The following is a 57,671-nucleotide window of genomic DNA, read 5'->3' on the forward strand; positions in this document are numbered from 1 at the left end:
AGTGGTTAGAACCTCTGACACTCCGGTTCTGGTGGTTAAAAAAGAACATCAAAAATTTAAGGTGGAGCATTTTGTTTTTGCCTCTGATTTTAAAGATGAAAGTATAGAAACCTATAAACAGGCTATTGAATTTGCCAATATTCTGGATGCCAAAATCCATTTGCTTTTGGTTAATACACCTAACAAATTTATTACCACTGAGCGTGCCAACACCCGTATAAACGATTTTATAAGTACATCCCGGTTTTCAAATTACACTATAAACATTTATAATGATCTTACTATTGAAAAAGGCATCATGAACTTTTCCCAAGGCATTGGCGCCGATTTAATAGGCATGAGCACCCATGGCCGGCGTGGCATCTCTCATTTTTTTAACGGAAGCATTAGCGAAGACCTGGTTAATCATGCCAAACGCCCAGTGATTACGTTTAAGATATAGGCTTTTTTAACCAATATAATTATAATGTTGTTCTTTGTTTAAGGTTGCTTCGGCTAAATTCAGCACAGGCTTCTCGCCCAACAATCTACTTTACAAAACAAAAAACCCTAACTACTTTCGTAATTAGGGTTAAATTAACGTTGGCCTACTAGGGCTCGAACCTAGACTCTTCTGGACCAAAACCAGACGTGTTGCCAGTTACACCATAGGCCAATGTGCAATTGAGGCTGCAAATTTAATACAAAGTTTTATTTTCGCAAGCATTTTTTTAAAAATAATCCTGAAAACTTAACGTTTACTTAAAAACATTTGCCGTACCATATTTATTATTAAATTCGCCAAAGCAAATAAACACAGATATCCATGGCACATTTTGACTATAAAAAATGGAATACCATTTTAGGCTGGTTCTCTTTTTTAATAGCACTTATAACTTACAGCTTAACTGTTGAACCCACAGTGAGCTTTTGGGATGCGGGAGAATATATTCTAACCTCCGCTAAATTACAGGTAGGGCATCCGCCGGGAGCACCTCTATTTCAAATGCTGGGCGCCTTTTTCTCTATGTTTGCATTTGAACCTTCCCAAGTTGGTTTTATGATGAACATGATGAGTGCCGTTGCCAGTGCCTTTACCATCTTGTTTATGTTTTGGACCATTACCTTACTGCTTAATAAACTGGTGGTTAAAAACGAAGCGCTTTCCCCAAGCAAAGCCATAGCCATTTTAGGAAGTGGCTTAGTAGGGAGTTTAGCCTTTACATTTACTGATTCTTTTTGGTTTAATGCCGTTGAAACCGAAGTTTACGCTATGGCCACTTTAATCATGTCTGTGTTATTCTGGCTAGGCTTACGTTGGGAGCAGGATATGCACAAGCCACGTGGTAACCGCTGGCTTATATTAATAGCCTTTATTATCGGGCTTTCTTTTGGGGTTCATTTTATGGGCTTACTGACCATTCCTGCCATAGGGCTTTTGTATTACTTTAAAAACTACAAAACCATTACCATTAAAAACTTCATCATAGCCAATGTGGTTTCTGTTGGTATTTTATTATTTGTTTTTAAACTACTTGCACCTAACATTTTAAAAATATTCAGTGCTTTTGAAATCTTTTTTGTAAATACCGTAGGACTTCCTTTTAATTCGGGGTCAATCATCGCGGGTATCTCATTGGTCGCCCTAATATATTACGCCTTAAAATATACCCGTCAAAAACAATATATACATTTAAACACCGGGATGCTTTGCATCACTTTTGTTATTATTGGTTTTTCAACCTGGCTAATGCTCCCTATTAGAGCTAATGCCAATGTGGTTATCAATGAAAACAACCCTAACAGTGCCAGAGAACTATTAGCCTATTACAACCTGGAGCAGTACCCGGAAACGCACTTATTTTACGGCCCCCAGTTTACAGACCAATATGCCTATTTAGACGAAAATAATCCGTACATAGACGACAAACCCAATTATGAAAAGGATGAGGCTAAAGGAAAATATGTTATTGTAAACGATTATAAAAATGCCAAGCAAAACTACAACTCAAAACATGCTTCTTTTCTTCCACGTATGTGGAGCCCGGAGCATGCCGAAAACTATATGATGTTTTCCGGGTATTTAAACTTTAAACTGAAGTCGGAATACCAGATGGAGAATGAATTGCGTTCTGCGGTTGCTAATTTTAAAAATGATGTGGCTCGTGGTAATGTTGATTATGAAGATTACCATAACTTTTTAAAACAATTTAAAGAGTATATAGATATTGAAAAACCATCACTGGCCAGAAATATTGCTTATTTACTGGAGTACCAGTTGGGCTATATGTACTGGCGTTATTTTATGTGGAATTTTGCCGGAAGACAGGACGATATCCAGGGGCGTTATGACAATCATGGTAATTGGATAACCGGTATAAAACCTATTGACGAGTGGCATTTAGGCTTATCTCAAGACAATTTACCTAGTGATGTTAAAAACAATAAAGCCAGAAACACCTATTATTTGCTTCCGCTTATTTTAGGACTTATTGGATTTTTATTTTTATTGAATAAAGACAAAAACAGGTTTTGGGTCATGTTGGTATTTTTCTTATTTACCGGAGTGGCCATTCAGGTCTATACCAATGTGCGTCCTTTTGAACCCAGAGAACGAGATTACTCGGTAGTAGGATCGTTTTACGTATTTGCATTATGGATAGGTTTTGGGGTTTATGCGATATATGATACTCTTAAAAAATATATCCCTAAAAAATTAGCAGCCCCCTTAATTACCATCGTTTGCTTAATATTGGTTCCCGGTATTTTGGCAGCTAATAACTGGGATGACCATGACCGGTCCGGTAAATACACCGCTCAGTCCATGGCCAAAAAATATCTGGATTCCTGTGCTGAAAATGCCATCCTGTTCACCATAGGCGATAATGACACCTTTGCCCTTTGGTATGCCCAGGAAATTGAAGGCTACAGAACCGATGTTAGAGTGGTCAATACCAGTTTATTTCAAACCGATTGGTATATAGACCAAATGAAACGCAAAGCGTATGAGAGTGATCCTATTCCTTCACAGCTTACCCATGATTTATATAAATACGGCACCAATGATTATATTGTCATTCAGCAGGTTATCAAAGACACTATGGATGTGAAGCAATTTTTAAACTTTGTTTCCAGTGATAACCCAAAAACAAAGTATAAGTACGTTTTACAGCAAAATGGTGTAGACTTATCTCAGGTTAGAAATCAGGATGCCAATGCCACTTACATGCCGACACCTTATTTACGAGTTCCTGTCAACAAAAACAATGTATTAAATTCCGGAATTGTAAAACCAGAGCATGCGGATGACATTGTATCTCATATTGACATTAAAGTCACCGGTGGCGCACTCTATAAAAACAGGTTGTTAATGCTGGATATAGTAGCTAATAACGAATGGAAACGCCCAATTTATTTTACGGGAGGAAGCTTTGGTGATGATGACTATATCTGGATGAAGGATTACCTACAATTAGATGGTATGTGTTACAAATTAGTTCCTATTAAAACACCTGTTAATAAAGCTAACCCTTTTGATATGGGACGCGTTGATGCCGATTTAATGTATGAAAAAGTTAAAAAATGGGATTGGGGAAATAGCGGTAGCCCCGATATTTACCATGATGTAGAAACCCGCAAAAACTCCATTACCTACAGGGGCAATTTAGCACGCCTGGCCGAACAGTTACTCAATGAAGATAAATTGGATAAAGCTGAAGAAATAGCAGATATAGCTATGGAAAATATGCCGGTGGAATACTTTGGTTATTACACCCTTTTAGAGCCTTATATCGGTATTTACTACGAAGCCGGAAATAAGGAAAAAACACAGCAATTATTTAAAGATGTAGCTCAAAAATATCAGGAAAACCTGTTCTATTACAGTTCACTTGAAATCCAGAAGCAAGAGCGTTTATTTGAAGATATTTATACTGACATTCAGCGTTACAAAGCCCTAGTAGATGTCTTGTTAAGATATGACATTGAATTTGCTCAATCTGAGGGTGATATATTCAACAACTTCCTAAGGTCCTTTAAACATTTTTATGGCGAAGAGGACTCTTTGGAATCAGAACGGACAGATCTTGATATTCCAACGGATAGCAATGGTGCTCCATTAGAGCATGACAGCACGAATTAATTCGGATTAAGGCATGACCTTAACACCTGTAAAAACACCTGTAGTTGTAAAAAAAATGTTCCCAAATTATATTTGGGACATTGCTACTACTGAGAACGTTATTTATTTAACCTTTGATGACGGCCCAACCCCGGAAATCACCAACTGGACTTTAAATGTTTTAGAAGCTTATAAGGCCAAAGCTACTTTTTTCTGTATCGGTAAGAATATTGAAAAGCATCCGGATATTTTTCAGAATATTTTAAATAACGGACATGCTATAGGTAACCATACTCAAAACCATATCAAAGGCTGGAAAACAAAAACCAAAGATTATTTAAAGAATATTGAACTGTGTGAATATGCTCTAAAGTCCCGGCTTCCTGATTCATCAGCCATCAGCCACCAAACTTTAGCGACAAGCTTATTTCGTCCGCCATACGGACAAATAACCCCAAAGCAAGGTAAAAAACTTATAGCGTTGGGTTACAAAATAATCATGTGGGATGTGTTGTCTTTTGACTGGGATACTAAGGTTGATGAAGAGACCTGCTTAAATAATGTAATTGAGAAAGCATATAGCGGCAGTATTGTAGTATTTCATGATAGTGTTAAAGCGTCAAAAAACATGCAATATGCGCTTCCAAAGATTTTGGAGTATTTTAGTAACAAAGGCTATACTTTTAAAGCTCTGTACACCTAAGTTTAAAGATATTCCTGAACTATACCTATAAGCGTATTGGCATCCTGCTCACCGCTTTGCCGCCATTTCATTTCGCCATCCTTATAAATAATAAGCGTAGGTAAGCTTTTTACCCGCAAAGCATCAGCAAGTTCCTGATTTTTATCAACGTCAATTTTTATCACTTTAGCCTTGTCTCCAAGTGCCGCAGCAACATCTCTTAAAACAAGATGCATAGGCTCTGACTGGTCATTCCATTCTGTATAAAAATCTAACAAAACAGGAATTTCGACATCTATAAGTTCCCCGAATTTCGACATACTTTATTGTTTATTAGTCAAATACACTTTTACAAACCTACGTATTTTTTTCATATTACCTACAATTACCATAGGATATCAAATACATACCTCAAGTATTATTATAAAAATAAGCAATTTCTGTTCAAGTGCAACATTAAATAATGATTAAGCATTTAAGCTCCCTTTTTTAAGCTCTATGACCGTAATCTCAGGCCAAATCCCTACACGACCGGGAAATGCTAAATATCCAAAACCCCTGTTTACATTAATATACTGCCCTAGTTCTTTATAAATTCCGGCCCAATATTTATAACGCCATTTCACAGGACTCCATTTAAACCAACCCGGAATCTCAATTCCAAACTGCATCCCGTGGGTATGCCCGCTTAAAGTCAGGTGATAATGATAATCATCATGAATAACCTCCTTTTCCCAATGGGACGGGTCATGACTCATTAATATTTTAAAATCATCTTTTTGCACATGTGCGGACGCTTTCTTCAAATCTCCCGCTTTCTTAAATCCACCGGCGCCCCAATTTTCCACACCAACCAAAGCAATGCGTTCGCCATCCCTTTCCAGGAAACGATTTTCATTCAATAGCAGGTCAAACCCAATGTCTTTTTGTAAAAGCTTCAGGTCTTCTAAATTTTTGCGTTTAACATCTTCTGATTCCCACTTTACATAATCCCCATAGTCATGATTTCCTAAAACAGAATACAATCCGTCTTTGGCTCGTAGTTTACCAAACACCTCCTTATAAGGCACTAATTCTTCCGCTTTATTATTTACAATATCTCCGGTAAACAATATCACATCACTTTCCTGCTCGTTAATCAGGTTTACTGCATATTTCACCTTATCCATATTATCAAAACTTCCCGAGTGAATATCACTGATTTGTGTTAGCTTATAACCGTCAAAAGCTTCCGGTAAGTCTTCAAAATGAAGGGTATATCTTAAAACTTTATAGTTGTATTTTCCTTTGTAAATACCGTAAAGAATCGAGGCAAAAGGAACCGCTGCCAACCCTAAGGCTATTTTAGAGATAAAGCCTCGCCTGGAAGGTAAATAATTTCCTTTGGCAGCACTGCCTTCAGTAAAATATCTGAAAATAGCCTGAGGCACCCTAAAGATATCTTCTGCAAACATAACACCCAATAGTATCATTTTGGGTACTAACAATGCAATAAAGAACCCAAAAGCATAAGCCTGGGCATTACCAAAATCACCTCTGTTTAAGTTAAATATCCGAAATACAAAATTACCAATAACTAAAAGTGACAACACCCAATATATGATATTTAACCATAGATTTCTAGAAACTGTCTTAAAAGCCTGGTAAGCATAAATATCAATTATTCCGAAGATAATTATAAAAATAATCCAGCGTAGCATAGTCTTTTTATCAAATATAATGGTAATCTAAGTTACAGTTAAAAAAAACCAGATTTATTTAACTTATAGTTAAGATTTTAATCCTAATCACTCAACGGCCTTCAATATATCTTTGATAATACGCTTATCAGAATAGCATGTCACTGCATCATCAAAAAACCTGATACTATTCATAGGAACTTTAGGCTGTTCATCCATTACCTCTATGGTAGTAGCTGAAACATGGATTTCAGTAAAACCAGCCTGTTTGAACAACGCTGCATTACCAGAGTTAATACCTCCACCGGGAAGTATCTCAATAGCTCCTTTAGACAATGCATGTAATTCTGAAAGTAGTGCCATCCCTTTTTCAGCTGAAGTTTGCTGACCAGAAGTTAATACGCGATTAACACCAATTTCAATTAATTGCTGCAAAGCTTCTTTAGGGTTTGGCACCCAATCAAAAGCACGATGGAAAGTAAAATCTAAGGGTTTTGAAAGTTCTACCAATATTTTGGTTTGTTCAACATCAACACTATTATCGGCATTTAAAATTCCGGACACTATACCTTTGCAACCTAAGCGTTTACACATTTCAATATCTTGCTTTATAATAGCAATATCTTCTTTAGTATAGGTAAAACGCCCACTTTTAGGTCTAATTAATACATATACAGGAATAGACAAAGCTTTAACAACCTGTTTTATCAACCCGTATGATGGTGTTATGCCACCAACAGCCAGTTCAGAACATAATTCAATTCGATGAGCCCCAGCTTCCTGCGCATTGATAGCTGATTGGTAAGAGTTAGCACAAACTTCAAGAAGCATAAGTATAGTATTTTAGACTACCAAATTCTGAATTATAAATCAAAAAATCAAAAATAGTTTTGTAGCTTTGATTTCTTTGTCTTGTATAGGGTGCAATCAGGGAGTGTTTTTAAGTCAACAGACCATGTTAACCTCTCAATAGTACTCTATTTAAGATGTTTAAATTCATTATAACACCATTTTGATACAATGCCTGATCAAAAACGCCTTTTTTTAGTTGATGCTTATGCCCTTATTTTTCGCGGTTATTATGCTTTTATAAAAAACCCCAGGATCAATTCTAAAGGAGAAGACACTTCAGCCATAATGGGCTTTATGAACTCTTTATTGGATGTTATTAAACGTGAACGCCCCGATCATTTAGCCGTTTGTTTTGATAAGGGCGGAAGTGCAGACCGCGTTGAAATGTATGAAGCCTACAAAGCCAATAGAGACGAAACCCCCGAAGGTATTAAAACAGCTGTTCCTCATATTTATAACATTTTGAAGGCGATGCACATCCCCATTATGGTAAAGGAAGGCTATGAAGCTGATGATGTTATTGGCACACTTTCACGTCAGGCAGAAAAAGAAGGTTATAAAACCTATATGGTAACCCCTGATAAAGATTTTGCGCAATTAGTTACTGAAAACATATTTATGTACCGCCCCGTATTTGGCGGAGGCTATGAAACCTGGGGCATTCCTGAGGTTCAGAAAAAATTTGAGATAGAAGATCCTTTACAAGTCATAGACTTTTTAGGTATGATGGGAGATTCCAGTGACAACATTCCGGGACTTCCGGGTGTTGGAGAAAAAACCGCTAAAAAGTTTTTGGCTCAATTTGGAAGCATGGAAGGCCTGTTGGCCAATACAGATCAGCTAAAAGGCAAGATGAAGGAAAAAGTTGAAGCCAATGGAGAGCTCGGGTTGCTTTCAAAAAAGCTGGCGACCATTATGCTGGATGTTCCGGTAGAATTTAATGCCAAAGACTTTGAATTAGATCATCCTGATATTGAAAAAGTTAAAGATATATTTCAGGAATTAGAATTCAGACGACTAACTGATAATTTCTTAAAAACATTTGCTACCGAAAGCACAACAGACAGCACTCCTGAAACCTCGGGTACAACAGAACAAAAAGATATTAAAGCCACTCCAAAAGAAATAAAATCTGCCGGAGCAGGTCAGTTTTCATTGTTTGGAGCAGATCCGTCCAACGAAGCAGAAACTGTTTCAGAATATACCAGAAAAACAGCTGACACCTCACCTCATTTTTATCAAAGCGTGGCTTCTGGTATGGCCACAAAATTGTTCATTAAAAACCTAATGAACCAATCTTCAGTATGTTTTGATACGGAAACTACAGGTATCAATCCTATTACTGCAGAATTGGTAGGTATAGCCTTTTCCTGGGAAATTGGCAAAGGGTTTTATCTGCCTTTCCCGGAAGATAAAAATAAGGCTCAGGAATTAATTGAGCTATTGCGTCCATTCTTTGAAAATGAACACATAGAAAAAACAGGTCAGAATTTAAAATACGACATTAAAGTTTTAGCCAAATACAATATTGAAGTAAAAGGCAAATTATTTGACACCATGTTGGCGCACTATCTTATCAATCCGGACATGCGCCATAATATGGATGTGTTAGCCGAAACGTATTTAAACTATACCCCTATATCTATTGAAACGCTTATTGGCAAAAAAGGAAAAAACCAATTGTCGATGCGTGAGGTACCCTTAGATAAGCAAACCGAATATGCCGTTGAAGACGCAGACATTACCCTGCAGCTCAAAGCACATTTTCAAAACGAATTAAATCAGGCCAGCACCCAAAAGTTATTTGACGAAATTGAGATTCCGTTGCTACGTGTTTTGGCGGCCATGGAATTAGAAGGGATAAACTTAGACAAAGCGTTTTTAAATAGCCTATCCGAAGAATTAGACCGGGACATCAAAACTTTGGAAAGTAAAATTTACACTGAGGCCGGTGAAGAATTTAATATTGCATCTCCAAAACAACTGGGAGTTATTTTGTTTGAAAAACTAAAGTTGGTAGATAAACCTAAAAAAACAAAATCAGGGCAATACTCCACTGCCGAAGATGTATTAAGCTATTTAGCCAAAGACCATGAGATCATTCAAAATATATTAGATTTTAGAGGACTATCAAAACTAAAGAGCACCTATGTTGACGCTTTACCAGTCCAGGTAGAAGATACTACCGGTCGTGTTCATACGGATTACATGCAAACTGTTGCAGCTACCGGGCGTTTAAGCAGTAACAATCCAAATTTACAGAATATCCCCATCAGAACAGAACGTGGACGACAAGTGCGTAAGGCCTTTATTCCAAGACATGAAGACTACACCTTATTAGCTGCCGATTACTCACAAATAGAGCTTCGTATTATTGCAGCTTTAAGTAAAGAAGAGACTATGATATCGGCATTTAAAAACGGTGAAGATATTCATGCCTCTACAGCGTCTAAAGTATTTAATGTCCCTATTGAAGAAGTCACCCGCGAGCAACGAAGCAATGCCAAAACTGTGAACTTTGGTATTATTTATGGGGTTTCGGCCTTTGGATTAAGTAATCAAACCAACTTATCCAGAGCAGAATCTAAAGCATTAATAGACACCTATTATGCCACATATCCCAAACTGCGGAATTATATTAGCGACCAGGTTGATTTTGCCAGAGACCATGGCTATGTTCAAACCGTTTTGGGACGCCGACGCTATTTAAAGGATATCAATTCCAGAAATGCTGTAGTGCGCGGGGCTGCAGAACGAAATGCTGTAAATGCACCTATTCAGGGAAGTGCCGCAGATATTATTAAAATAGCCATGATCAACATTCATCAAAAGCTAAATGAAGGCAACTTTAAAACCAAAATGTTATTACAGGTACATGATGAACTGGTATTTGACACATATAAACCAGAATTGGAAACCATTAAAGCTCTGGTAAAAACCGAAATGGAAAATGCGTACAAGCTGGACGTGCCTTTGGATGTTGATTTAGATATTGGTGATAATTGGCTGGAAGCACATTAAATATTTTAATAAAACAATTATAAATTTATTATAAATGGAAAAAGTTACCTGTAGTAAATATGCATTACATTTTTTAGGCAGTTTTTTAACAATTGTAGCATTATCTTTTTTAGGCTGTAAAGAGAAAAACACAAATGCTCCTATTGAACAAAGTACTACTGTTGACTCAAGATGGATTTCATTATTTGACGGGAAATCCCTAAAAGGATGGAAACGGTTTAACGCAGACAGCATTGGCCCTATTTGGAGTGTAGAAGAAGGCGCAATAAAATGTGATGGTAAAGGGCATGGTGAAGGCAGTGGTGAATATGGAGGTTCTTTAATCACCATAAAGATGTTTGAGAATTTTGAACTTGAACTAGAATGGAAAATATCTGAAGGGGGAAATAGCGGAATAATGTATCATGTCATTGAAAAACCGGAATATAGTCACGCCTATGCTACAGGGCCAGAATATCAGATAAGAGATGATAAAAATGCAAAAGTACAAATCCCAGATAGGCTGACTGGCGCACATTATGGAATTTATGCAGCATCTGATGCTAAAAAACTTAACCCCATTATGGAATGGAATTCATCAAAAATAATTTATAACAAAGGACATGTTGAGAATTGGCTCAATGGAATAAAAATTATTGAGTTTGATGAAAATAGCAATGACTACAAGGAACGATACAAAAAAAGCAAATGGGCTTCTGGAAAATACCCTGATTGGAACACGTATAAAAAAGGGGCAATTGCACTTCAAGATCATGGTGCAAAAGTGTGGTACAAAAATATTAGAATTAGAAAACTATAATAATACAACTAATAAATAGCTCTAATTTTCAAATTTCAATCTGTGCTATTGCAGACCCGTAATGAATTGGTTTTTGACATTTATAAACCAGAATTGGAAACCATAAAAAGTGTTCTCCGTTCTCTTCATTTATATCTTCAACAGGAAGATTATTCAGTGTTTTAGATTTATGTTTTATTTAAATACCTTAGCTTAAAACATGACACCTCTATAATCCCCTCTAGGGGATATTTACAAAGGTAAATCAGTTGGGTTGTCCCCTTGAGGGGACTTTAGGGGTGTTATCTAAGGGTATAAAAAAATGAGAAACAAAATAATCCCATATGACCCAAGTCTGAAGCAACTTGCCAGACAATTAAGAAAAAACAGCACATTACCAGAAGTACTACTATGGCAGAACATAAAAAAACGTGCCTTTGGTGTACAGTTTCACAGACAAGTTCCCATGCTAAACTATATTGTTGATTTTTATTGTCATGAAATTGGTTTGGCTATTGAAGTTGACGGAAGTAGTCATGACCACAGTTTTCTTTATGATGCAAAAAGACAAGGAGAACTAGAAAAGTATGGTGTTAAATTTCTGAGGTTTTCAAACCATGAGATTAAAAAGAATATGTTTAGTGTCTTGTTAGTCATTAAAGAAACTGTGAAAGAACTGAGTGAATAGTTTTAGGTATCCTATAAAAACACCCCTATAATCCCCTCGAGGGGATATTTGGAAAGAATTATCTCCCTTAAAGAACATAAAAACACTTTTAATTATGACAATTGAACAATTAGTAAACAAATGGTTTGAAGTCTGGGAACGTGGTGATTTTGAAAATATTCCCGTTTCTAAAAACTTTTCACATACAAGCCCCTACGGCACAATTAACGGAAAAAGCACCTATCTCAATTTAATAAAGGACAATAAAGATCAATTTTTAGGTCATACATTTGTTATCCATGACATGATTTCTGAGGATAATAAAGCCTGTGTTCATTATTCAGCTATTAAAGAAGATTTTAAATTGAATGTCAGTGAATGGCATTATAGCAAAAACAATCTCATAGAAAAAATAATAGCCCATTATCATATTGGTAATATTAGAGAAGATAAACAATTAAATAACCTTTAAGACAATTCGGCTTTTATTTCTAGAGATTATCTATATCCGGTTTTATGGTCACCGTAACCGTAATAGAAACATCTGTTATAAAGCTTACGGGATTATCAGAAACAGTACCATGATACACAAAGCCAATTGATCTGAACTTGGAAATAGCATTATTAACTTTGGAAAAATCCTCTTCTATAGTGAATACGGTATTATTAAAATCTGCCTGTGCCAGGTTAGTTACTGCCGTATCATAAGATTCAACCGATTGACCTGTGGAGAACGTTATTTGCCCCTCTACCATAGCATCAGGGTTGCCTTCAACATTTTTAAAAAAATAACGTATACTATTGATTTCAATTTTTGTTATCTCATCCGGATCACCAAGAAAATCAACAATATTAGGATCTTGTGCAAAATCCCAAAACCCCATGTTTGATTCAAAGCTCACTGTTTCATCAGATGAACTGGCATGAGGAACATCAACTTCTAATTCGGTTATAAAAGTAGACTGTACTTCAAACTCTTCTTCAAACAGTTCTTCCAAATCTTCACAACCAAAACTCAGTCCCAAAAATAATAACCATACAAAAACACTATAAGGCTTCATAACTATTAAGGTATTAACATTTTAAGTAAAATTATAACACCTTCTCAATCAATCAAATACCTAATTATAGGTATTTGATGCTCTAAAAACTGTTAATAGCTTTGTTATAAAACCTTTACAGTCATGAAATCAATTTCTTTATCTCTCATCTTCATCACCCTATTTACAGCAAGTATATCTTCTCAAAACATCGGGCTTAAGGATATTGTTCAAAAACGATCAACCGAATTTAATGCCACTGTCAGAGCAGATCAGTATGGCGGTAGCATAGCCTTTAACCGAACGTACAGAACCAATTGTGTTGGTACATATGATATTAGCTGGAAATTCAATAAAAACATATCACAGCTACAAAATGGAGAACAATTTACTATAACCATAACCTGCCGGAACTGTAGAACAGCATGTGGCTATAAGTGGTCAATTGCTAACGTTTATGCCGCAAATAATGTTAGAAGTATTGATAGTTACCCTAATTACACCTACAATTCCAATATAACACAGGTAAGCACAACAGCAGCATCATCTGGTGTACATGACTGGTATCCGGGACATAGATCTCATACCTATACCTTTGTTTACAACAAGAAGAAGAACACTCCTTTAACAGCCTTCGTATTTAATTTTGCAAAGCATAAAGTATATTATGTTTTTGAAGAAGGCGCCAGATCAATGGGCTCTAAGCCCGTTAATTGCCATACCCTATTCGGCCTTGGAAAACTTGTGTATGGTTTGGAATTAGGTGCTTATGAAGGTTATGGTTGGGAATGGATGAACACTACTATAGGGTATGCTCTTGAGCACATTGAAGCTTCAAATTGCTTAAGCAATACCTACCTTACAGACCTTAAACGTCGTATTTATAATTCTGCCAATACAAAAGCTTTTTTGAATGAAATCAGGTCATACTCCCGAAAACTTGAAAGTGAAATTAAGAGCTCATGCGGTTGTTGTGCTACGTGTAAAAATTAAAACTTGTATAACTCATTATTATGTATCTTTAAGATAAATTCTTTAAACTATCTTGAAAAATAATTTGCTTTTCATAGTACTATTCTCATGTTGTTTTGCCTTTGGACAAAGTAACCAGATAGATAGTTTAACTACCAAGCTTAAGGAAATCACTACACCTCTTGAAAAGGCAAAGCTAAATTTGCTGTTAGCCAATGCCTATGAAAGAATTGATTTAAACAAAGCAAAAGTTTTTGCCTATAAGGCTTTAAAGTTTCATAAGAATGATTCTTTATTAGCAGAAACCAGTAATCAACTTGGTCGGTTTCATTTTTTTACAGCAAATTTAGATTCTGCTTCGTTTTATTTTAGCGAGGCAAAAACCCTTTTAAAAAAAATCAAAGCAGAAAAACGTGCTGCTATAATAAATATTAGTTTAGGGGCTATTGAGTTACGTAAAGGTAATTATGAAAATACCATAAAAATTCTAACAGAAAGTGCTTCTTTTTTTGAACATAATAATGACGCCCTTAATGCAGCAAAATGTTATAGCAATATTTCAAGTGCCTTTGCTGAGTTAGACAACTTTGATAAGGCTATTGAATACAGTGAAAAAGCACTTACTGTATTCAACAAAAATAATTTAACGCAATTTCAACTCATTACACTTCCTAACCTGGCAACACAATATTTTAAAAAAGGAGACACCTTAAAGGCTGTTGATTATTATCATGATGCTGAAACTATAGCAAAATCAGTAAATGACAATAGATCTCTTTCAATTATTTATAACAACCTGGGTAATATTTATTTAAACAGTGATATTAAAAAATCTGAAGCATACCTGTTACAGGCCCTTGCGTTAAAAACCAGTCTAAATCTGCGTTCCGGTATAGGGATTACTAAAAGTAACCTAGGTTATATTTACTTAAAAAAGAAAGATTATAACAAAGCTGTTATCCTTTTAAGTGAAGCTGAACCTTTAATTAAAGGCAAGCAACTAAGCTCTATATACGAATACCTATCTAAAAGTCACAAAGGGTTAAACCATTACCCAAAAGCATTAGAGTTTGCTGAAAAAGCAAAACAATTAAATGACAGCTTGCTAAGTGCTGAAAACCAAAAAACCATTCTGGATATTCAGACTAAATATGAAACTGAAAAAAAAGAAAAAGAAATCCTGCAACTCAAAGCAGATAACCTGGAAGTCAATTACAAACGCCGTCAAAACAGAAATTTGTTATTTGCAACGCTAATAGCTTTGATAGTAGCCATTTTTGGAATATCCATGATTTTAAAGAATGCCAAACGCAAACGTATTATCATGGAACAAAACCTTACTATCCAGGAACAAAATTTCAATCAACTACTGAAATCACAAGAACTGGAAGGTATTGATGCCATTTTAGATGCACAGGAACAAGAACGCAATAAAATGGCTGCTGATCTTCATGATAATCTTGGCAGCAAAATAGCTACGCTCAAACTTTATTTAGAGAGTTATGATGAAAATGATTCGTTTTCAAACTTCTATCAAAAGCTCAAATCCCTAATGAATGAAACCTACTCAGAAATAAGAAGCATAGCCAAAAACAAGAATTTTGGTACGCAAATAGACAAGGGACTTATTCCTTCTACAAAAAACATAGCCAAACAAATCTCCTATTCGAACAAGTTAGACATCAAAGTTATTAATGTTGACGTTAAAAACAGAATTGAAAATACTTTAGAAATCCAGTTGTTCAGAATAATTCAAGAGTTATTGACCAATATTATTAAGCATGCCGATGCCACTGAAGCAATAGTACAGTTTTCTGAAGATGAAAATGTTTTAAATATCATTGTAGAAGACAACGGAAAAGGGTTTGATATGAAACAGAAACGCATCGGTACGGGGCTAATCAATATAGAAAGGCGTGTGGATAAAATCAATGCTGAACTGGTTATTGACTCTTCAGAAGGAAGCGGAACAACAGTAATTTTAAATATTCCATTGTGACCATAAAAATTCTTATTGTAGACAATCATCAACTATTTATTGATGGTATTAAATCTATCTTATTAAAGGAGATGGGCATGGATATCATTGCCGAAGCAGTCAATGGATTAAAAGCATTGCAATTACTGGAAAAAAATCTAAGACCAGACATTATCATTACAGACATACGAATGCCGGTTATGGATGGTGTTGTACTCACAAAAACACTTACCAAAACTTATCCTAACATCAAGGTTCTGGCCTTAAGCATGTATGATCAAACTCCGGATGTTATTGAAATGTTAGATGCTGGTGCAAAAGGATATATTACTAAAAATATTGACAAAACAGAGTTGATTAATGCAATTCACACTATAATTAAAGGCGATTATTTTTTTAGCAAAAACCTACCTCAGGATATAAAAGATTGGTTCAATAAAAAGCGTATGGACCATAAAGCCCAGCTTACCCGGCGTGAAAAGGAAATTCTAACTCTACTTGCAAAAGGGCGAACCTCCATGGAAATGGCTAAAGCACTAAAATTAAGCAAATTCACTATAGATACTCACCGTAAGAACATCCATAAAAAATTAGGAATCAAAACCAATGCCGGCCTGGTTAACTATGCCATTCAAAACTTATCTTAAGTTTATGATAAACACATTACCTTCGTTTCTTCTTACCTCTAAACTTAGCCTTATTCTTTCGCCTGTTAAAAGGAATCGCATCATCAAAAGTATGCTTTGGCTTACCTGGTTTATTTTTACGCCATTTCTCATTTTTTTCAGGCAATAATACCTTTAGTAAATCCTGACGCCCCAGTTTATTCAACGTGTTTTTTATCCATGCCTTGTTTTCATCTTTATACCAAAAGAAAAAACGGTGCTGCTCATCTTTCTCTTTACGTGTTTTAGGCGTCTTAAACTTTTTTAGTGTATAAGGGTGGTAACCGCTATAATAAATTACTGTAGCCACAGTCATAGGTGTTGGAGTAAACCCTTGTACTTGCTCTAACTGAAACCCCATATCTTTAGTTTCGGCAGCAAGGTTAGCCATGTCTTCAGCTTCACAAGCCGGATGATTTGAAATAAAATATGGAATCAGCTGTAACTTCAGTTTGTGTTTTATATTAATCTTATCAAAACGCTCCTTAAACTTATGGAAGTAGGTAAACGAGGGTTTACGCATCAATTTTAGTACAGGATCGCTGGTATGTTCGGGTGCTACTTTAAGCCTGCCCGATACGTGTTTGGTCATAACCTCTTCAGTATAATCATCCAGCTCTTTGGGGTCAGCATTCTTATTAAATTCAGGTACCAGCATATCATGCCTTATACCACTGCCTATAAACGATTTTTTTACTTTTGGATGACTATCAACTGCCTGATACAACTGGGTTAACGGCTTATGAGAGGTATCTAAGTTACTACAAATCACAGGCGAAATACATGAAGGCGCAACACATCTATCACAAATTTCCTGCACCTTACCCTTCATTTTATACATGTTAGCACTGGGGCCTCCAATATCTGATAAATAGCCTTTAAAATCAGGCATGTTAGCCACCGTATCCACTTCACGCAACACGGACTCCTGGCTTCGGGATGCTATAAATTTTCCCTGATGCGCAGAAATGGTGCAAAAACTACATCCTCCAAAACACCCGCGATGAATGTTGATGGAAAACTTTATCATTTCAAAAGCAGGAATAGGCCCCCGTTTACTATACTTAGGATGTGGCAGTCTGGTATACGGCAAATCAAAAGAAGCATCAATCTCTTCTTCGGTCATTGTAGGATAAGGCGGATTAATCATCAAGGTTTTATCTCCTACCTCCTGAAAAATTCTTCGCGCAGCCAGCTTATTACTCTCCTGTTCAATAATCTTAAAATTGGATGCAAAAGCTTTTTTATCCCTTAAACAAGTTTCATGAGACACAATTTCAACATCTTCCCAATTACTATTTTTAGGTATTTTAGTATCAGTATTCAATAATACCGCGGTTTGCTTCACGGTAGTTATGCTACTAAAAGGCACCCCCTTTTGCAGTAAACGCACTACTTCACGCAAAGGCTGCTCTCCCATACCATAGACCAACATATCAGCTTTTGAGCTTTCCAAAATGGTAGGCATGAGTTTATCACTCCAATAATCATAGTGAGTTACACGACGTAACGACGCTTCAATCCCTCCAATCAATACAGGAACATCGGGCCACTTCTCTTTTAAAATATTAGAATATACCGTAGTGGCATAATCAGGTCTAAACCCAATATCTCCATTAGGCGTATAGGCATCTTTATCCCGGCGTTTTTTATTCGCATTATAATTACTAATCATAGGATCCATACAACCCCCAGTAACACCAAAAAACAATTTTGGAACTCCCAATTTTACAAAATCCTGAAGATTATCATTCACATTTGGCTGAGGTACAATAGCCACCCGTAATCCATAACTCTCTAAAATACGCCCAATAACAGCAGGCCCAAACGAAGGATGGTCTACATAAGCATCACCGCTAAACAGGATGACGTCTAACGCATCCCATCCGCGTATTTTCACCTCTTTGTTTGTGGTAGGCAACCAACTGGAAAGTTTTAACTCCTGCATAGCGTTGCAAAAATAGGTAAAAATGGGCTGCCTATATAGTTTAACATGCTCTAGATGTTAAAATTAGTAAGGAAAGTACACAAAAATCGACCGTCTATATATCTTTTATAATTTGCTATGAGTTTTGAAGAAGCCTGTATTCTAATAGTTTTATTAGTTACATTACCCAGTTATGCTCAAACCTGTTGTTCCGGAGGTATTCCATTATCAAATAACCTAGGCTTACCTCAGCAAGAAAAAGGCACGTTACAAATTGGCTTAAATTATGACTACAACAACCTGAACACCTTAAATAATGGCACAAAAAAATTAGATGATAACGCAAGATTGCGAATAACACACTCCGTTTTAATCAATGCCAACTATGCCATAACAAATAATTTGTCTGCCGAAACACTTGTTACATGGGTAAACCAGCGCAGAAAAATTGCTCAGTTTGGAAATGAAAATCTTGATCAAACCTCTGGTGTGGGTGATGCCGTATTTTTATTAAAATACCATTTTTCCAAATTAATTAAGAATAGTGATTTGAGCATAGGACTTGGAGCAAAAATTCCATTAGGTTCTTCTACAGAAACCAACGACCAAGGTATTACATTGAACGCCGACTTACAGCCTGGTAGTAATGCATGGGATATTATTTATTGGACATCGTTTTCCACAAGTCTAAATTTTAGACCATCATTAACCGTATCAGCAAGAGGGATTTACCGAAGTACTGGAACAAATAATTCGTATTTCGGGAATTCAACATATAAATTTGGAAATGAATTTCAAGGGTTCATTTCATTTACAGATCAGTTTTCATTTCTTAAAACCCTTGCCAATCCTAGCATTTCTTTTAAATACAGAAACGCTCAACTTGATAAGATTGGAGGTTTTGATTTAGATAACACAGGAGGCAATTGGGTATTTATTATTCCTAATATCTCCATAGACATCTCGCCATCAATCTCATTTTCAACAAATGCAGAGCTTCCTATTTACAGTAATGTAGATGGTACACAGTTAACGCCAACATATAGAATTACAACGGGTTTATTATTCAAAATAAAACCAAAATCGGGTTTAATAAACATTGAATAGATGCCATTGAAAAAACAAAAAATATAAACTCATGAAAACAAATTTTATTTATGTATTCTTAGTATTACTATTTACTTCTTGCAGTAGTGAGGGTAGTGAGGGTACTAATTCGGGATCGCAGCTCCCAGGAGGAAATAATGGTAGCGGAGGTAATACATCTGGATGGTTGATTCCCATATCTGAAGTAAAAGATGGCGGCCCAGGTAAAGATGGTATTCCATCCATAGACAGTCCAAAATTTATTAACCCTAATGAAGTTACTTTTTTAGATGACAATGATCTTGTTATTGGTATTGAAAAAAATGGTATTGCCAGAGCCTACCCTCATGTGGTGCTTGATTGGCATGAAGTGGTAAACGATGAATTTGAAGGAGAATCTATTACTATAAATTATTGTCCGTTAACAGGAACCGCCTTTGGTTGGAAAAGTCAATCCAATGGAGGAAAATCAACATTTGGAGTTTCGGGACTATTATACAATGCTAATCTCATATTATATGATAGAAATACAGATAGTAATTGGTCGCAATTACGTTTGGAATGTGTTAACGGCTCATTAATTGGTGATACACCAGATTTGGTTCATGTAATAGAAACCACCTGGAATACATGGAAAACATTGTATCCAAATACTAAAGTCTTGAGTACAGAAACGGGGTTTTCCAGAAATTATGATCAATATCCATATGGGCCTTATAAAACGGCCCATAGTTATTTCCTGTTTCAACCATCTATTATAAATAATGCATTACAAAACAAAGTACGTGTTCATGCTATTATTGATAAGGATAAATCCAAAGTATTTCAATTCACAAACTTTACCGGAGGTAAAACTATAAAAGATGAATTTAATGGTATAAATTACCTTATAGTAGGTAACGAGAATTTAATTTTCTCTTATAAATTAACCGGGGGTCAAGAAAACCTTGATTTTGAATATGATTTTAATAGCTCTCAAGGCGTCTTTTTTAAAGATAACGAAGGTAACAAATGGTCGGTTTTCGGAGAAGCTCTAGAAGGTCCACGAGCTGGAGAAACACTTAGCCCTTCAAGGTCTGTTATTAGTTATTGGTTTGCTATTGCCGTATTTTACCCTAATCCTGAAATCTATTCTTAACTGTAAAAGCTAAGGACGGTTTCAATTATTTTAATTACGAATTAGACATTAGTTCGGCAAGTTAAATTTTGCATGAAATAATCTCTCTTCACTATTTGGTAATCAAATATATAATCGTAAATTTGCAAACTCTTTTTGAGAGAGGAATGTTTAATAATTAAAAATCAATTAGTGTGGACACATTAAGCTACAAAACGATTTCAGCAAACAAAGCTACTGTAAATAAAGAGTGGGTTTTGGTTGATGCTGAAGGTCAGGCGCTTGGTCGTTTAGCTTCTAAAGTTGCAAAACTTTTAAGAGGTAAGCACAAGCCAAACTTCACACCTCATGTTGATTGCGGAGATAATGTAATCATTATCAATGCTGAAAAAATCACATTATCCGGTAACAAATGGACTGACAAGTCATACATTCGTCACACAGGATATCCAGGAGGTCAAAGAAGTTTAACTGCTACAGAATTGTATGGAAAAGATCCTGCAAGAGTAGTAGAAAAATCAGTTAAAGGAATGTTACCTAAAAACAAATTAGGAGCAAATTTATTCCGTAATCTAACAGTTGTTGTTGGTTCAGAGCATGCTCATGCAGCGCAAAAACCAAAGACAATTAACTTAAACGAATTCAAATAATGGATGTAATTCACAAAATTGGCCGTAGAAAAACGGCTGTTGCGCGCGCTTATGTTGCCCCAGGAAAAGGTAACATTACAATTAATAAAAAAGACTTAGCTAATTATTTTACTACTGCTACTTTACAGTACAAAGTAAAACAACCATTAGTTTTGACTAACAATGACGCCAACTTTGATATTACAGTAAATGTATATGGAGGTGGTATTACTGGACAAGCTGAGGCTGTTCGTTTAGCAATTTCTCGTGCTATGTGCGAAATTGATGCAGAAAACAGATTAACACTTAAACCAGAAGGTTTATTAACAAGAGACCCAAGAATGGTAGAGCGTAAAAAATTCGGTCAGAAGAAAGCGCGTAAGAAATTCCAGTTCTCTAAACGTTAATATCCAATTTCGATGTTATGCTGAGCGCAGTCGAAGCATCTCATCACTATTAATAAAATTAAAAACAGTTATTGTTGTCCTAGTCCAAAAGACAGGAATTAGTTTAGCATCTAAATGATTAAGGCGAATTTTTTAAATGACCACTTAAGCATTGCTAATTCAACAGAACGTAAACTATTACAAAATGGCAGTAGAAGTAAAAGAATTACTTGAAGCAGGTGTACACTTTGGACACCTTACACGTAAGTGGGACCCTAATATGGCTCCTTACGTATATATGGAGCGTAACGGTATCCATATTATTAATCTATATAAAACAGCGGCTAAAATTGACGAAGCTGGAACTGCACTTGCTAAAATTGCAGCATCTGGACGTAAAATTTTATTCGTTGCAACAAAAAAACAAGCAAAAGATATTGTTGCTGAAAAAGCCGGTGAAATCAACATGCCTTACATCACTGAAAGATGGCCGGGTGGTATGTTAACTAACTTTGTTACCATCAGAAAAGCTGTTAAAAAAATGGCTTCAATTGATAGAATGAAGAAAGACGGTACATTCAACACATTATCTAAAAAAGAACGTTTACAGGTTGACCGTTTAAGAGCTAAGTTAGAGAAAAACTTAGGGTCTATTAGCGATATGACACGTTTACCTGGTGCTTTGTTTGTTGTAGATATTAAACGTGAGCATATAGCGATTAAAGAAGCTCAAAAATTAAACATTCCAATTTTTGCAATGGTAGACACCAATTCTGACCCACGTCAGGTTGATTATGTTATTCCTGCAAATGATGACGCTTCTAAATCAATAGATAAAATTTTATCTCATGTATCATCTGCAATAGCAGGAGGACTGGCTGAGCGTAAAGCTGAAAAAGAGGCTACTGCAGCTGCTAAAGAGAAAGAAGAAGCTCCTAAAGCAAAAGCAGCTCCAGCCGAAAAAGCGGTTGCTGAAGAAGAAGAATAAATAACATTAATACAACACAAACAAGTCGTTTAGTTCTTTTCTTTGCAGAAATAAATTGAACGACTTTTTTAAATTATAAATACTATGAGTACTACAGTAAAAGTAACAGCTGCTGAAGTAAATAAATTAAGACAGGCAACTGGTGCAGGTATGATGGACTGCAAAAAAGCTTTAGTTGAAGCTGAAGGTAACTTTGATAAAGCTATTGAAGTTTTACGTAAAAAAGGGCAAAAAGTAGCAGAAAAGAGAGCAGATAGAGACTCTTCTGAAGGTGCTGCTGTTGCTAAAATCAATGCAGACCAAACTGAAGGTGTTGCAATTGTATTAGGCTGTGAAACTGATTTTGTTGGTAAAAACGAAAACTTTTTAGCCTTAGCAAATCAATTAGCCGATATTGCACTTAACACAAATTCAAAAGAAGCTTTTTTAGCGGCTGATTTTGGAGGAATGACTGTAGCTGAAAAATTAGTTGAGCAAACTGGAGTGATTGGTGAAAAGCTTGATATTACTTCTTTTGAAAAACTAGAGGCTGCTTATGTTGGTTCTTATGTTCATATCAATAAAATTGCTGCATTAGTAGGGTTAACTGCTAAGGTTGATAACGCAGATGTTTTAGTAAAAGATATTGCTATGCAAGTGGCTTCAATGGGAGCTACAACATTATCTTATAAAGATTTTGACTCGGCATATGTGGCATCAGAAACTGAAGCTAGAATTGCTGTTATTGAAAAAGATAATATTGAATTAGGTCGTTTAGGAAAAACACTTAAAAATGTACCTCAATATATTTCTATGGCACAATTAACTCCTGAAGTATTAGCTCAAGCTGAAGCAGACGCAAAAGCTGAATTAGCAGCTGAAGGTAAACCGGAAAAAATCTGGGATAGAATCTTACCTGGTAAAATGGAGCGTTTTATTTCTGACAACACAACTTTAGATCAGGAACAATGTTTATTAGATCAAAAATTCATCAAAGATGAAAAGAAAACTGTTGCAGCATATGTTTCTTCTTATGGTGAAGTTGAAATCTCAGGATTCAAACGTGCTACAGTAGGTTAAAACTCCTAAATTTCGCTTTAGCGAAAACACAATATATCAAAACCACGACTCTAATTAGAGTCGTGGTTTTTTTTATTCGAAAATTCAAGATTCATATAAATTCAAAAAATAAAAATTTTATGTAGTTTTGCTAAACTTCAATTTTTAAAATGACATGAGCCATAACAACTATGTATAACTTATACTTAAACGTTTTTTGGCAAATGACATCAGACCATAAAAAGAAATAGAAATTATCTAATGAAATACAAAAGAATCCTACTCAAACTCTCAGGTGAAGCCTTAATGGGATCACGCCAATATGGAATAGACCCGGAAAGATTAGCAGAATATGCCCAAGACATAAAAACCATAACAGATAAAGGCACAGAAGTTGCCATTGTTATTGGTGGTGGAAATATTTTTAGAGGCGTAGCCGGGGCTAGTAAAGGTATGGATCGGGTACAAGGCGACCATATGGGGATGTTAGCCACTGTAATTAATGGCTTAGCGTTACAAGGCGCTTTGGAAGATGCCGGTATCCCAACCAGATTACAGACAGCAATTAAAATAAACGAAGTTGCAGAACCATTTATTAGAAGAAGAGCTATGCGTCATCTGGAAAAAGGCCGCGTGGTAATATTTGGAGGTGGTACAGGAAATCCTTATTTTACAACAGATTCTGCGGCTGTATTACGCGCAATAGAAGTAGAAGCAGATGTGATATTAAAAGGGACGCGTGTAGATGGTATTTATAATGCAGATCCGGAAAAAGATACAACTGCTGTTAAATTCAACACAATTAGCTTTGACGATGTATTGCGAAAAGGATTAAAAGTTATGGATACTACAGCGTTTACGCTAAGTCAGGAAAATAAACTACCTATTATTGTTTTTGATATGAACAAAAAAGGAAATTTACTTAAAGTTGTTTCCGGTGAAAATATAGGAACCGTAGTTAATGTATAATACTGGCGTAGTTTTTGATTTAATCACAAAAAATTAAAATAATGAACGAAGACATACAATTTATAATAGATACAACAAAGGAGGCTATGGACAATGCCTTAAAGCACCTTGAAAAGCAGTTCTTAAATATTAGGGCAGGAAAGGCAAGCCCTGCAATGCTTGGAAGTGTTATGGTAGATTATTATGGCACACAAACCCCGTTAAGTCAGGTTGCTAATGTAAATACTCCTGATGGCAGAACCATTAGTGTACAGCCTTGGGAAAAAAGTATGCTTCAGGAAATTGAACGCGGTATTGCCTATGCAAATCTTGGATTCAACCCTATGAATAATGGAGAAACTATTATCATCAATGTTCCTCCATTAACAGAAGAGCGCAGAAAAGAATTAGCAAAACAGGCCAAATCTGAAGCTGAAGACGCTAAGGTTAGTATTAGAACAGCAAGAAAAGATGCCATGAATGACATTAAAAAGAATGATGACATCTCAGAAGACTTAAAAAAGAACACTGAAATTGACGTACAACAATTAACTGATAATTACGTTAAAAAGGCAGATGATCTTTTCGATAATAAAGAAAACGAGATCATGACCGTATAATCTAAGAGGCGACAATTTAGTCGCTTTTTTTATAATTATTTTGTTCTGAGATTGCGCTAATGTTAAAACGTTGTATTTTTCTTTTTGCTATACTTTGTACCATAAGCGTACAATCACAATCTTTAGTTGAGCATACCAAAGAACCCGCGAAAGATTCCATCAGAAAAAGCCTCTTGCTAAAAAGCATAGGAAATGGCTATTTACCAACAAAATATTTTAATTTCGATTTAAGATATTTAATTAAATACAACCAGTATGAGGGTATTAGAACTGGTTTTGGAGGTATTACCAATAATACATTTTCAGAAAAATATCGTGTAAACAGTTATGTGGTTTATGGGTTTAGAGATCACCGTTTCAAATACAGTCTTGGAGGAGGGTTTAGACTGGCCAAACAAACCAATACCTGGGTAAATTTATCATATACTGATGACCTGCAAGAAACCGGGAGTACAAAGTTTTTAACAGATAGCAGGGTATTTCAATTTTTTGAACCACGTTTATTAAACATTGATCTGTTTCACAAGCACATTACTAAAGCCATTAGTTTAGAGCATCAGGCAGGCCCAAAGCTTCTTACAGGGACCGAATTTGCAGTTAGCAATGTAGATCCTACCTATAATTATAGTTACGTATTAAATGAAAAGGAATTCAAGTCTTTTAACCTAAGTATGGTAAAAGTTGCATTTCAATGGGAGCCATTTAGTAAATTTGAATTGTCAAAAGGCCGGTATAAAAGGAAAAAATCGGGTTATCCCAAATTTACTATCCAGTATACAAAAAACTTTAATAATCTTTTTAAAAGTGATTTTAGCTTTTCAAAGCTTGACTTTAGAACCATTTATAAAATAGGAAAACAAGACGATACATTTTCAGAGATTATACTAGTTTCCGGAGTAGCTGGTGGGAATGCCCCTTTAACCCATTTATACCATGCTTACCCCAATAATATTACCAAAGAAAAGATATTACAACGCTTTTCAGTAGCCGGTTTAAACAGCTTTGAAACCATGTATTTCAATGAATTTTTTTCAGATAAATTTACCACCATTCAGTATAAATATTTTCTACCCTCGTTTAATTTTTCTGAGCGGTTTAAACCTCAGCTGGTATTAATAAGCAGATATGCTATTGGAGACATGAAAAGCCCTGAAAGACATCAAAATATAACTTTTGGGTCGCTTAGAAAAGGCTACACAGAATCCGGATTTGAAATCAATAAATTGTTATTTGGTTTTGGTTTGAGTTTTACATACCGCTATGGTGCCTATCACCTACCCAATATTAGCGATAATGTGGCATTCAAATTTACTTTTAATATAACACTGTAACCTTACTCAGATTATTCCTTACAACCTCAAAAGGAATCAACATCATATAAAAAATCATAAATCACAACAAAAGACAACCGATGATTACAATTCACATTTTTGATATGAATTCTATAGTCTAGCGTTTACTAAAATTTTATCATATTGGCTTTGTAATAAAATAAAACTCACATTATTAAGATAATAATAACAACGTAATACGTTCTATTTTTCTACCTTTGCAAATCTTTTAAATTAAGGCATGCTTAAACTTTTTACCAAAGATTTTTGGGACGTTATCGCAAGATTAATTTTACGCAATAAAATTATCATTCTTGTAGGTATTTTAATAGCAACTTTTCTACTCAGTCAGAAATGGGAAAATATGCGATTTACCTATACGGAAGCTAATTTATTACCTGACGGGCATGAGGTAAATATTAAGTATAATGATTTTCTAAAAAGATTTGGTGAAGAAGGTAATCTAATTATACTAGGGGTTAAGGACAGCTCCTTTTTTTCTGTTGAAAAATTGAATGCCTGGAACCAACTCTCAGAAAACTTTAAAAAAAATGATGCTGTTGAAACGGTAGTTTCTATAAAAGATCTTCAAAAACTTATTAAGGATACACAAAATGAAAGATTCAAATTAGAGCCTTTTATTAAGGATTCTATCAGTTCATTAGCACAAATAGGGTCATTACAAAATGAGCTTTTTGAAAAGTATCCGTTTTATGACAACTTCTTGTTCAACAAAGAAACCAAAACTATCAGAACTGCTATATATTTAAAAAAAGATATAGTAAACACCCCTACAAGAAAAGACTTTGTTGTTGACGTTTTAGTACCCGAGATAGAATCTTTTGAAGCACAAAACAATCTGGATGTCAGGATATCGGGTATGCCCTATATCAGAACCTTAAATTCGCAAAATATAGTGGATGAAATAGGTTTGTTCATTGTTGCTGCACTATTAGTAACCTCAATTATATTTTTCTTCTTTTTCAGATCTTTTAGAGCTACTTTCATTTCTCTCATTGTAGTATGCATAGGTGTTATGTGGACCCTAGGTATTATTGGATTTTTAAACTATGAAATCACTGTATTAACGGCGCTTATACCTCCTCTGATTATAGTCATTGGTATACCTAATTGTATATTTTTAATCAATAAATATCAGCACGAAGTAAAGCTGCATGGCAACAAGGTAAAATCGTTACAACGTGTTATTACTAAAGTTGGCAATGCCACGCTGATGACCAACGTTACCACGGCATCAGGTTTTGCTACGTTTATTTTAACCGAAAGTAAGCTTTTAAAAGAATTTGGTGTTGTAGCGTCTTTAAGTATTCTCGCTATTTTTATTCTATGTCTGCTTATAATACCAATTATCTATACCTTTTTACCATTCCCGAAAGACAGGCACCTGGAACATCTTAATAAACGCTGGATCGGTGGTTTTGTAGACTGGATGGAACGTATGGTAAAACAAAGACGCATCACCATTTATATAACCTCGGTAATTTTATTAGTGGCCAGTATTATTGGGATATATCAGATAAAAATTTCAGGCAGTTTAATTGAAGATATGCCCCAGGAATCTGATTTTGTTAATGATATCCGATTTTTTGAAGATGAGTTCAACGGTATTATGCCATTAGAAATCATGGTGGACACAAAACGTAAAAAAGGTGTCATGAAGCTCTCTACACTCAAACGCATGGATGAGCTTGAGGATTTAATTATAGAAACACCTGAGTTATCCAAACCCATTTCAGTAGTTAGTCTGGTTAAATATTCAAAGCAAGCGTATTATAACGGCAATACAAAATACTATCAACTGCCAACCTCTCAAGAAAATAGTTTTATTCTGTCTTATGCTAAAAATTCATCATCAAATGTAGATTTACTGAAGAACTTTGTGGACAGTACCGGTCAGTATGCTCGTATCACCACCTTTATGAAAGATATTGGAACCGATAAAATGGAGCGTATTGAAGAAAATATTCGAACTGAAATAAATAAAGTATTTCCAAAAGAAAAATATGATGTGACTATGACCGGTAAGGCTTTGGTTTTTCAAAAAGGGACCAAGTACCTAGTTAAAAATTTAGCCATATCGTTATCATTAGCCATACTGCTTATTGCGCTTTTTATGGCCTATATGTTTAGATCTACGCGCATGATTATTGTATCGCTTATCCCTAACCTTTTACCCTTATTAGTTACTGCAGGATTAATGGGCTACTTGGGTGTTCCTATAAAACCGTCAACTATATTGGTTTTTAGTATAGCCTTTGGTATTTCAGTTGACGACACCATTCATTTTTTAGCAAAATACAGGCAAGAATTACAAGCCAATAAATGGAAAATAAAAGTGTCTGTTTATGGCGCTTTACGTGAAACAGGTGTGAGCATGTTTTATACATCTATTGTCCTTTTCTTTGGCTTTTCTGTATTCACCATTTCTAGCTTTGGAGGCACCGTAGCTTTAGGAGCATTGGTATCTGCGACGCTTTTGTTTGCAATGTTATCAAATCTGTTGCTTTTACCTTCATTATTATTGTCGTTAGAACGTAATATTGCTAATAAGCAAGTGCTTAGGGAGCCTTCAATAAATATTATTCCTGAAGAAGATATCAATGATTTTCCTGAAAAACAATAAAGGTTACAGATTAAAACCATTATATAAGAATAAAAACAAAATTTTCATTATTTTTTGAATTTATAATTTCATTTTTAATTATTGAATCCATTATATTTACATTTCAAAACAAGTGTTTATGCAGTCAAGAACCGTTTCAGAATTATTATCACAAGAAATTTTAATACCAGAAGTAGAAATTAAAGGTTGGGTAAGAACATTTAGAGCAAATAGATTCATCGCTTTAAATGATGGTTCAACATTAAATAATATACAGTGTGTTGTAGATTTTGAAAATTTTGACGAAGCACTTTTAAAACGCATAACTACCGGTGCTGCTGTAAGTATAAAAGGAGAATTGGTTGAAAGCCAGGGAAAGGGCCAAAACGTTGAAATACAAGTTAATGAATTAAATGTTCTTGGTGATTCTGACCCGGAAACCTATCCTATTCAACCTAAAAAGCACTCTTTTGAGTTCTTAAGAGAACACGCACATTTACGTACCAGAACAAATACTTTTAGTGCCGTAATGCGGTTACGCTCATCTCTGTCTTTTGCCATTCATAAATATTTTAATGATAATGGTTTTTATTACATGCATGCACCAATCATTACAGGAAGTGATGCTGAGGGCGCAGGTGAAATGTTCAAGGTAACCAGTCTTGACTCTAAAAACCCACCTTTAACAGATCATGGTAATATTGATTATTCTCAGGATTTCTTTGGAAAGGAAACTAACTTAACCGTTTCAGGTCAATTAGAAGCCGAAACATATGCCATGTCTCTTGGAAAAGTTTATACCTTCGGACCAACATTTAGAGCAGAAAACTCAAATACTTCGCGACATCTAGCTGAATTTTGGATGATAGAACCGGAAGTTGCATTTATGGATTTAGCCGGTAACATGGATTTGGCTGAAGATTTTATGAAATCGGTTATTAAATATATTCTTGAGAATAACCGTGAAGATTTAGAGTTTTTAGACAAGCGTTTACAAGAAGAAGATAAAAGAAAACCGCAGGCAGAGCGAAACAGTATGACTTTAATTGAAAAATTAAACTTTGTTACAGACAATCATTTTAAACGTGTTAGTTATACTGAAGCTATTGATATTTTACGCAATTCAAAACCTAACAAGAAAAAGAAATTTAAATATTTAATTGACAAATGGGGTATAGACTTACAAAGTGAGCATGAGCGCTACCTAGTTGAAAAGCATTTTAAATGCCCAGTAATTTTATTTGATTATCCGGCAAATATAAAAGCGTTTTACATGCGTTTGAATGATGATGGTAAAACTGTAAGAGCCATGGATATTCTGTTCCCTGGCATTGGTGAAATAATTGGTGGTGCACAACGTGAAGAACGTTTAGATATATTAAAAGAAAAAATGGCCGCCATTAATATTCCTGAAGAAGAGCTTTGGTGGTATTTAGATTTACGTAAATTTGGTACTGCCGTTCATTCCGGTTTTGGACTAGGTTTTGAACGCTTAGTCATGTTTGCTACAGGGATGACTAATATTAGAGATGTTATACCTTTTCCAAGAACTCCCCAAAACGCTGAATTCTAGTAAAGATTTAGGCGATGTGAAACATTGGTATGACTTTGGTATACTAATCTCTTTTTTTATCTTTGATTCATATCCTTAAATCAAAACATGCTTAAACAATATTTACAATTTAAATTATCACAAAAGCTGTCTCCGCAGCAGATTCAATTGATGAAATTGATTCAACTGCCTACTCAAGCATTTGAACAACGTTTAAAGCAAGAGTTAGAGGAAAACCCAGCATTAGAAGGTGGCAAGGAAGATAGCCAAAATGAATTAGATGCTGATTTTGATAATTCTACAGATGAATTAAACGATAATGATTCTATTGACACAGATGATATCAATGTTGATGAATATTTGAGTGATGACGAAATTCCTGATTACAGGACCCAATCCAATAACTATAGCAGTGATGATGAAGAAAAAACCATGCCCTATGCAGCCGGAACTTCTTTCACACAGTATTTAATAAATCAATTAAATACATACAGGTTATCTGAAGAAGAACGGGATATTGCTGAGTTCTTGGTTGGTAGTGTTGATGAAAGTGGTTATATAAGAAGAGAATTAAGTGATATCATGGACGATTTGGCTTTTACCCAAAACGTTTATACTACAGAGGATACTATTGAAAAAGTATTAAAGATTGTGCATCAATTGGATCCTGCAGGAGTAGGAGCCAGAAATCTTCAGGAATGTTTAAGCATTCAACTACACAGAAAAACAAAAACAAAAGATACAGAATTAGCCATTAACATTATAGATAAGGCTTTTGATCAATTTACAAAAAAGCATTATAAAAAATTACTTCAAAAGTTTGACATATCTGAGTTAAAATTAAAGCAAGCTATTTCTGAAATAGAACACTTAAACCCGAAGCCCGGTGGATCTTATGCTGGAAATAATAGGATTATAGAGCATGTAGTTCCTGATTTTGCTATTAAGATTATAGATGGTGAATTAGAGTTAACACTTAATGGTAGAAATGCACCTGAACTACATGTATCCAGAGAATATAATAACATGCTTAAGGGCTATAAAGATTCTAAAGACAAATCAAAATCTCAAAAAGACGCTGTTATATTTATAAAACAAAAATTGGATGCAGCAAAATGGTTTATTGAAGCTATTAAACAACGTCAGCAGACTTTGTTTGTCACTATGAGTGCTATTATGCATTATCAAAAAGAATATTTCTTAACGGGTGATGAGCGCAATTTAAAACCCATGATTCTTAAAGATATTGCTGATGAAATTTCTATGGACGTTTCTACAGTATCCAGAGTAGCAAACAGTAAGTATGTTGATACACCTTATGGTACAAAATTGATTAAAGATTTCTTTTCTGAATCTATGAAAAATGACCAAGGTGAAGACATTTCAACTCGGGAAATCAAGAAAATTTTAGAAACTGTTATTGAAGAAGAAGATAAGAAAAAGCCATTGACAGATGAAGCATTAGCCTCAATTCTAAAAGAAAAGGGGTACCCTATTGCGAGACGCACTGTAGCCAAATACAGAGAACAATTAGATATCCCCGTAGCTCGTTTACGTAAAAAAATATAATGGATAAGCTGTTAAAGAGTATCTCATATATTTTCCACCCCTTGCTTATGCCCTTGATGGGGATTATTTTTTACTTTTTAAAATCACCCCGCTTTATTCCTGCAGAAATTATTCAAGCAAAGTTAATATTACTCTTTATATTAACTATAATGCTTCCTATTTTGCTTTATTTTCTTTTAAAAACCTTGGGGAGGGTCAATTCAATTTACCTCAATACAACAAGAGAACGCATATACCCCCTTTTATTGAATTGTGTTATTATTTTAATAGTGTTACAACGTATTATAACGCCAACCCAAGCTATTGAATTGTACTTTTTCTTTGTTGGGATACTTATTTCTAATATGGCCTGTTTAATACTTGCTATTATGAAATTTAAAGCCAGTATACACATGATTGGCATATCTGGATTATTTATGTTCTTTATAGCTTTAAGCATCCATTTTAGTATAAACATTAATGGTACCTTGGCCATTATGGCTGTAATAATTGGAGCGGTAGCCACATCAAGGCTTCACGTAAATGCACACAACTCAAAAGAGCTTGTTATGGGGCTATTTATTGGTGTCATTCCGCAATTAGTACTAATCCCTAATTGGCTATAAGTGTTTAAATTAAAGTGAATTTATTTTATTCTGAAGTCATTTTAGCGGGTATTATAATATGTAAAATATCAACCCTAATTTTATAACACTCATATCAATATTACTCCCCTCAAATTGCGCATTATTGGAAAAAATAGGATTTAATGCATAGTATACATTTATGTTCCAGGTATTATAGCCGGTGCTTAAGGTTAAACCATACCTGAATTTATTAAAATCAGTGTTATCTGTATACCTGAGTTTTCCCAATTCACCGTTATACTTTATACTATGTGCTAACATATAACTCAATTTAAAACCTACATAAATTCTCCAAAACTCATACTCTGTAAATGTTGATGTTCTCCACCTATATTCAATAGGTAATTCTATTAAATGTGTAGAAAATTTATTCTTGGTAAAGCTATTGTTATCTTCTATCTTGTTATAGGTAAAGCTACCGTTACTGTCTTTACTTATCAATAAATCTTGATTGTATGAATTAGTTGAATAACCTATACCAATCCCAAAAGCTTTATTCCTTGCTTTATTTATTGGTACATCTCTAATAAAACCCAGATTAAATCCTAATGAAAACCCATTTTGGGAGACGTCTGATGGTTTATTAATAAGTACATTATAGGATACTCCGGCATAAAATTGATCTTCTCTATATAAAGAATCAACTTCTGTAGGGTTTATGTTCTGAGCAAAACTCTGGTTAAAACATATTAAAAGTAGAAATATAGTACTATAAAACCTCATCAATTACAGTTACTTATTCAAGTATAATACTAATATAAGTATTAAATTATGAAAACATTTGAAACTTAAAAGGCGTCCTGATTTCAAGACGCCTTTCATATAAAATTAAGAGTGTAAAACTAATCTCTTCCAAATACACTACCTTTCTTGGTAGTATAATTTATCTTTAGTGCATTAACTTTACGTAGTTCTTGCTTAATATCTCCTATTAGTCCCATGTTTGCATCACTATCTACTTTTAAAGCAGTAGTTAGAAATGGCACTAATTCTTCTCGTTTTGAAGCGCGTTCTGCAGCAATAAATGCAGCAATTTCACTTACACTAGCAAAATCATCATTAAGCTGTATTCTTGCTTCAGTACCAAATTGCTTATAATTTGCACTTGGCTTTCCTGCATAGATATACATTACCAAATCTTTCTTATCTAGTTTTTCAACCTGATCTGCAAATGGTAATTTGTTTTCGATTTTTAAAGTGTTTTGTCTCATTACGGTTGCAACCATAAAGAAAAACAATAACATAAATACAATATCCGGTAAAGATGCTGTAGATATTGCCGGCAAATCACCTTTCTTTTTCTTATTAAATTTACCCATATTAATAAATGTTAAATTATTGTACTTCTGAAAGTTTTTGAGGATATTCAATTTTAATTTGATCAATCTTCTTTTTCAAATTATCCTTGTTTCCTGGCCAATTTACATCTTTATAATTAGCTTCCATTTCCTTAAAAGACTTTCCATAAAGTGCTTGAGCTCTTGTATTCCTTAATTCATTATATGCTGCTACCAATTCATTTTGGACGGCTATATATGTTTTATAAGAAGTTTCACGCTCGTTCTTCAAAGAAATGATCGCTTTATCCGGATTATCAGATGATGACGGGTCCTTCTTCCCTTTACAATAATCACATGATCCATCTCCTCCATTATCTAAGAATTCAACAGCTGCTAGCCTTAAATCCTTAAGTTCCATAATTTCATCTTCAACAAGTAACTGATCTTTACCATTTAATAAAACAGTAAAAATGTTTTTTTGCTTGATAATAACATCTTCTTCAGATTCTTCCATTGGAGGAAGTTTACGGTTAATACCTGAATCTGTTTCAATTGTTGTTGTTACTAAGAAAAATATTAATAATAGGAACGCAATGTCGGCCATGGAGCCTGCATTTACTTCTGGTGCTGCTCTTTTTGCCATAATTTTTTATTTATTAAATATTTTTTTTGCGCCACCATAAAGCATAGAACCAATTGCTAATACTGCAAGGATATAAAATGCATATAATCCGGCTCCAACAGTCTTTGATGTCCCTTCGTCTACATCTAAGCCTTTATCAGTAAAAGGCGTTAAATCTAGATCTGTTCCTGATGATATTGCAAAAGATAAGAATATTATTGCTGCAAATGCACCAACAGTTACTAAAGTCTTTTTAATATTACCGGCAAACAAACCTTTTAAAACAAATAATAAAACCAGCAACACTACAATACCTAAAACTACATAGGCTATGTAAAGCATGTTTCCACTCATACTTTGTGCAGTCTCATCGTCTCCCGTCATTATCATTAGTGCAAAAATCGCACCAATAATCGCAAGAGCAAAAGCTGCAATTTTTAATATTTTATGTAAACCCATAATTTTTTAGTTTTAAATTATTACTTTTTGTTTCTGATTAATAGATCCATTAACGTTATAGAAGCATCTTCCATGCTGTTAACAATGCTATCAATCTTAGCAATAATATAATTGTAAAAAATCTGAAGAATAATGGCTACTACTAAACCAAATACTGTTGTTAAAAGTGCTACTTTAATACCACCTGCAACAAGAGAAGGTTGCATATCTCCAGCAGCTTCAATTTTATCAAATGCCTGAATCATACCAATTACCGTACCCATGAAACCAAGCATTGGTGCCAAAGCGATAAATAATGAAATCCAAGATACATTCTTTTCCAATTGTCCCATTTGCACCCCTCCGTAAGCTACAACAGCTTTCTCAGCAGCGTCTATACCTTCATCAGTTCTATCTAAACCTTGGTAATAAATTGATGCAATGGGTCCTTTTGTATTTCTACAAACTTCTTTTGCAGCTTCAACACCTCCTGAAGATAAAGCATCTTCAACATCTTGTGTTAATTTTTTAGTATTTGTAGTAGACAGATTTAAAAAGATAATTCTTTCTATAGCAATTGCTAAACCTAGAATTAAACATAACAATACAATACCCATAAACCCTGGGCCTCCTTCAATAAATCTCTTTTTTAATTCTTGATGAAATCCAAGCTCTTCAGCAGCAGGTGCTTCTTCTTCTTGGGTCATACTCATTACAGTAGTTACGGCTGTAGTTGTGTTTGCAATTGTAGTTGCATTAGCAGTTCCAAATACCATCATTCCTGTAATGGCAAGGATAGAAAATAATCTTTTCATGTTCTAGATCTTAATTTTATTAGTTAAAGCGTTAAAGATATAAAAAAAAAGCAATTAAATAATAAAAAATAACAGCAGAGAGGAAGGGATTCGAACCCTCGATACCCTTTTGAGGTATACACACTTTCCAGGCGTGCGCCTTCGACCACTCGGCCACCTCTCTGTATTTTTAATTCATTAATTTACCGGGCTCAAATAACAAAAAAAACTTTGAACGCTAAAATTTTAGTCGTTAATTTTATGACAATTCACCTCGCAAAGATGTTTCATACATGGTTTTGAACACTTTATGGGGTGTTTTTTGTCCCAGCATATACATTAATTTTCCAATTGCAGCTTCGGTTGTAAGATCATTTCCTGAAATAACTCCTATCTTTTTCAGTTTGCTACTTGTTTCATAATGCCCCATCATAACTCTTCCTCCAGAGCATTGTGTTATATTGATTACATAAATACCTTTAGAAATATTTTTTTGCAAGATCTCTATAAACCAATTTTCTGTACTGCAATTCCCGGCCCCGTAGGTTTCTAAAATAACCGCTTTCAAATTAGAAATATTAAAAACATTCTCTAAAACCGTCTTTGTAATACCCGGAAATAACTTCACTAATGCAATATTTTGATCTAATGCTTTATGGACTCTTAGCTTTTTTCTAAGATTTGGTTTAAATAAATAATCATGATTTATTTTTAAATGGACCCCAGATTCTGCTAGGTCTGGATAATTAAAAGATGAAAAAGCCTGAAAATGCTCAGCATTTAACTTAGTAGTCCTATTTGCCCTGTATAATTTGTACTCAAAATACAAACAAACTTCTTTAATCAATGCTTTACCTTTACTTTGCAATGAAGCCACTTGAATAGAGGTTATTAAATTCTCTTTGGCATCTGTACGCAAATCTCCTATAGGCAATTGAGAACCGGTAAATATTATTGGCTTAGCTAAGTTTTCCAGCATAAAACTCAATGCTGAAGCTGTATAGCTCATTGTATCACTTCCATGCAAGACAACAAATCCATCAAAATGATCATAATTGCTTTCAATAATTTCAGCAATCTTCACATAGTATTGAGGGTTCATATTACTGGAGTCAATAGGGTCTTTAAAGGATACCGTATCAATATTGCATTCCAATAAATTTAGCTCCGGTATTTTTTTTAAAAGTGTTTTAAAGTCAAAAGTCTTTAAAGCTCCGGATTTAAAATCTTTAATCATACCAATTGTTCCACCGGTATAAACAAGTAATATGTTAGGTTTAGTATTGCTCATATCTTTAGATTTTAAAAACAGCTTTAGAGTTCTCAGTAGTTATCTCAGCTATCTCTTCAGCAGATAGCCCATATATAATGGATAATTTTTCCAGCACCTTTATGATATATGAACTTTCATTTCGTTTTCCTCTATAGGGAACCGGTGATAAATAAGGTGAATCTGTTTCCAAAACTATATGTTTTAAATCTATTTGATTTAAAAACGTATCAATTTTCCCATTTTTAAAAGTAGCCACTCCTCCTATCCCTAATTTCATATTAAAAGAAATAGCCCTATGTGCCTGTTCAAAATCTCCCGTAAAACAGTGAAAAATTCCAAATAGATCATCACTCTTTTCGCCCTCTAAAACTTCAAAAATCTCATCAAAAGCCTCCCTGCAATGAATTACAATGGGTAATTTGTATTGTTTTGCAAGCCGTATTTGATATTTAAATGCTTCCTTCTGAATTTCTAAAGTACTCTTATCCCAATATAAATCAATACCAATTTCTCCGACTGCATAAAACTTTCTAGCGGCCAGCATATCCTCTACGTGCTTTAATTCATCCATAAAGTTACTTTTTACATGTGTGGGATGTAAGCCCATCATCAAAAAAATATGCTTAGGAAAATCCATCTCTAATTGAAACATAGCGTTAGTATATGTAGAGTCTATAGCCGGAATAAAAAACCGGGTAATCCCTAGCTCAATAGCTCTGTTGATGATTTCATTCCTATCTTCATCAAAAGCTTCGCTGTATAAATGGGTGTGAGTATCTGTTATATTCATTTTGTAAAAATAAAAAAGTCACCTTTAATAGGTGACCTTACTTTATTTAATTTATTTTATGAGAAATTCAATCTAATCTCCTAATAAGCTTTTGAGCTTGTTCATAATCATCGGCCTCTTGCGGAATTGTTCTTAAAATCTCCTGACAAGCTTCATGATTTTCCTGCTTTAATTTGCTTAATGCCAAAAACCAAAGGGCTTTATTTTTATATATAGAATTCTCCTTACTCAAGTTATCCAGCAAATTATCGGCAATTTTATAATTATTTAATTCTATGTTGGTAACAGCATAATAAAATTTTAATTCAGAATTATCCTTATCAATACTTAGTAAATCCTGAAAGGCTACATTAGCTTTTTCATAATGCCCTGAATTAAATGCTTGCTCAGCTACTTTCAACATATCGTTTTCCTCTCCTCTAACTATCAAACTAATGGTTTCATATTCGGCATAATCACTATAAGATGGTCCTGAAAACTGATTAAAAGTGAAAATTCCAAACAAAACAACAATACAAGCTGCAATGGCATATTTTATAAAACTAAAAGTTTTAGGTGCCTGTTTAAAATCTGTGGTTTTCCCATCTTCATTAAAATACCCAGTAGAAATCTTTTTTAAATTCTCCTGAAATGCATTTGATGCATCTTCATTTCCAAATTTATGTTCTAAAAAGGCATGTAACTCTTTATAAGTATTGAACGCCTGATTAAACTCCGGTTCTGTTTTTAATCTTAGTTCAAAAGCCGCAACCTCATCTTCTGACAACTCATTAGACAAGTAAGATTCAAACAGTATATAATTTTGGTCTTGCATAACAATTAAGCATTAAGTTGGTTAAATTTAGGAGACTCTTGAACCAGTTTTGTTAATTTCCCAATACATAAAGATTTCTTTTTTCTGGCATACGCATAAGTTACTCCTAATTTTTTTGCCACTTCTTCCATTGATTTTATTTTAAAAGTAGCTGTTAATAAGTCTTTACATGCGGCTCCCAGTTTACCAAACATCTCTGTAAATAAGGCTTGTTTTTCATCAAATACAGATGTTTCAAAAACCAGCTCTTGTGCCTCGTCTCCTTTAGATAAGATCTCTTGATTAATTGTTACCTCTTTTTTAGAATTCTTTTTTAATTCATTCAACCATTTGCGTTTACACAATAAAAAAAAGTAGGCGTCAAAAGGACAGGTAAGCTTCAGGTTTTTTTGACTTGCCTGATTATATATAGTTATTAAGGTGTCTTGAATAACATCCTGCGCTTTACCAATATCACCACTATTTTGTTTTATGTAATTGATCACCTTAGGAGCAAACTTATCATATATAGATTGGATAATGAACGCATTGTTTTTAAGCAATCCATCGATATATTTTTGATCCTCATGTGTTTTTTTTTCGCTCATTACCCCTTGTATTTGCTACTAAAGTAAAAAACTTTGAAATAAAAGGGTAACAATTTTTAAATGGATTTGATATAAGGGCGTAACAGTCAAAAAAGGCTAAACAAAATATAATTAATCCATAAAATTTAGAAATCATGAAAATTTCAAAAAAATTTCACGAACACTTAAACAGTATTAATGACGTGAGTAAAAAATCAATTTTAATTATCGGAACTGTAATCTTATTAGTAATGAATTTAAATGCGTCAACAGACAACAACCCAATTCAGGCTGATAATGAAACAACAGAAATTACAAAAGATAACATTGCTCAAGTTTTCGAATGGCAAGTTAAAACCACCAAAGAAACATATTCAGGAACCTCATTATCATTAAAACACGCCGAAAAAATGGTGGCATTATCCAGTTCAGGTGAAATAGTAATAGGAAAAGAAATTAAAAGTTTTTTTGTGTTGAGATCTGAAATGAATACCAAAAGAAACTATTTCTGGGAAGTTGAAACAGCAACCGGCTTTGCTAAAGGATATGCTTCAACTGAAGATTACGCCCGTAAAATGGTACAGCTAGTAGCTTCAGGAGAGCCTGTACTTACTAAAATAATCATCAGTCAACCTCAACAATAGAACATAATTACAAAAACAGGGTAACAAAATGATTACCCTGTTTATATAAACTTGAAAAACAATTTAAAACCCAATTATTATGAATAATTTAAAACACATTTTTGGAACTTTATTAATGGCAACTTTACTTTTTACAAGTTGTACAAAAAACGATGATGGTGATATTATAATTCGCCCATCTGCAGAGGATTTTAACGAATTAAAAGAAGCTGCTTTAGAGAATTTAACTCAAAATTTTCAATTCAATGCTGAAGATGGCGGTGTAACATTAACTTCTGAGAAAGGGGTTCAAATTTACATTAATGGAGCATGTTTGACTCTAAACGGAAATGCCGTAACGGGATCTGTTGATTTAGAGTTTGTTGAACTATTTGAAAAAGGCAATATGCTTACAACCAACAAGCCTACTATGGGTGTATTACCAAACGGAGATAAAGCATTACTGATCTCCGGGGGAGAGTTCTTTGTTAATGCTACTCAAAATGGTGAAAATTTAGAATCAACTTGTGGATTTCAAATGTCAATTCCTGCAGATTTAACCGGAGGGGCAGATCCTGAAATGATTCTTTGGAATGGTATTATTGACGAAAACGGTAACCTTGCCTGGGAAGAAGATAAGCGTGATGGGGCTAATGGTCAAGATGGTGTTTTTGCTGAAGGAAATCAATACTATGGCTTTTTTCAATCATTTGGATGGTCAAATGTAGATCGCTTTTATAATGATCCTCGTCCAAAAACAACCATTTTAGTTGCTGTTCCGGAAGGATATGACAACACAAATAGTTCTGTTTTTATTTCATATGACGGTGAAGAAACAGGCTTGGCTAACTTAGACACTTATGATGTCGGTTCAGGTTTGTTTAGTGAGCATTATGGACAAATTCCTATTGGATTAGAATGTCATATCATTTTTGCTACTGAAGACGGCGACAACTGGAAATATGCAATAAAAGCAGTTACCATTGCTGAAAATGACATTATCACATTTACGGAAGGAGAAACATCTGTTGCCACTGAAGCACAATTAACAACTATTATCAACGGTTTACCTTAACCATTGAAATAATTAGCCTACTTCATAAATGGTTTCCCAATTGTTTAACCTACTTATTAAAAGCCAGAAACCAATTGTTTCTGGCTTTTCCACTTATACAGAGGTAACAAAAAAGGAACTTTGTTGATATAAAAACATATAAACTTAAGGTCATGAAAAAAGAGCCCTCAATTTTAATTTTACTATTTGCAGTTATTATTTTATTAGTAATTATTGCTAATGTTTTAATGGTTGCAGGTAACGTTTATTTTAATAATTAAAATTAAATAGGACTCTTTTGTATATTTAAACATCTAAACAACTATTATTATGCATCATGCGTTACTTTCTGTGATACTTTTTTTATTGTGTATTTCTGGCTTTTCTCAACAAATTACGGTGACCGATACCATTACCAGAACAGCTGTTATAAAGTATATAACCAGTGGAAATCAAGTTAATTTTACCCCTGAAACACCAGCCTTAAATCAAATTGCAGGAGCTCCTAAAGCATTTTACACCCATTATTGGGAATTTGGTGACGGGCATTATAGCACAGAAGAAACTCCAAAACACACCTATAAAAAGAAAGGCGAATACAAGGCAAGACTTTGGGCCACTAACAATTATGACACAGGAGAACCACCAACTACAAGACCTAAAAAAATAGCCGTTAATCAAGTAACAACCGAGTATGAAGATCAGGCTTCTATGGATGAAGACTTTGTATTAAAACGCAATAGAGAGCCCGTGCCAAGTCAAGAAATGGTTGTTATAATGAGCTACAAGAACACAAAAGAATACGTTACAAATGGAAAACTATACGTGTTTTATAACGAGCATGAATATAAAGCTGATAATTTTGAATTAATAGAAACCAGAACGCATAATAATGAAAAAGATATTTCAGGTGATGACTTTGCCTATGCAAATCATATTGATGATGATACCACATATTTAGCTTCATCACATAATTCTGTTATTGAAAACAATCAAATATTACAAGACTCTACTGAAAAAACAAACCTGCCCTTAACTATTGAAAAATCAAAAACACTTTATAAAAATTGGAGTCTTTTAGAATTTGATGATATGCAACCTCAAGAAGAACGCCATATTTTTTTTAGTTTAAAAACAACCCCTGAAATGGTTAAAGACACCAGTGCCATCATATCTATTAGAGGGGTTTATGTACCAGATTCCAATTATGACAATCATAAAATCAAAGACATGGAAATGGAAATTGTAACGTCTCATGATCCAAATAAAATGTCATCAAACGGAACTTTCATGAATTACAGATTAGTTCGTTTTAAAACCTTAAAATACAAGATTAAATTCCAGAATAATGGAGAAGGTCCGGCACGAACCATTAGGCTGGAAACCGATATTCCTGAAATGCTGGATAAAGCTACTTTAAAAGTAACAGACATGTATCCAAAATGCGATATTTGTCCAAAACGAGAAGTCCTTTATAGTTGTTTAGATACTACAATCACAGACAAACAAGTTATTTTCACATTTAAAAACATCTATTTACCGGGAAGTGAACAAAAAAATGTTAAAGTGTATGATTCTACCAAAGGCTTTGTTAAGTACAATATTAAATTTACCAAAGACTTTCACAAGAAAAAAACAAAAAGTAGAACCGCCATTATCTTTGATAAGAATGACCCTATAATTACTAATTATTCAACCACTCGTTTTTTACCCGGCATATCAGTTGGAGCCAAAATAGGCTACAATTCATTTAGCGATTTAAAAAATTCTGAAAGTTATTTTATCGGAGCCACGCTATCTCCATATAAATCCTATCGCTGGTATTGGCAGGTAGAGCTCATGAATAATTTTCACAACTATAATGACAATACTCAAATAATTGAAGATATTGTTGATGGCCCACAAGGCTTTCGTTTTAGACAACGCACAACAACCGGCACCTCTTATGAAAATATAAATTGGGATATTCCTTTGTTGGTTAGATATAATGTAAATAATTATATAGGCCTGGGTACAGGTTTACAGAATACTATTTCTATAAGTGAAAAACAAAATCAGAATATTTTGATAGAACAATTTGAAGGAACCTTTCCTGATGCTCCTATTATTAATACCATTACAGATCAGTTAGAACAATCAAATTCTTTTACCAATTTAAACACAAGTTTATTATTTGAAGCTACAGTTGGTTTTGCACGTATTGGCCCTAGTTTAGGGGCACGGTATATTATGAGTTTTGAAAATAACTTCAATCACTGGCAATTTTATGCCATTTGGAAATTTTAACAGCTAAGCCTCTTATTTGATAATTCACATAATGAAAAAACTAGGTTTTCTTCTATTCTTAATGTCTCCAATAGTGTTTTCACAAAGCCTTGAAGAAACCATTTATGTTGCTGCCGAGTCTTTTATCAGCACAAAAAACGAAGCAACATTACAGCTTTTAAATAAACAGGAAAATACTTTTAAAAAACAGGTAAAGACTAAAGATGAACAACTGGCTTTAGTGTTTTTACAAAGTCATAAAGGCTATTATTTAGAAAAACAATCAAAACTAGAGGACGCCATTTTTACCTTTGAAGAAGCCGTAAGGCGCTTTAACGACAACCATTTATCAAAATTCTCTGATTTTGATATTGTAAAAAGCTGTTTAATTCCCTTAGGGAATTTATATATAAAAACCGGGGATTACACCAATGCTATAAATACTATTAATCAGTATATCTATTTAGCCGAAAAAAGTAACAATCTCAAGCACCAAACTAGTGGAGCCATTAATCTGTCAATACTTTATCAAACTATAGGCAAGCATGAAACGGTAATTAAGCTCACTTCAGATTTTATAAATAAATCAAATATTGACAAAAATCAAAAACAAAAACTGCTTGACATAAATATTGAGAGTCAAATTGCTTTAAAAAAAATATCTGATCCGGAGACCATTCCTTTAACATTAAATAGTGAAAAGAACTATAAAATTGCCCTTCAAAATAAAGATTACAATAAAGCCCTATCGGAATTTCAAAAATTCAAAGCTAAACGCTTTTCTGACAAGGGCATATCAAAAAGAACTTTAGCAAAGTTTTTAACTGAAGAAGCCCAAATCCACGCTTTATTGAATAATAATACTGAAGCTATTAAAAGCTTAAACGTATCAATTAAAACATTGATACCAAGTTTTGATGAAGGGTCTTTGCCTCTAAAAAATGATTTATTTGCTGAAAACACATTTATTGACATTTTTGATTTGTATGCCACCTTACAGCCCAATGAAAATCTTGCTCTAAAGTATTATGACCTAAGTTTTCATGTATCCAGCCTGTTAAAAAACAATTGGACCTCTCAAGAAACCAAAATCTTAAACCAAACTAATAATAGAATTAGAAGCGAAAAATGCATCAAGATTCTTTTTAACCTATATAATCAAACTAAAAACCATTCTTTTTTATTCAAGGCACTTCAATATTCAGAGGACAGTAAAGTATCTACTTTAAAGGATATGTTTCAAAAAAAATTACAGCTGAAACAATTTCCAAATGACAGTTTACTTATTAAAGAGTTTAACCTTTTAAAAGAACAAGAACGCATCACTAATCTTTTTATAAAAGAACAATTAAGTGCAGCCCAAGCTTCAAAAATCAATCACCTGAGTAAAAAACTAAGTGAAGTTAGCCTTGAGTTAAAAAAAATTAAAAAGTCAATTTCCAAAAAGTACCCGGATAGCAAATCTCATTTTTCATTAAAAACCTTACAAGACAGCCTATCAAAAGACAATGCTGCTTTTATTGAATACTTTTATGGTCAACATACCATTTATCAATTTATAGTTACAAGTACAGCTATTTCTTTAAATTACATTGCTTTAAGTGATACAACTAAAGAACAAATTATTGATTTCATTCACCTTTTTGATGACTCATCAATTATAAACAACAATGTCAATAATTTTACAACAAGTGCTTTTAACCTATTTAAACTGTTAAAACTGGATAAAGTCCTGGAGTACAAAAATATAATTATCATCCCGGATGGTGTGTTAAATTTTATTCCTTTTGAAACCCTCTTAACGTCCAAAACAAAGGCTATCTCATTTAACAAAATGCCTTTTGTGGTCAAAACTCAAAATATAGTTTATAATTCAAGTGCTCTTTTTTATGTACTAAAGCGTAAACCAAAAAAAAGCAAGACTCTCTTAGGGGTTTTTCCTGTATTTGAAAACACTAATAAAAAACTTACCTATTCCATTGATGAAGCTCATGCCATTGAAGATGAAATGACATCTAAACTATTAATGAATAACAATGCCACCAAAGCTAATTTTATAGAAAACGCCCTCAATTATGACATCTTACATTTATCTACACATGCCAGTAGCGGTGATTTTATAAAACCTGCAAACATTGACTTTTATGATGAAACATTGTATTTAAATGAATTATATAGCCTTAGTATAAACCCTGATTTACTGGTTTTAAGTGCTTGTGAAACCGGAGTTGGAAAACTTTTTAAAGGAGAGGGGCCTATGAGTATCGCACGTGGGTTTCAATACTCAGGAGCAGAAAACTTATTGTTTTCTTTATGGCAAATAAATGATTTATCGGCATCTCAAATCATGCAATCATTTTATAGTAACTATAGAAAAAAGCAATCAGCTAATCATTCAAATCAACAATCAAAATTAAATTACTTAGCAGACAAAAATATAAACAATACTAAAAAATCGCCTTACTATTGGGGGGCTTTTGTTTATTATGGCGAGCTTACAAAACCAAATACCGGCCATGATCTGACTAATATACTCTATCTAGTACTTATCATTTTAATTATAGTATTTTTGTCCTATAAATTAAGAAAGCGCTATGGAAAAAAGGCTTCAAGAATTTCTTCTGGAAAGAGGTTATAGTAAGGTAAAATTACATCTTACCAAGACCAATCATTTTGAGATAAAGGCTAGTATAAATGGTAAAAAAGGGTTGTTTATTCTTGATACTGGCGCTTCCAGTTCTTGTGTTGGTTTTGAAGGCGTGGAAACCTTTAACTTAAAAGCTGAAGACTCTATAGTTAAAGCGGCTGGTGCCGGAGCTATCAATATGGATACCAAAATGGCAAAAAAAAATAAGGTTAAAATTGGAAAATGGTCCAGCAAGAAGGTCGTTTTAGTATTGTTTAATCTTACCCATGTAAACACAGCCCTTATTAATCACAATTCAAAACCTGTTGATGGTATTATTGGAGCAGATATCTTAAAAAAAGCTAAAGCCATCATAGATTATGAAAAGAAATATTTATATTTAAAGTTATAAAAACTACAGCTACTTATAGTTTTTAATTAATAGCACTTAATTCTCTACTCAATGAACACCTCTATTGTCATTGCAGATGACCATCCATTAATGCTACGTGGTTTAACTGATTTTTTAACCTCAAGAGGTTTTAATATTGTTGGCAGTGCAGAAGATGGAAATACAGCATATAGTCTTATTGTTAAATTAAAACCCAAAATAGCCATTCTTGACATTAGAATGCCTTACAAAACGGGATTGGAAATTGCAGAGGCTTGTAAAAAGAACAATCTGGATACTAAAATTATTCTTATAACCTTTGACAAGGAAGAAGAATTATACGATAAAGCTAAGGCATTTAATGTATATGGATATATTTTAAAAGAGTTTGCCATAGAAGAAATTGAAACCTGTATTGCACATGTTATCAATGGAACGCCCTATTTTAGTGAAGAAATAGCTTCTTATTTGAATGCAAGTGATGTATCACAAAAACCAGAAACTTTAGATCTGTTAACCAAATCTGAATTAAAGATTGTAAGGCTAATTTCTAAAAGTAAAACAAGCCAGGACATCGCTGACGAATTGTCAATTTCCATTAAAACTGTACATAAGCATCGTAGTAATATTGTACATAAATTGCAGCTTGACAACAAACCATCATCGCTCTCAGTTTGGGCTAGCGTAAATAAAGAATATTTATAAAAATACGCAGAAGTGTGTATTTTTTTTATCATACATATAATATACCTTTACCGAGCTATTAATTAGTTCTTAGGGAGAATTAAAGAAGGCTCTAAATTGTAATGATTTAGAGCTTTCGTTTTTTAAAAACCTAAGTTATTGATTAAAAATACGTAGATGTGCGTATTTTTTTTATCCTGATCTCAACCTACCTTTACACTGCTATTAATAATTCTTTTTTGAGAGGGAATTTTATCATACACTCTGCATTTCTATAAGTGCAGAGTGTTTATTCTAAAACTCTTAAAACTAATGGTTATGTCTAAAAATTTAACAATGAAAACCAATAACATTCTTGATAAATGCTGTTTTATTGGCCTAGCTATAGTAATTGTTTCTGTAATTTTTATAAATATTTTAATGATCTTTATTTAGTTTAGTTATTTGCATTAAAACAAAACGGGTATTGTATAAAAATTATACAATACCCGTTTTTATTTGTTTAAAATTTTAGGCCTACATTTCTAAAGCCTTTTTAATATCATTATCCATTAATATTTCTATTGGGTTCTCTAAAGCTTCTTTTACAGCAACTAAAAACCCAACACTTTCTTTTCCATCAATAATTCTGTGGTCATAAGATAAGGCAACGTACATTATTGGTCTAATTTCTACTTTACCATCAACTGCTACCGGACGTTCTACTATATTATGCATTCCTAAAATACCACTTTGAGGTGGATTGATAATAGGTGTTGATAACATACTACCAAAAACACCACCGTTGGTAATTGTAAACGTACCTCCAGTCATTTCATCAACAGTAATCTGGCCATCTCTTGCTCGAAGTGCCAATCGCTTTACTTCAGATTCAACGCCTCTAAAACTTAAGTTTTCGGCATTTCTAATTACCGGCACCATTAAGCCTTTAGGTCCTGAAACCGCAATACTGATATCACAAAAATCATAGGAAAGCATCTCTTTACCATCAATCATTGAATTTACGGCCGGATACATTTTTAAAGCACGCACTACTGCTAATGTAAAGAAACTCATAAATCCTAAACCAACACCGTGCTTTGCTTTGAAAGCCTCTTTGTATTCTGAACGTAACGCAAAAATAGGCGACATATCAACCTCATTGAATGTGGTTAACATAGCTGTAGTGTTTTTTGCCTCAACTAAGCGTTCTGCCACTTTTCGGCGCAGCATAGACATTTTACTTCTTGACGTTCCTCTACTTCCTCCTGCAGGCGTACCCATAGAAGGAACTGCTTTTACAGCATCTTCTTTGGTTACTCTACCATCTTTTCCGGTACCCGAAATAGCTCCTGCATCTATGCCCTTTTCTGCCAAAATCTTTTTTGCAGCCGGGCTAGCACTTCCTGTTGCATATGTTTTTGTTTCAGCCGCAGAGGCTTTAGGTGCTTCAACTTTTGGAGCTTCTTCCTTCTTTTCCTCTTTTGGAGCCGCTCCACCTTCGGGTTTTGCTGCACTGGTATCAATTAAACACACAATGGCACCTACAGCAACAGCATCGCCTTCTTCCGCTTTAAGTGTTATAGTTCCACTTGCTTCAGCAGGTAATTCAAGTGTAGCTTTATCACTATCCACTTCTGCAATGGCCTGATCTTTCTCAACATAATCCCCATCTTCAACTAACCATGTTGCTATTTCAACTTCCGTAATAGATTCCCCTGGCGAAGGGACTTTCATTTCTAAAATCATTCTTTATAATTTTAATGGTATCTTAAATTCTATTTTTATTCAATATCAAAAACAGCATTAATCACACGTTTTTGTCTTGCTTTATCTCTTGTACTTGAACCAGGAGCGGGTACTGAACTATATGATCTTGAACACACCTCTAATTTTACCAGATCCATACGCTGTAACATATGACTCCACGCTCCCATATTTTGTGGTTCTTCTTGTGCCCAAATATATCTTTCAGCATTGGGGTAACGGTTTATTACTGCTTGTATTTTTTCTAAATGTAGCGGGAATAACTGTTCTATTCTAACTAACGCTATATCCTCCCGCTTTAATGCTTCTCTTTCAGTTAGCAAATCATAATAGAATTTACCGGTACAGAATACTAATTTCTTAACATGTTCAGGAGCAATAGTATCATCTATGACTTCCTGGAAATTACCTGTCGCTAATTCATTTATTGATGATATCGCTTTTGGGTGGCGCAGCAAACTCTTTGGTGTAAATACCACTAAAGGTTTTCTGAAATCACGTTTCATTTGACGACGCAACAAATGGAAGAAATTAGCTGGTGTAGTACAGTCGGCAACTATCATATTGTCATTCCCACATAATTGCAGGTAACGTTCAATTCTTGCCGATGAATGTTCAGAGCCTTGTCCTTCATAACCATGTGGTAGTAAAACCACTATACCATTTTGAGATTTCCACTTATCTTCTGCTGCTGACAAGTACTGGTCAAATATAATTTGAGCACCATTACTAAAATCACCAAACTGCGCCTCCCAGATAGTTAAAGTATTAGGGTTAGCCATAGCATAACCATAATCAAATCCCAAGACTCCATATTCAGATAAAAAGGAATTGTAAATATCCATTTCACCCTTGTTCTCCGGGTTAGTATTTAGCAGGTTAATGCGTTCTTCTGATATTTCATCTCGCAAAATAGCATGTCTGTGGCTAAACGTTCCACGTTCCACATCTTGCCCTGAAATACGTACATTATAGCCCTCTTCCAGTAAACTTCCATAAGCCAAAGTTTCAGCCATACCCCAATCTAAGGTATCGGTTTCAAAAACCATTTTAGAACGTCCATTTAAAATGCGTTCTGCCTTACGTAAAAATTTCACACCATCTGGAACGGTAGAAACCACTTTAGAAATATGCTCTAGCCTTTCTTTTGGATATGTAGTATCCTCATAACTTAGCATGGCATCAATACCCTTGCGTTCAAAACCATTCCAACGCTCTTGCATGAATTCTCTAACTTTAGAGGACTCTGCTTCTTTAGATATGGCATACTCTCTTTCAAGTGTTCCTTTAAATTCTTCAACTATTTGCTCCAAATACACTTTATCAATGGTGTTTTCAGCAATTAATCTATCTGAATATATCTTGAAAGGGTTGTTATGCTTTGAAATGTTTTTATATAATTTAGGCTGTGTAAACCTGGGTTCATCACCTTCGTTATGTCCGTATTTTCTATAGCCCAATAAATCTATATATACATCTTTTTTATAACGCATTCTGTATTCTAATGCCATTTCCACGGCATGAACCACAGCTTCAGCATCATCTGAATTAACATGCAATACGGGTGACAACGTTACCTTTGCAACATCAGTACAATACGTACTTGAACGGGCATCCAAATAATTGGTTGTAAAACCAATTTGATTGTTTACAACAATATGGATAGTACCTCCGGTTTTATAACCATTTAATTGACTCATTTGGCCTACTTCATAGGCTACACCCTGACCTGCTATAGCAGCATCTCCATGCACTATAATAGGTATTATTTTAGAATCATCACCTCCATAATCAACATCTATTTTGGCACGGGTAATACCTTCAGCTACGGGAGCTACTGTTTCTAAGTGCGATGGATTAGGAACTAAGTTCATCTTGATATTTTTCCCATTTTGGTACGTTTTATCAAGTGTCAATCCTAAATGGTATTTTACATCGCCATCAATATTTTCATCCTCAAAATCTTTACCTTCAAATTCACTAAAAAGCTCATTTAACGGTTTTCTAAATATATTCACTAAGGTGCTTAAACGCCCTCTGTGCGCCATTCCCAATACGCATTCTTTAACACCATATTTTTCAACGGCATAATATAGCACATTGCTTATAGCCGGAATCAAAGATTCACCTCCTTCTAACGAAAATCGTTTTTGTCCAACATATTTGGTTTGCAAAAAGTTTTCAAAGGTTACGGCCTGATTTAATTTTGAAAGAATATATTTTTTAGTATCAACTGAAAAATCAGGTTGATTATCATTTTTATTTAATTGGCTTTGCCACCACGAAATCACCTCTGGATTTCTTAAATACATATACTCAACTCCAATAGAGCTACAATAAATACGCTCTAAATGTTTTATTATTTCACGCAATGTCTTGGCTCCAACCCCTAATACTTCACCAGCATTAAAAACCGTATCCAAATCATTTTCAGACAAATCAAAATTAGAAATATCCAGCGTTGGCGAATAGGTTCTTCGCTCTCTAACAGGATTGGTTTTTGTAAATAAATGCCCCCGTATTCTATAGCCGTCAATAAGCCTTACAACATTAAACTCTTTTTGGACATGTTCTGGTATTTGAGTTGAAACGCCTTCTATAATTTCACCATCCAAACCATAGTTTTCGCTTCCAAAATCATAACCTTGAAAAAAGGCTCTCCAACTTGGTTCTACGGTATCCGGATTTTGCAAATATTGATCGTATAAATCAGCAAAATATGCCGTGTGTGCTGCGTTTAAAAATGAAAATTTATCCATTACTTTTATTAATCCCGTGTAGGTTCGTCAAATTATTTTTCAAAAATACAACTTTTGCCAAAATTAGATGTTTCTTTGTCTATATTTATAGCTGTTAATATGCATTTAACGAATATGCTTAAAAAGCTGTTAATTTTTTAATGATACTTCATTATGATGAATTTATTTTTTCCTATTAATAAAAAAATAGCCTTTTTCTTAGTCATACTTTCTATAAGTTTTCAAAATACCATAGCTCAGGAAGTCAAAAGCGGGTTTTGGAATCAGGTGCGTTATGGTGGAAATATAGGTTTGAGTTTTGGAGACGGTTTTTTTAGCGGAACTATTGCTCCAAGTGCCATCTTTGAATTTGACAGAAATTTTGCTTTGGGCCTGGGACTAAATGCCACATTTAACAACAGAAAAAACACTTACAAATCCACCATATTGGGAGCCAGCTTTATTGGCCTGTATAATGTTATTAGAGACCTTCAGCTTTCAGCTGAGTTTGAACAGTTAAATGTGAATAGAAAATATGACACAAGTATAAACCTTCCCAACGAGAATTTTTGGGCACCGGCATTGTATCTAGGCGCCGGCTATAGAAGTGGCAATGTTACCTTTGGGATAAGGTATGATGTTATTTATGATAAAAGCAGAAGTGTTTATTCAGACCCTTGGTCTCCTTTTTTTAGAGTCTATTTTTAATTCTATAGTAGCAGGAATGCTTCTTTTCTTTTTACAGAAACACTAACACTCTTATACGTCTTTCCTTTAGCCTCACAATGTGTTTTCCTGAAGAATTTACACAGTATAAATTCATACATATAAATTTAACAAAAACAAAAAAGACATTTTTGTCTTAAATATGATTTTTATCATATTATTTAACTGCCAAAGTTGATAGTTTTGTTTGATTAAATACACCCTTATGAAAACAATACTAAACATTTTATCTACTCTATTAATTATACTTTTTATAAGCTGCGGCGGTAAAGAAGAAAAAAAGAAAGAAGGCTTCTCTTATGAGAAAAAAACCACAACAGAGACTAAAGCTTCAACAGAAACAAAAAAAGAACCTGCTTCAAAAACAGTTGATCTTAGCAATAAAGGTATAGGTCCAATTACCTCATTATCTCTTGACGCTACCATAAATCAAGATGTGGCAAATCATGGTGCAGACGTCTTTAAAAAAATGTGTACGGCTTGTCATAGAGCAGACAAAAAGTTCATCGGGCCATCTCCTAAAGGCATTATGGAACGCCGTTCACCGGAATGGGTTATGAATATGATTTTAAACCCGGTAGAAATGACCCAAAAAGATCCATTGGCAAAAGCATTACTTATAGAGTTTAATGGCGCCCCTATGGCAAATCAAAATTTATCTGAAGAAGATGCCAGAGCTGTATTGGAATATTTTAGAACCCTAAAATAACTAACTATATGAAAATCATTAAACAATTAATTTTTGTTTTTGCATTAGTAGCTTTTGTTTGCTCTTGTAAAAACGAAAACAAGGAAGCCTCAACGACCTCTACAGTTACAAAAACTGAAGCCTCTAACGAAAAAACAGGACAAGCTTTCATTAAAGATGATGAAAGTAAACCAACGGTTTTAAGTATAGCTATTGGATCTAAAGACCACACAACTTTAGTCGCAGCTGTTCAGGCTGCTCAATTAGAAAATGCGTTGGTCAATGCAGGACCTCTTATGGTTTTTGCTCCTACCAATGATGCTTTTGCTGCTTTACCTGAAGGCACGGTAGAGGATCTATTAAAACCTGAAAACAAAAATGCCTTAGCTAATATTTTAAAATATCATGTCACTCCCGGAAACTATTCAAAAGACTTTTTAAAAAAATTCAAAAAACTGGGACAAGCTAATAATGGCTATGTAAAAGTTGAAGTAGTAGATGGAGAGCCCCTAATTGGTGGTGCCAAAATTATAGCCAGCGTACCGGCCGGAAATGGTATTGTACATGTTATTGACAAGGTCCTGTTACCACCATCAGAATAAAATAACTCTAACTAAATATAAAAACATGAAGACTATATTAAAATCTGTTGTAGCAATGCTTAGTATACTGATAGCATTTACAAGCTGCAACAATTCGGGCAAATCAGACAGCAAATCTGGTGCACTTGCCGGCAATGTGGCTGAAAAAGTATACGTTGCTCCAGGAGAACACGACGAATTTTACGCCTTTATCTCAGGTGGTTTTAGCGGACAGTTATCGGTTTATGGTTTACCTTCCGGACGCTTGTTTAAGGTTATTCCGGTGTTTTCTCAGGATGCAGAGAAAGCTTATGGATACAACGAAGAAACCAAGCCTATGTTAAACACTTCACATGGCTTTATTCCATGGGATGATGCGCATCACCCGGATATTTCACAAACTAATGGTGTTATTGACGGTAGGTGGGTATTTATTAATGGTAACAATACGCCTCGTATTGCAAAAGTAGATTTATCCGTTTTTGAAACCACAGAAATTATAGAGATTCCTAATAGCGCTGGTAACCATAGTTCATCTTTTGTAACCGAAAACTCAGAATATGTAGTAGCCGGAACACGTTTTTCTGTTCCAATACCACAAAAAGATATGCCTATTAAAGACTACAAGGGTAACTTTAAAGGCTCTCTATCTTTTATCTCTGTAGACCCTGAACATGGACATATGGATATAAAGTTCCAATTAATAATGCCCGGTTTTGATTATGACCTGGCACACCCTGGACGAGGTGCATCTCATGGCTGGTTCTTCTTCTCAACTTATAACTCAGAAGAAGCCAGTACACTTATGGAAGTTAACGCTTCGCAAAATGACAAAGATTTTATTGCTGCTGTAAACTGGAAGAAAATAGAAGCCTATGTGAATAATGGCGGTGGCACTATGATGCCTGCAAATTATGCTCATAATGTATATGATGAGAGCACACATATGGCCACTTCAACCATGAAAAAAGAAGTTCGTGTTGTCAATCCATTAGATGTTCCCGGTGCCGTATACTTTTTACCAACACCAAAATCACCGCACGGATGCGATGTTGACCCTTCAGGGGAGTATATTGTTGGTAATGGTAAATTATCCGCTAACCTTACAGTTCACTCATTTACTAAAATGTTAAAAGCTATTGAGGAAAATAAAGTGGCTGGTGAAGCTTACGGCATTCCAATCTTAAATTTTGAAGATGTATTGGCTGGTGTAGTTGAACAACCTGGCTTGGGGCCTTTACACACAGAATTTGATGGTAAAGGTAATGCTTATACTACTTTCTTTATTTCTTCGGAAGTTGTGAAATGGAAATTAGGAACCTGGGAAGTGGTAGACAGACAACCTTGTTATTATTCTGTTGGTCACTTGATGATTCCTGGTGGAAACTCACAAAAACCGTGGGGTAAATATGTGGTTGCCATGAATAAAATCACAAAAGACCGTTATTTACCAACCGGCCCTGAAGTCACCCAATCTGCCCAATTATATGATATCTCTGGTGAAAAAATGGAATTATTACTTGATTTTCCAACTATTGGAGAACCTCATTATGCCGCTGGATGTCCGGCAGATTTAATCAAACCGCGTTCTAAAAAATTATTTAAACTGGAAGACAATAAGCACCCTCATGCCGCTAAAAGTGAAGCAGAAACTAAAGTTGTAAGAGATGGTAAAATCGTTCACGTTTACATGACTACAATTAGAAGCCACTTCTCACCGGATAATATTGAAGGCATAAAAGTAGGCGATAAAGTATATTTCCACGTTACAAATTTAGAGCAAGATTATGATGTCCCTCATGGGGTTAGTATGATTGGTGCTAACACATCAGAATTACTTATTATGCCCGGGCAAACAGAAACCTTCTTATGGGAGCCAAAACAAATTGGTGTTTGGCCTTTCTATTGTACGGATTTCTGTTCTGCACTGCATCAGGAAATGCAAGGGTATGTTCGTGTATCTCCGGCAAATTCAAATACGCCATTAAAATGGTCATTAGGAGAAGATATTGAATAATTAAAAACATAAGAGAATTTTGTTTTAGTGTTTATTCTCTTATCAAAGGCGAGAGCAAATTTTTCGCTCTCGCCTTTCCTTTAAATCACTAAAATTAACAACTTTAGATTTCCGGAAATTATGAAAAGGTCAAACATAATCATGCTTATTGCATCCATACTGCCTTTAGGATTATTTCTTTTTCCACTTTGGAAAATAACCCTTGAAGCTCCTCAGTATCCTACTCCATTAGGTATGTATATTCATATTAATGATTTTTCAGATGTTCATCCGCATGATATAAAAAACATTAACTTAATGAATCATTATGTTGGGATGAAATATATTCCGGAAGCTATTCCTGAATTTAAAATATTTCCAATTGCCATAATAATAGCTTCTGTTCTGGGGCTTTTAATAGCATTTAAAGGCAACTTTAAATGGTTTCTGGCCTGGTTTATTTTTATGCTCATAATGAGTATTGCCGGTTTATACGACTTTTATTTATGGGAACATAATTATGGTCATGATTTAGACCCCAAAGCCATTATGAAATTTACTAATCCGGATGGTTCAGTAATGGGATTTCAACCCCCGCTTTTTGGAAGTAAGGACATATTGAATTTTAGAGCACATTCCTATCCACAATTAGGAGCACTCTTTTTAGGCTTAGGTATTACCGCATCGTTTATAGCCTATTTAATTGGAAAGAAAAACATAAAAACGGTTTGATTATGTAAGATTGAAACACTAAAAACACTAAAACATGCAAACACTAAAACACTATACAATTCTTCCATTACTGCTCATTCTAATGGGTTGTAATGTATCCCCAAAACCAATAGACTATGGGAATGATGGTTGTCATTTTTGCAAAATGACCATTGTAGACAAAACACATGCTGCTGAAATTGTTACAAAAAAAGGTAAGGTCTATAAATTTGATGCTACGGAGTGCATGATAAATTTTATGGATGGATTTGACACCTCTCAAATTCAGCTCTATCTGGCAAACAATTATCTGGAGCCCGAAGCTCTTATTGACGCTACAAAAGCCACATTCTTAATTAGCAAAAACATCCCAAGCCCTATGGGTGCATTTTTATCGGCTTTTAAAACAAAACCAGAGGCTGAAGAAATACATGCTAAAAAAGGAGGCGAATTATATTCATGGGAATCACTCTTAGCTCATTTTAGAGACTAGTTTATGAAAAAAATAACAGCTCTTTTATTTGCCTTTGTCTTGGCCTTTACCAACTATGCTCAAAACATTGAGGTATGTTCAACATGCCCTGTCCCTTCAATTAAAAAAGCCATATCTCTTGCTAAAGACTTTGACACTATAATCATTAAAAAAGGGACTTATAAAGAGTACAATATTGTAATAAACAAACCGCTTACAATAGTTGGTGAAGACTATCCGGTTATTGACGGGGAATTAAAAGGAGAAATAATTACCATAATTTCAGACCATGTCACTGTAGATGGCTTATTCATTATTAATGTTGGAACAAGCTATACCGAAGATTATGCTGCTATAAGAGTGAAAAGAAGTAAACATTTTGAGATTAAGAATCTGGTTCTTGAAAAACTATTTTTTGGTATTTATCTGGAAAAATCAAACTACGGCAGGGTGTATCATAATAAAATAATAGGCGAGGCTGTTGAAGAGTATAACTCCGGAAATGGGATTCAGCTTTGGTACAGTAATCATATTGAGATAGAGCATAATTATGTAGAACATGTACGTGACGGTATTTATTTAGAGTTTTCGGATAACTGCTTGATAAAAAATAACGTTAGTGCCGAAAACCTGCGATATGGCCTACACTTCATGTTTTCTAATGATGATATTTATCAGGACAACACTTTTGAAAATAATGGTGCGGGAGTAGCAGTTATGTTTTCCAAAAAAATCAAAATGCTTAACAATACCTTTAAAGAAAACTGGGGTACAGCTTCTTACGGTATGCTTTTAAAAGAGATCAATGACGCCGAAATCAGAGGCAATACCTTTAAAGAAAACACTATTGGTATTAATATAGAAGGATCAAACAGAATCAACTATGTTAATAACAATTTCATCAATAATGGTTGGGCCGT

52 protein-coding genes and 2 tRNA genes (2 of these 54 cut by a window edge) are annotated in these 57,671 nt (G+C 34.3%); 36 read left to right on the forward strand and 18 right to left on the reverse strand.

Annotated elements, in window-relative coordinates; all coding sequences use genetic code 11:
- Positions 1–442, forward strand: the 3' portion of a protein-coding gene (locus VOI54_RS02240; RefSeq protein ID WP_326281102.1) for a universal stress protein. The gene continues 383 nt to the left of window position 1, outside the view; 442 of the gene's 825 nt are visible here — the last part of the coding sequence; the start codon falls outside the window, past its left edge; its stop codon occupies positions 440–442.
- 140 nt (positions 443–582) lie between these two features.
- Here VOI54_RS02240 and VOI54_RS02245 read toward each other — a convergent pair.
- Positions 583–655 (reverse strand) — tRNA-Gln (locus tag VOI54_RS02245).
- 150 nt (positions 656–805) lie between these two features.
- Here VOI54_RS02245 and VOI54_RS02250 point away from each other — a divergent pair.
- Complete coding sequence (locus VOI54_RS02250; RefSeq protein ID WP_326281103.1) at positions 806–4,120, forward strand: glycosyltransferase family 117 protein; 3,315 nt, start codon at positions 806–808, stop codon at positions 4,118–4,120.
- 13 nt (positions 4,121–4,133) lie between these two features.
- Complete coding sequence (locus VOI54_RS02255) at positions 4,134–4,802, forward strand: polysaccharide deacetylase family protein (RefSeq protein WP_326281104.1); 669 nt, start codon at positions 4,134–4,136, stop codon at positions 4,800–4,802.
- A 2-nt stretch (positions 4,803–4,804) separates the two neighbouring features.
- Here the strand turns inward: VOI54_RS02255 and VOI54_RS02260 are convergent, their stop codons facing one another.
- From VOI54_RS02260 to VOI54_RS02270, 3 genes are all read right to left on the reverse strand, one after another.
- Positions 4,805–5,101, reverse strand: coding sequence for a thioredoxin family protein (locus tag VOI54_RS02260; RefSeq protein ID WP_326281105.1), 297 nt, complete (start codon positions 5,099–5,101; stop codon positions 4,805–4,807).
- Positions 5,102–5,248: 147 nt separating this feature from the next.
- Positions 5,249–6,481: a metallophosphoesterase gene (locus tag VOI54_RS02265; RefSeq protein ID WP_326281106.1), complete on the reverse strand. Its 1,233-nt coding sequence runs from the start codon at positions 6,479–6,481 to the stop codon at positions 5,249–5,251.
- Positions 6,482–6,568: 87 nt separating this feature from the next.
- A complete protein-coding gene (locus VOI54_RS02270; protein ID WP_326281107.1) occupies positions 6,569–7,291 on the reverse strand; it encodes a copper homeostasis protein CutC in 723 nt (240 codons plus the stop codon).
- A 189-nt stretch (positions 7,292–7,480) separates the two neighbouring features.
- On the opposite strand from VOI54_RS02270, the gene polA reads away from it, so the two are divergent.
- From polA to VOI54_RS02290, 4 genes are all read left to right on the forward strand, one after another.
- Complete coding sequence (gene polA / locus VOI54_RS02275; protein ID WP_326281108.1) at positions 7,481–10,333, forward strand: DNA polymerase I; 2,853 nt, start codon at positions 7,481–7,483, stop codon at positions 10,331–10,333.
- A 34-nt stretch (positions 10,334–10,367) separates the two neighbouring features.
- Positions 10,368–11,132 (forward strand): 3-keto-disaccharide hydrolase, encoded by a 765-nt coding sequence (locus VOI54_RS02280; RefSeq protein ID WP_326281109.1) that lies wholly within the window; start codon positions 10,368–10,370, stop codon positions 11,130–11,132.
- A 301-nt stretch (positions 11,133–11,433) separates the two neighbouring features.
- The gene (locus VOI54_RS02285; protein WP_326281110.1) at positions 11,434–11,799 is read left to right on the forward strand and encodes an endonuclease domain-containing protein; all 366 of its coding nucleotides are present in this window, start codon (positions 11,434–11,436) and stop codon (positions 11,797–11,799) included.
- 94 nt (positions 11,800–11,893) lie between these two features.
- Positions 11,894–12,250: a nuclear transport factor 2 family protein gene (locus tag VOI54_RS02290; protein WP_326281111.1), complete on the forward strand. Its 357-nt coding sequence runs from the start codon at positions 11,894–11,896 to the stop codon at positions 12,248–12,250.
- Between the two features lie 19 nt (positions 12,251–12,269).
- On the opposite strand, the gene VOI54_RS02295 is transcribed toward VOI54_RS02290, so the two are convergent.
- The gene (locus VOI54_RS02295) at positions 12,270–12,839 is read right to left on the reverse strand and encodes a hypothetical protein (protein ID WP_326281112.1); all 570 of its coding nucleotides are present in this window, start codon (positions 12,837–12,839) and stop codon (positions 12,270–12,272) included.
- Between the two features lie 123 nt (positions 12,840–12,962).
- On the opposite strand from VOI54_RS02295, the gene VOI54_RS02300 reads away from it, so the two are divergent.
- Genes VOI54_RS02300 through VOI54_RS02310 form a run of 3 tightly spaced genes read left to right on the forward strand, consistent with a single transcriptional unit; the run spans position 12,963 to position 16,415 of the window.
- Complete coding sequence (locus VOI54_RS02300; protein WP_326281113.1) at positions 12,963–13,811, forward strand: hypothetical protein; 849 nt, start codon at positions 12,963–12,965, stop codon at positions 13,809–13,811.
- A 52-nt stretch (positions 13,812–13,863) separates the two neighbouring features.
- The gene (locus VOI54_RS02305; protein ID WP_326281114.1) at positions 13,864–15,789 is read left to right on the forward strand and encodes a tetratricopeptide repeat-containing sensor histidine kinase; all 1,926 of its coding nucleotides are present in this window, start codon (positions 13,864–13,866) and stop codon (positions 15,787–15,789) included.
- Positions 15,786–16,415, forward strand: coding sequence for a response regulator (locus tag VOI54_RS02310; RefSeq protein ID WP_326281115.1), 630 nt, complete (start codon positions 15,786–15,788; stop codon positions 16,413–16,415). The genes VOI54_RS02305 and VOI54_RS02310 overlap by 4 nt, the downstream gene beginning before the upstream one ends.
- A 16-nt stretch (positions 16,416–16,431) precedes the next feature.
- Here the strand turns inward: VOI54_RS02310 and VOI54_RS02315 are convergent, their stop codons facing one another.
- Positions 16,432–18,381: a YgiQ family radical SAM protein gene (locus VOI54_RS02315; RefSeq protein WP_326281116.1), complete on the reverse strand. Its 1,950-nt coding sequence runs from the start codon at positions 18,379–18,381 to the stop codon at positions 16,432–16,434.
- 117 nt (positions 18,382–18,498) lie between these two features.
- Here VOI54_RS02315 and VOI54_RS02320 point away from each other — a divergent pair, with 117 nt between their 5' ends.
- The 13 genes from VOI54_RS02320 (at position 18,499) to VOI54_RS02380 (ending at position 32,852) form a co-directional block, all read left to right on the forward strand.
- Positions 18,499–19,467 (forward strand): transporter family protein, encoded by a 969-nt coding sequence (locus tag VOI54_RS02320; protein ID WP_326281117.1) that lies wholly within the window; start codon positions 18,499–18,501, stop codon positions 19,465–19,467.
- Positions 19,468–19,498: 31 nt separating this feature from the next.
- Positions 19,499–20,584 carry a DUF3179 domain-containing protein gene (locus tag VOI54_RS02325; protein ID WP_326281118.1) on the forward strand — a complete coding sequence of 362 codons (1,086 nt, stop codon included), beginning with the start codon at positions 19,499–19,501 and terminating at the stop codon, positions 20,582–20,584.
- 173 nt (positions 20,585–20,757) lie between these two features.
- The gene (rplM, locus tag VOI54_RS02330) at positions 20,758–21,213 is read left to right on the forward strand and encodes a 50S ribosomal protein L13 (protein ID WP_326281119.1); all 456 of its coding nucleotides are present in this window, start codon (positions 20,758–20,760) and stop codon (positions 21,211–21,213) included.
- On the forward strand, positions 21,213–21,599 hold the full coding sequence (gene rpsI / locus VOI54_RS02335) for a 30S ribosomal protein S9 (RefSeq protein ID WP_326281120.1): 387 nt from the start codon (positions 21,213–21,215) through the stop codon (positions 21,597–21,599). The genes rplM and rpsI overlap by 1 nt, the downstream gene beginning before the upstream one ends.
- A 184-nt stretch (positions 21,600–21,783) precedes the next feature.
- The gene (gene rpsB / locus VOI54_RS02340) at positions 21,784–22,566 is read left to right on the forward strand and encodes a 30S ribosomal protein S2 (protein WP_326281121.1); all 783 of its coding nucleotides are present in this window, start codon (positions 21,784–21,786) and stop codon (positions 22,564–22,566) included.
- An 84-nt stretch (positions 22,567–22,650) separates the two neighbouring features.
- Positions 22,651–23,625: a translation elongation factor Ts gene (tsf, locus tag VOI54_RS02345; protein ID WP_326281122.1), complete on the forward strand. Its 975-nt coding sequence runs from the start codon at positions 22,651–22,653 to the stop codon at positions 23,623–23,625.
- 240 nt (positions 23,626–23,865) lie between these two features.
- Complete coding sequence (gene pyrH, locus VOI54_RS02350) at positions 23,866–24,573, forward strand: UMP kinase (RefSeq protein WP_326281123.1); 708 nt, start codon at positions 23,866–23,868, stop codon at positions 24,571–24,573.
- Positions 24,574–24,614: 41 nt separating this feature from the next.
- Positions 24,615–25,172, forward strand: coding sequence for a ribosome recycling factor (frr, locus tag VOI54_RS02355; protein ID WP_326281124.1), 558 nt, complete (start codon positions 24,615–24,617; stop codon positions 25,170–25,172).
- Positions 25,173–25,231: 59 nt separating this feature from the next.
- Positions 25,232–26,503 carry a DUF5686 family C-terminal domain-containing protein gene (locus VOI54_RS02360; protein ID WP_326281125.1) on the forward strand — a complete coding sequence of 424 codons (1,272 nt, stop codon included), beginning with the start codon at positions 25,232–25,234 and terminating at the stop codon, positions 26,501–26,503.
- Positions 26,504–26,744: 241 nt separating this feature from the next.
- Positions 26,745–29,147 (forward strand): efflux RND transporter permease subunit, encoded by a 2,403-nt coding sequence (locus tag VOI54_RS02365; protein WP_326281126.1) that lies wholly within the window; start codon positions 26,745–26,747, stop codon positions 29,145–29,147.
- Positions 29,148–29,265: 118 nt separating this feature from the next.
- Positions 29,266–30,699, forward strand: a complete 1,434-nt coding sequence (gene asnS / locus VOI54_RS02370; RefSeq protein ID WP_326281127.1) for an asparagine--tRNA ligase — start codon at positions 29,266–29,268, stop codon at positions 30,697–30,699.
- A gap of 87 nt (positions 30,700–30,786) precedes the next feature.
- Entirely contained in the window at positions 30,787–32,247 is a 1,461-nt protein-coding gene (gene rpoN / locus VOI54_RS02375) for an RNA polymerase factor sigma-54 (protein WP_326281128.1), read from the forward strand.
- Positions 32,248–32,615: 368 nt separating this feature from the next.
- Positions 32,616–32,852, forward strand: coding sequence for a hypothetical protein (locus tag VOI54_RS02380; protein ID WP_326281129.1), 237 nt, complete (start codon positions 32,616–32,618; stop codon positions 32,850–32,852).
- Between the two features lie 51 nt (positions 32,853–32,903).
- Here the strand turns inward: VOI54_RS02380 and VOI54_RS02385 are convergent, their stop codons facing one another.
- The 10 genes from VOI54_RS02385 to VOI54_RS02430 form a co-directional block, all read right to left on the reverse strand.
- Entirely contained in the window at positions 32,904–33,596 is a 693-nt protein-coding gene (locus tag VOI54_RS02385; RefSeq protein ID WP_326281130.1) for a porin family protein, read from the reverse strand.
- 119 nt (positions 33,597–33,715) lie between these two features.
- Complete coding sequence (locus VOI54_RS02390; RefSeq protein ID WP_326281131.1) at positions 33,716–34,192, reverse strand: ExbD/TolR family protein; 477 nt, start codon at positions 34,190–34,192, stop codon at positions 33,716–33,718.
- 16 nt (positions 34,193–34,208) lie between these two features.
- Positions 34,209–34,796 (reverse strand): ExbD/TolR family protein, encoded by a 588-nt coding sequence (locus VOI54_RS02395; protein ID WP_326281132.1) that lies wholly within the window; start codon positions 34,794–34,796, stop codon positions 34,209–34,211.
- 6 nt (positions 34,797–34,802) lie between these two features.
- Positions 34,803–35,234, reverse strand: coding sequence for a hypothetical protein (locus VOI54_RS02400; RefSeq protein ID WP_326281133.1), 432 nt, complete (start codon positions 35,232–35,234; stop codon positions 34,803–34,805).
- Between the two features lie 20 nt (positions 35,235–35,254).
- Positions 35,255–36,028 carry a MotA/TolQ/ExbB proton channel family protein gene (locus VOI54_RS02405; RefSeq protein ID WP_326281134.1) on the reverse strand — a complete coding sequence of 258 codons (774 nt, stop codon included), beginning with the start codon at positions 36,026–36,028 and terminating at the stop codon, positions 35,255–35,257.
- 75 nt (positions 36,029–36,103) lie between these two features.
- Positions 36,104–36,191 (reverse strand) — tRNA-Ser (locus VOI54_RS02410).
- Between the two features lie 75 nt (positions 36,192–36,266).
- Positions 36,267–37,298, reverse strand: a complete 1,032-nt coding sequence (locus VOI54_RS02415) for an asparaginase (RefSeq protein WP_326281135.1) — start codon at positions 37,296–37,298, stop codon at positions 36,267–36,269.
- Between the two features lie 4 nt (positions 37,299–37,302).
- Entirely contained in the window at positions 37,303–38,070 is a 768-nt protein-coding gene (locus VOI54_RS02420; RefSeq protein WP_326281136.1) for a TatD family hydrolase, read from the reverse strand.
- A gap of 67 nt (positions 38,071–38,137) precedes the next feature.
- Entirely contained in the window at positions 38,138–38,884 is a 747-nt protein-coding gene (locus VOI54_RS02425) for a tetratricopeptide repeat protein (RefSeq protein WP_326281137.1), read from the reverse strand.
- Between the two features lie 5 nt (positions 38,885–38,889).
- Positions 38,890–39,471, reverse strand: coding sequence for an RNA polymerase sigma factor (locus tag VOI54_RS02430; RefSeq protein ID WP_326281138.1), 582 nt, complete (start codon positions 39,469–39,471; stop codon positions 38,890–38,892).
- Between the two features lie 134 nt (positions 39,472–39,605).
- Between VOI54_RS02430 and VOI54_RS02435 the strand changes: the two genes are divergently transcribed.
- From VOI54_RS02435 to VOI54_RS02460, 6 genes are all read left to right on the forward strand, one after another.
- Entirely contained in the window at positions 39,606–40,094 is a 489-nt protein-coding gene (locus VOI54_RS02435) for a hypothetical protein (protein WP_326281139.1), read from the forward strand.
- A gap of 79 nt (positions 40,095–40,173) precedes the next feature.
- The gene (locus VOI54_RS02440; protein WP_326281140.1) at positions 40,174–41,148 is read left to right on the forward strand and encodes a hypothetical protein; all 975 of its coding nucleotides are present in this window, start codon (positions 40,174–40,176) and stop codon (positions 41,146–41,148) included.
- Between the two features lie 309 nt (positions 41,149–41,457).
- Positions 41,458–43,413, forward strand: a complete 1,956-nt coding sequence (locus VOI54_RS02445; protein WP_326281141.1) for a DUF7849 domain-containing protein — start codon at positions 41,458–41,460, stop codon at positions 43,411–43,413.
- 31 nt (positions 43,414–43,444) lie between these two features.
- Positions 43,445–46,030: a CHAT domain-containing protein gene (locus VOI54_RS02450; protein WP_326281142.1), complete on the forward strand. Its 2,586-nt coding sequence runs from the start codon at positions 43,445–43,447 to the stop codon at positions 46,028–46,030.
- Positions 45,987–46,430 carry a retropepsin-like aspartic protease family protein gene (locus tag VOI54_RS02455; RefSeq protein ID WP_326281143.1) on the forward strand — a complete coding sequence of 148 codons (444 nt, stop codon included), beginning with the start codon at positions 45,987–45,989 and terminating at the stop codon, positions 46,428–46,430. The genes VOI54_RS02450 and VOI54_RS02455 overlap by 44 nt, the downstream gene beginning before the upstream one ends.
- Before the next feature lie 51 nt (positions 46,431–46,481).
- Positions 46,482–47,114: a response regulator gene (locus VOI54_RS02460; RefSeq protein ID WP_326281144.1), complete on the forward strand. Its 633-nt coding sequence runs from the start codon at positions 46,482–46,484 to the stop codon at positions 47,112–47,114.
- A 495-nt stretch (positions 47,115–47,609) separates the two neighbouring features.
- Here VOI54_RS02460 and odhB read toward each other — a convergent pair whose 3' ends face one another.
- Positions 47,610–48,821: a 2-oxoglutarate dehydrogenase complex dihydrolipoyllysine-residue succinyltransferase gene (gene odhB / locus VOI54_RS02465; RefSeq protein ID WP_326281145.1), complete on the reverse strand. Its 1,212-nt coding sequence runs from the start codon at positions 48,819–48,821 to the stop codon at positions 47,610–47,612.
- A 35-nt stretch (positions 48,822–48,856) separates the two neighbouring features.
- Positions 48,857–51,598: a 2-oxoglutarate dehydrogenase E1 component gene (locus tag VOI54_RS02470; RefSeq protein WP_326281146.1), complete on the reverse strand. Its 2,742-nt coding sequence runs from the start codon at positions 51,596–51,598 to the stop codon at positions 48,857–48,859.
- A 153-nt stretch (positions 51,599–51,751) separates the two neighbouring features.
- On the opposite strand from VOI54_RS02470, the gene VOI54_RS02475 reads away from it, so the two are divergent.
- From VOI54_RS02475 to VOI54_RS02505, 7 genes are all read left to right on the forward strand, one after another.
- A complete protein-coding gene (locus tag VOI54_RS02475) occupies positions 51,752–52,285 on the forward strand; it encodes an alpha-ketoglutarate decarboxylase (RefSeq protein ID WP_326281147.1) in 534 nt (177 codons plus the stop codon).
- Positions 52,286–52,508: 223 nt separating this feature from the next.
- The gene (locus VOI54_RS02480) at positions 52,509–53,012 is read left to right on the forward strand and encodes a c-type cytochrome (protein ID WP_326281148.1); all 504 of its coding nucleotides are present in this window, start codon (positions 52,509–52,511) and stop codon (positions 53,010–53,012) included.
- Positions 53,013–53,020: 8 nt separating this feature from the next.
- Entirely contained in the window at positions 53,021–53,593 is a 573-nt protein-coding gene (locus VOI54_RS02485; RefSeq protein WP_326281149.1) for a fasciclin domain-containing protein, read from the forward strand.
- Positions 53,594–53,618: 25 nt separating this feature from the next.
- The gene (gene nosZ / locus VOI54_RS02490) at positions 53,619–55,589 is read left to right on the forward strand and encodes a Sec-dependent nitrous-oxide reductase (RefSeq protein ID WP_326281150.1); all 1,971 of its coding nucleotides are present in this window, start codon (positions 53,619–53,621) and stop codon (positions 55,587–55,589) included.
- Between the two features lie 120 nt (positions 55,590–55,709).
- Positions 55,710–56,300, forward strand: coding sequence for a hypothetical protein (locus VOI54_RS02495; RefSeq protein ID WP_326281151.1), 591 nt, complete (start codon positions 55,710–55,712; stop codon positions 56,298–56,300).
- 34 nt (positions 56,301–56,334) lie between these two features.
- Positions 56,335–56,772: a nitrous oxide reductase accessory protein NosL gene (locus VOI54_RS02500; RefSeq protein WP_326281152.1), complete on the forward strand. Its 438-nt coding sequence runs from the start codon at positions 56,335–56,337 to the stop codon at positions 56,770–56,772.
- A gap of 3 nt (positions 56,773–56,775) precedes the next feature.
- On the forward strand, positions 56,776–57,671 hold the 5' portion of the coding sequence (locus VOI54_RS02505) for a nitrous oxide reductase family maturation protein NosD (RefSeq protein ID WP_326281153.1). The gene runs 340 nt beyond the window's last position; the window shows 896 of its 1,236 coding nt (coding positions 1–896); the start codon lies at positions 56,776–56,778; its stop codon lies off the right edge, out of view.

Origin of the sequence: Alterotamlana spongicola, assembly GCF_035818475.1 — a bacterium.
GTDB lineage: Bacteria > Bacteroidota > Bacteroidia > Flavobacteriales > Flavobacteriaceae > Cognatitamlana.

Bases quoted from the DNA above. Each gene is read 5' to 3' on its own strand.
- VOI54_RS02250 (WP_326281103.1), top strand. From the start codon at position 806: ATGGCACATTTTGACTATAAAAAATGGAATACCATTTTAGGCTGGTTC.
- VOI54_RS02255 (WP_326281104.1), top strand. From the start codon at position 4,134: ATGACCTTAACACCTGTAAAAACACCTGTAGTTGTAAAAAAAATGTTC.
- VOI54_RS02260 (WP_326281105.1), bottom strand. From the start codon at position 5,101: ATGTCGAAATTCGGGGAACTTATAGATGTCGAAATTCCTGTTTTGTTA.
- VOI54_RS02265 (WP_326281106.1), bottom strand. From the start codon at position 6,481: ATGCTACGCTGGATTATTTTTATAATTATCTTCGGAATAATTGATATT.
- VOI54_RS02270 (WP_326281107.1), bottom strand. From the start codon at position 7,291: ATGCTTCTTGAAGTTTGTGCTAACTCTTACCAATCAGCTATCAATGCG.
- polA (WP_326281108.1), top strand. From the start codon at position 7,481: ATGCCTGATCAAAAACGCCTTTTTTTAGTTGATGCTTATGCCCTTATT.
- VOI54_RS02280 (WP_326281109.1), top strand. From the start codon at position 10,368: ATGGAAAAAGTTACCTGTAGTAAATATGCATTACATTTTTTAGGCAGT.
- VOI54_RS02285 (WP_326281110.1), top strand. From the start codon at position 11,434: ATGAGAAACAAAATAATCCCATATGACCCAAGTCTGAAGCAACTTGCC.
- VOI54_RS02290 (WP_326281111.1), top strand. From the start codon at position 11,894: ATGACAATTGAACAATTAGTAAACAAATGGTTTGAAGTCTGGGAACGT.
- VOI54_RS02295 (WP_326281112.1), bottom strand. From the start codon at position 12,839: ATGAAGCCTTATAGTGTTTTTGTATGGTTATTATTTTTGGGACTGAGT.
- VOI54_RS02300 (WP_326281113.1), top strand. From the start codon at position 12,963: ATGAAATCAATTTCTTTATCTCTCATCTTCATCACCCTATTTACAGCA.
- VOI54_RS02315 (WP_326281116.1), bottom strand. From the start codon at position 18,381: ATGCAGGAGTTAAAACTTTCCAGTTGGTTGCCTACCACAAACAAAGAG.
- VOI54_RS02320 (WP_326281117.1), top strand. From the start codon at position 18,499: ATGAGTTTTGAAGAAGCCTGTATTCTAATAGTTTTATTAGTTACATTA.
- VOI54_RS02325 (WP_326281118.1), top strand. From the start codon at position 19,499: ATGAAAACAAATTTTATTTATGTATTCTTAGTATTACTATTTACTTCT.
- rpsI (WP_326281120.1), top strand. From the start codon at position 21,213: ATGGATGTAATTCACAAAATTGGCCGTAGAAAAACGGCTGTTGCGCGC.
- rpsB (WP_326281121.1), top strand. From the start codon at position 21,784: ATGGCAGTAGAAGTAAAAGAATTACTTGAAGCAGGTGTACACTTTGGA.
- tsf (WP_326281122.1), top strand. From the start codon at position 22,651: ATGAGTACTACAGTAAAAGTAACAGCTGCTGAAGTAAATAAATTAAGA.
- pyrH (WP_326281123.1), top strand. From the start codon at position 23,866: ATGAAATACAAAAGAATCCTACTCAAACTCTCAGGTGAAGCCTTAATG.
- frr (WP_326281124.1), top strand. From the start codon at position 24,615: ATGAACGAAGACATACAATTTATAATAGATACAACAAAGGAGGCTATG.
- VOI54_RS02360 (WP_326281125.1), top strand. From the start codon at position 25,232: ATGTTAAAACGTTGTATTTTTCTTTTTGCTATACTTTGTACCATAAGC.
- VOI54_RS02365 (WP_326281126.1), top strand. From the start codon at position 26,745: ATGCTTAAACTTTTTACCAAAGATTTTTGGGACGTTATCGCAAGATTA.
- asnS (WP_326281127.1), top strand. From the start codon at position 29,266: ATGCAGTCAAGAACCGTTTCAGAATTATTATCACAAGAAATTTTAATA.
- rpoN (WP_326281128.1), top strand. From the start codon at position 30,787: ATGCTTAAACAATATTTACAATTTAAATTATCACAAAAGCTGTCTCCG.
- VOI54_RS02380 (WP_326281129.1), top strand. From the start codon at position 32,616: ATGAAATTTAAAGCCAGTATACACATGATTGGCATATCTGGATTATTT.
- VOI54_RS02385 (WP_326281130.1), bottom strand. From the start codon at position 33,596: ATGAGGTTTTATAGTACTATATTTCTACTTTTAATATGTTTTAACCAG.
- VOI54_RS02390 (WP_326281131.1), bottom strand. From the start codon at position 34,192: ATGGGTAAATTTAATAAGAAAAAGAAAGGTGATTTGCCGGCAATATCT.
- VOI54_RS02395 (WP_326281132.1), bottom strand. From the start codon at position 34,796: ATGGCAAAAAGAGCAGCACCAGAAGTAAATGCAGGCTCCATGGCCGAC.
- VOI54_RS02400 (WP_326281133.1), bottom strand. From the start codon at position 35,234: ATGGGTTTACATAAAATATTAAAAATTGCAGCTTTTGCTCTTGCGATT.
- VOI54_RS02405 (WP_326281134.1), bottom strand. From the start codon at position 36,028: ATGAAAAGATTATTTTCTATCCTTGCCATTACAGGAATGATGGTATTT.
- VOI54_RS02415 (WP_326281135.1), bottom strand. From the start codon at position 37,298: ATGAGCAATACTAAACCTAACATATTACTTGTTTATACCGGTGGAACA.
- VOI54_RS02420 (WP_326281136.1), bottom strand. From the start codon at position 38,070: ATGAATATAACAGATACTCACACCCATTTATACAGCGAAGCTTTTGAT.
- VOI54_RS02425 (WP_326281137.1), bottom strand. From the start codon at position 38,884: ATGCAAGACCAAAATTATATACTGTTTGAATCTTACTTGTCTAATGAG.
- VOI54_RS02430 (WP_326281138.1), bottom strand. From the start codon at position 39,471: ATGAGCGAAAAAAAAACACATGAGGATCAAAAATATATCGATGGATTG.
- VOI54_RS02435 (WP_326281139.1), top strand. From the start codon at position 39,606: ATGAAAATTTCAAAAAAATTTCACGAACACTTAAACAGTATTAATGAC.
- VOI54_RS02440 (WP_326281140.1), top strand. From the start codon at position 40,174: ATGAATAATTTAAAACACATTTTTGGAACTTTATTAATGGCAACTTTA.
- VOI54_RS02445 (WP_326281141.1), top strand. From the start codon at position 41,458: ATGCATCATGCGTTACTTTCTGTGATACTTTTTTTATTGTGTATTTCT.
- VOI54_RS02450 (WP_326281142.1), top strand. From the start codon at position 43,445: ATGAAAAAACTAGGTTTTCTTCTATTCTTAATGTCTCCAATAGTGTTT.
- VOI54_RS02455 (WP_326281143.1), top strand. From the start codon at position 45,987: ATGGAAAAAAGGCTTCAAGAATTTCTTCTGGAAAGAGGTTATAGTAAG.
- VOI54_RS02460 (WP_326281144.1), top strand. From the start codon at position 46,482: ATGAACACCTCTATTGTCATTGCAGATGACCATCCATTAATGCTACGT.
- odhB (WP_326281145.1), bottom strand. From the start codon at position 48,821: ATGATTTTAGAAATGAAAGTCCCTTCGCCAGGGGAATCTATTACGGAA.
- VOI54_RS02470 (WP_326281146.1), bottom strand. From the start codon at position 51,598: ATGGATAAATTTTCATTTTTAAACGCAGCACACACGGCATATTTTGCT.
- VOI54_RS02475 (WP_326281147.1), top strand. From the start codon at position 51,752: ATGATGAATTTATTTTTTCCTATTAATAAAAAAATAGCCTTTTTCTTA.
- VOI54_RS02480 (WP_326281148.1), top strand. From the start codon at position 52,509: ATGAAAACAATACTAAACATTTTATCTACTCTATTAATTATACTTTTT.
- VOI54_RS02485 (WP_326281149.1), top strand. From the start codon at position 53,021: ATGAAAATCATTAAACAATTAATTTTTGTTTTTGCATTAGTAGCTTTT.
- nosZ (WP_326281150.1), top strand. From the start codon at position 53,619: ATGAAGACTATATTAAAATCTGTTGTAGCAATGCTTAGTATACTGATA.
- VOI54_RS02495 (WP_326281151.1), top strand. From the start codon at position 55,710: ATGAAAAGGTCAAACATAATCATGCTTATTGCATCCATACTGCCTTTA.
- VOI54_RS02500 (WP_326281152.1), top strand. From the start codon at position 56,335: ATGCAAACACTAAAACACTATACAATTCTTCCATTACTGCTCATTCTA.